Consider the following 57266-nt stretch of genomic DNA (forward strand, 5'->3'; position numbering starts at 1 on the left):
TTTGGATAAGAGACAGCGGCGTGGGTGCTGGGCGGGTTGGGCGTGGCGCTGATCACGGCGGCGTGGGTGGCGCTGTGACGGTGCGGCGCGTATTCGGCTGACGGCCGGTGGGGGCTTCTCGCGCAGTTCCCCGCGCCCCTGAAAAGCAGGGGCTGCGCCCCGTGCCTTCCAGGGGCGCGGCCCCGCCGCTTTCCAGGCCCGCAGGGCCGTGGTCTTTCAGGCCCGCAGGGTCTGGGTCTTTCAGGGGCGCGGGGAACTGCGCGAGAAGCCCCACCGGGCCGTCAGCCGCCATCGAACCCCACGAAGTCAGCCCGTGTTGCGCAACCCTGCCGCGACCCCGTTCACCGTGAGCAGCAACGCCCGCGCCAGCAGCGGGTCGGCTTCCTCCCCCGCCGCCGCGGCATCCCGCTGACGCTTCAGCAGGGCGACCTGGAGATACGAGATCGGGTCGAGATAGGCGTCCCGGATGGAGAAGGTCTGCTGCAGCACGGGGTTGGCGTCCAGCAGCTTGTCCTCGCCGGTGATGCGCAGCACCTCGCGCACGGTCAGCTCGTGTTCGGCCCGGATCGTGTCGAAGACGTGCTTGAGCTCGTCGGGGACGAGGGTGTCGACGTAGTGCTGGGCGATCCGCAGGTCCGTCTTGGCCAGCGTCATCTCGACGTTGGAGAGGAAGTTGCGGAAGAAGTGCCATTGCTCGTGCATCTCGTCGAGCACGGTGTCCAGGCCCGCTTCGCGCAGTGCCTTCAGGCCGGAGCCCACGCCGAACCAGCCGGGCACGATCTGCCGTGACTGGGTCCAGCCGAAGACCCAGGGGATGGCCCGCAGTCCGTCGAGGGAGACGCCCGAGCCGGGGCGGCGGGAGGGTCGTGAGCCGAGGTGCAGGTCGGCGAGCTGGTCCACCGGCGTCGAGGCGAGGAAGTACGTCGGCAGGTCGGGGTCCTCGACGAGCTTGCGGTACGCGGCGTGCGCGGCGTCCGACACGACGTCCATGGCCGCGTCCCAGCGGGCGAGGGATTCCACCGACTGGCGGGGGGCGGTGTGCAGGGCGGAGGCCTGGAGCGTGGCGGCGACCGTCAGCTCCAGGTTCTCCCTGGCCAGGGAGGGGACGAGGTACTTGTCGGAGATGACCTCGCCCTGCTCGGTCACCTTGATCTCGCCCTCCAGCGTGCCCCAGGGCTGCGCGAGGATCGCGTCGTGGGAGGGGCCGCCGCCGCGGCCGACGGTGCCGCCGCGGCCGTGGAAGAGCCGCAGTCGTACGCCGTACCGGTGGGCGACGTCGCGCAGGCGGCGCTGCGCCCGGTGGATCTCCCACTGCGAGGTGGTGATGCCGCCGAACTTCGACGAGTCGGAGTAGCCGAGCATGACCTCCTGCACGTCTCCGCGCAGGGCGACGAGTCGCCGGTAGGACGGGTCGGCGAGCATCTCTTCGAGGATGGTGTCGGCGGCCTTCAGCTCGTCCGTCGTCTCCAGCAGCGGGACGATGCCGATCTTGGCCCAGCCGGCGTGGAGGTCGATGAGTCCGGCCTCGCGGGCGAGGACGGTGGCGGCGAAGACGTCGTCGGCGCCCTGGCACATGGAGATGATGTAGGACTCGATGACCTCGGGGCCGAAGACGGTGAGCGCCTTCTTCACGGTCTCGAACACGCCGAGGGTCTTGGCGCCGGCGGCGTCCAGCGGCGCGGGCGTGGGGGCCAGCGGCCTCCTCGACCGGAGCTCACGGGCGAGGAGCTTGTGGCGGTACTCGCGGGGCATGTCCTCGTAGCGCCAGGACTCCTCGCCGAGGCGGTCGAAGAGCTGGCCGAGGGCGTGGTGGTGGGCGTCGGCGTGTTCGCGGACGTCCATGGTGGCGAGCTGGAGGCCGAAGGCGGCCAGGGTGCGGATGGTGCGGTTCATCCGGCCCTCGGCGAAGAGGCCGCCGCGGTGTTCGCGCAGGGAGGTCTGGATGAGGGTGAGGTCGCGCAGGAGTTCGGCGGTGCCGAGGTAGTCGCGGCCGTCCTCGTGGGGGATGCCCTTGGCGAGGCGTTCCTTGGTGTTCTCGAGCTTCTGCCGGATGCAGGTGGCCTTGAGCCGGTAGGGCTCCTCGGCGTTGAGGCGCTTGTAGCGGGGGCTGATCTCGGGCAGTGCCTCCAGGTCGGCCTGGAGCGAGGCGAGGAGTTCCTCCGTGGCACCCGTGTAGCGGATGGAGTTGGAGAGGAAACCGCGCAGTTCGTCGATGAGTTCGAGGGCGTCGTTGATGCCGTGTTCGTGCTGGAGGATGAGGACGTCCCAGGTCACCTGGGGGGTGACGTTGGGGTTGCCGTCGCGGTCGCCGCCGATCCAGGTGCCGAAGGTGAGGGGGCGGGCGGTGGGGTGGGCGGTGAAGACGGGGCGGACGTTGAGGTTCCTGACCGTCTCGCGCAGGTGTTCGGGGTCTGCGTCCTTCAGGCGATCGGCCGTACGGGCGAGGAGACCACCTTCGGCGGCACGCCGTGCCCTCAGCTCGCAGCCGCGGTGCACCTGTTCGGTGACGTTGGCGAGGTGGAAGTAGGTGGAGAAGGCGCGGACCAGCTTGGCCGCGGTCTCCAGCTCGGTGCCGCGCAGCAGGTCGGCGGCGGCTTCACCGTCCTCGCGGGTCAGGCGGCGGACGCGCTCGACCAGGTCCAGGAGTTCGGGGCCCTCCTGGCGTACGAGGGTCTCGCCCAGTAGGTCACCCAGGCGCCGGATGTCGGCGCGCAGCTCGCTGCTGACCGTGGTGGTCTGGTCATCGGCACTGCTCACAGGTGCGGCTCCTTGCAGTGTTGAAGCTCGGCTGAGGGGAACCCGGGTGGGGGCCCGGCGGCCCGGCCGTCGTGGTGGGGCCTGGCCGCGGGGCAGGATTCAGAGCGGACCGCGCTGTCCGAACGAGTCCAGGATAGGCGTCCACCTGGGCGCCCTCGGCGACAGGTGCCACTTTTGCGGCACTCAGTGCCACCTGTCCACCGGGCCCGCTGGTTACACCTGGACGCGCAGACGGGCGGGCCCTTGCCGCCCGGCGCCGCGCTGCCATACTTACGATGCCGTAGGTTACGGAACCGTAGGGAAAGCCGACAGGTACCCCCCGCACGCTGTGCCGCAGGCACCTCCCCCCTCTCTCTCCACCCTCGACCCCCCAGGGGACGCCCCATGAGCTCAAGGTCCGATGTGATCGAAGACGCCCCGAATGTCACAGATTCTCCAGGCTCCGCACCGACCGACTCCCCCGTGCCTTCGGCCACGCTGGGCGGCGAGCAGAAGCGTTCGATCGAGCAGATCACCCTGCTCCTCTTCATCACCGTCCCGTTCCTCGCCCTCCTCGCGGCCGTGCCGCTGGCCTGGGGCTGGGGCGTGAGCTGGCTGGATCTCGGCCTGCTGGTGTTCTTCTACTACCTGGGCTGCCACGGCATCACGATCGGCTTCCACCGGCACTTCACCCACGGCTCGTTCAAGGCCAAGCGCCCGCTGAAGATCGCGCTGGCGATCGCCGGTTCGATGGCGGTCGAGGGCCCGCTGGTGCGCTGGGTGGCCGACCACCGCAAACACCACAAGTTCTCCGACGCCGAGGGCGACCCCCACTCGCCGTGGCGCTACGGCGAGACGCTCCCCGCCCTGTTGAAGGGCCTGTGGTGGGCCCATATCGGCTGGATGTTCGACGAGGAGCAGACCTCGCAGGAGAAGTACGCCCCGGACCTGGTCAAGGACCCGGCGCTCCGCGCGATCTCCCGCCAGTTCATCTACTGGACCATGCTCTCCCTCGCCCTTCCGCCGCTGATCGGCGGTCTGGTGACGATGTCCTGGTGGGGCGCGTTCACCGCGTTCTTCTGGGGCTCCCTCGTCCGGGTGGCCCTGCTGCACCACGTGACCTGGTCGATCAACTCGATCTGTCACGCGGTCGGCAAGCGCCCCTTCAAGTCCCGCGACCGCTCGGGCAACGTCTGGTGGCTGGCGGTCCTCTCCTGCGGCGAGTCCTGGCACAACCTCCACCACGCCGATCCCACCTCCGCCCGGCACGGAGTGGAGCGCGGCCAGCTGGACTCCTCCGCTCGGCTGATCCGGTGGTTCGAGGTGTGCGGCTGGGCGTACGACGTCCGCTGGCCGTCACGCTCGCGTATCGATTCCAGGCGCAAGACGGGTGAGGAAGGCTCCGAGCAACGGAAGGCACCCGCCGAGGCGGCATGATTGACGCCGTGGCGACCGACTCCAGCAGCACCCCGAGCAATGACAAGCCGCGGCGTGTTCGCCGCACCCGGATGACGGGCGCCGAGCGCCGTGCGCAGTTGCTGGAGGTCGGGCGCGCGCTGTTCGCCGCCAAGGGCTTCGAGGCCACGTCGGTGGAGGAGATCGCGGCGAAGGCCGGGGTGTCCAAGCCGGTGGTGTACGAGCACTTCGGTGGCAAGGAAGGGCTGTACGCGGTGGTGGTGGACCGCGAGATGAGCCGGCTGCTGGACATGGTGACCAGTTCGCTGACGGCCGGGCATCCGCGCGAACTCCTCGAACAGGCCGCGTTCGCGCTCCTGGACTTCATCGAGGAGTACACGGACGGCTTCCGCATCCTGGTCCGCGACTCGCCCATCCCTCAGTCGACGGGTTCCTTCGCGTCGCTGATCTCCGACATCGCCACGCAGGTGGAGGACATTCTCGGCCGCGAGTTCAAGAGCCGCGGCTTCGACCCGAAGCTCGCGCCGCTGTACGCGCAGGCGCTGGTCGGGATGGTCGCCCTGACCGGCCAGTGGTGGCTGGATGTGCGCCGGCCGAAGAAGGCGGAGGTGGCGGCGCATCTGGTGAACCTGGCGTGGCACGGGTTGGACGGCCTGAACCAGAAGCCGCGGCTGATCGGCCACCGGAAGTCTTGAGCCGGGGGGTGCGTGGGGGGTGCCTGTTTGGTCGCCGGGTGCGGCCCGGCGGGGCTTCTCGCGCAGTTCCCCGCGCCCCTGAAAAGCAGGGGCTGCGCCCCGTGCTTTTCGCCCCTGAGTGACCGTAGGCCCTCAAGGGGCGCGGGGAACTGCGCGACCAGCCCCCACCCACCACCCGCTATCGCTCCCGCACCCCCGAGCTATTGGGCGCCCCCGTCCACATCCTTCGCGCTGAGCGCCAGCTCGTTGTTCACGGTGAAGTACGGCCGCACCCGCGTCCGCCCCCGCTCACGATGCTCGAACACCTGACCAGGCACCAGATCGGTCTTCCGTCGTTCCACCACATCACCGCCGATCCGCCCCACCGGCACATCCCCCAGCCGCAGGTCCCACAGGTCGTGCTCGACACTCCGCCGCCCCATGAGCTCGCCGTACGGAACGGTGAACCGGAACCCCCGCTCCCCCACAGCCCACACGGGCACACCGAAGTCGTACGCGCTGTCGGCACGTGACACCACCCGCGCCACGGCCCCCTCCGCGACCGCACCGGCCACGGACTCGGCGGCCCCCAGAACCGTCCCGGTCACGGTCACCGTCCCCTCCCCCACCTCCACCTCGTCGATCTCCGCGTGCGCCGGCCGCAGCCACGTCCGCAGCGCGAGGAACCCGTCGACGGTCGGATACGGGATCCACGCCCCGACCCCCCGCGGGTCCACCCACGGCGGCCGGCCGACCAGCTTGGCCTGTTCCACCAGCCGCGCGCCCAGCCGCACCCGCTTGTTCGAGCCGCGCGGCGCGACGTAGCAGTCCCAGCGGCCCTCGGCGAGGGTGTGCTCGGCGGGGCGCAGGGCCGCCCGCACCACGGTGTCCGGCGCGTCGGCGCTCGGCAGCACGGGCACCCTGACCTCGCGCTTGCCGGGGTCGCGGCGCAGCCGGGCGATGAAGTCGAGGGGCCCGGAAGGCAGCTCGGCCGGGTCGAGGAGGACGGTGAGGCCGCCGTCGTCGAGGGCGCGGGCGTGCGCGGTGGGCGTGGGAGCGCTCCCGTCGGCCTCGGCGGCGGGAGCTGCCTTCGTGGAGCGGGGCCGGACGGCGCGGGCGGCGAGCCGTTTCAGCCGGGCGGCGCCGTCCCATCCGCGCCGCCGGGAGCTGGTCAGTTCCGCGAAGAGGGTCTCGTAGCGCTGGGCGATGACGGCGGGGGCGTAGGTCTCGGCCTTGATGAGGGCCTCCTTGCCGAGCCGTTCGCGCAGGGCCTCGTCGGTGACGACGCGGTTCAGGGCGTCGGCGTAGGCGTCGACGTCCCCGTCGAGCGGGACGAGGAGGCCGTCCCGGCCGTGGGTGATGATCTCGCCGGGGCCGTGCGGGCAGTCCGTGGCGACGACCGGGACGCCGCAGTGCATGGCCTCGACGATGGTCATGCCGAAGGACTCCATGTCGGAGGAGACGGCGGCGACGGCACCCTTGGCCCATTCGGTCTCGATCGGGGAGACGGCTCCCATGAGGAACGCCCGGTCGTGCAGGCCGAGCCGGTCGATCAGCTCGCGCAGGTTCTCCTTCTGCGGGCCGCGGCCGTAGATCCGCAGGGTCCAGCCGGGGTGGTCGGCGGCGACCTTGGCGAAGGCGTTCACCAGTCGGTCGTACCGCTTGATGGGAATGAGCCGGCCGGCGGCGACGATGACCCGGGAGTCCAGGGTGGACCGCTCCACGGCGGGGGCCCGGACACCGTTGGGGACACACACGATGGTGGTGCCGGCGTCGGGCAGGGCTGCGCGGTACTGGGCGGCGTCGGCCTCGGAGACGGTGACGTAGGCGTCGAGTCCGCCGATCGCGCGGTTCTGGTTGCTCCGCAGCGGTTCCCGGTACTGGTCGAGGCTGAGGTGCTCCTGCCCGATCCGCAAGTAGCGGCGCCGGCCGTCGCGGGCGAGGTAGCCGTTGAGGTCGGGGCGGGTGGCGATGACGACGTCGGCCGGGGTGTCGGCGAGGAAGCCGCCGATGCGTTCGTCCTGGAGGCCGGTGTAGGGCTGGTTCCCGGTGGCCCCCGTGTACGGGAACATCGTGCCGGGCCGCCGGGTGAGCGGGTGGTCGCCCTCGAAGCCGGGGCTGCCTTCCCGCAGGTCGATCAGCGAGGTCAGACGGACGCGCGGGTCGAACGGGAGGGCGGGTTCGTCGCGGGAGCGGTGGACGCTGACGACCTCCACCTCGTGCCGGTCGGCGAACGCGGCGGACAGGTTGGCGGTCGAGCGGATGGTGCCTCCGATACCGAAGGCATTGTTGATCAGGAACGCGATCTTCATATGTCTTTCCCCCTGGAAACCGCCCGAGGGCGGGCAGCATCGCGCCCGCAGCCCCTGCTGGTCGGGCAAGGGCTGCGCACGGGCACGGCTGAATACGTGATGCGTGGTCGGCAATCAAGAATTGAATGGTTCGGCGCAGCGGAAATCGGCCGATCGGGTAATCCGCGAGAAGTGGCGCGGAAACGAAATCCCGACCGGACGACAAAAAGCCTATGTGGCGCGCGTCACAAACCCCGTCAAGCGCGCCGAGCGGCTCAGCAGATCACCACTGGCCCAGATCCCCCCTGGTCACAGCACGAACTCCCGCTTCCCCGAACATCCGGCGGGAGACAACAAAAGTGAACTGAGAATATATCCACAACAAAGGAAAGCCAAAGAACAATATCAGCCACTCCCGCATCGGAGGCATCGGGAACCGGCGGCCCGCACGGAATACAGAGATCCGTTTATCGGCCATGGCATTTCGAGCGACGCGGGTCGCGGCGGAGGCGTTTCCGGAACGTCCGCCGCCATCCGCCCGGCCGGGCCCGCCGGCTGTACGGCGACGAGGCGCAGCCAGGTCGCGATCGGGCGCGCCCCGGGATCAGCCCGGCCGGCCCGGCTCCAGGAACTCCAACCGGTTGCCCACCGGGTCCTCGGAGTAGAAGCGGCGGTAACCCGGCAGGTCCTCGTTCCAGGTCACGACGGCCCCGCGCGCGGCCAGCCGGGCGGCGAACGCGTCGATGCCCCGCACCCGCAGCCCGGGGTGGGCCTTCCGCGGCGGCCGGTATCCCGCCTCGATGCCCAGATGCAGCAGCACGTCCCCCGCCGCGAACCAACACCCTCCCCGTACGGCGAGCGCGGGCGGCTTCTGTATCTCCGCCATCCCGAGGACGCCCACGTAGTACTCCCGCAGCCGGTCCTCCGTGCCCGGTGGCGCCGCCGGCAGGACGTGGTCGACCGCGGTGATCATCGGGGTGTGGCCGGCTTGTGGGCGACGGCGAAGATGCGGCGGAACGGGAACGGGGTGCCGTGCGCCGTGCGCGGATACGCCTCGCGCAGGGCAGTGCGGTACTCGGCGACGAAGGGCGCCGCGTCGGGGCCCAGTTCGGTGAGGACCGGACGCAGGCCCGTGCCCGTGACCCAGTCGAGCACCGGGTCCTCGCCCTGGAGGAGGTGGACGTACGTCGTCTCCCAGGTGTCGACCTCGCAGCCGAGGTCGGTGAGGGTGGCGTGGTAGTCGACGGGGGCGTGGACCGCGTCGTCGTGGCGGAGGGTGTCGCCGAGGCGGTCCTTCCAGCGGGCGGAGTGCGCCAGTTCGCGCATGAGGCGGTGGCTGGGCGAGTCGAAGTTCCCGGGGACCTGGAAGGCGAAGGTGCCGCCGGGGGCGAGCGCGTCGACCCAGGCGGGGAAGCGGGCGGCATGCCCGGGGACCCACTGGAACGTGGCGTTGCTGACGATCAGGTCGTACGGCTCCGGGGGCGCCCAGGTGAGGACGTCCACCTCGGCGAAGTCGATGTGTCCGCCGCCCGGGGTGGGCCCCTCGTGGTCGGTCCGGGCCCGCTCGAGCATCTCGGGCGAGTTGTCGTACCCGGTGATGCGTGCGGTGGGCCAGCGGTCGGCGAGGAGGCGGGTGACGTTGCCGGGGCCGCAGCCGAGGTCGGCGACGCGGGGGTGCGCGGCGGGCGGGTCGGGGACGTGGGCGAGCAGGTCCACGAAGGCGCGGGCGCGGTGGCCGGCGTGCCGCAGGTACTGCTGGGGGTCCCAGGTGGGGTTGGTGGCGGGCATGGGACGTCCTCCTCGTCATCGCTCAGCTGCCGGACGGCACTGCCACTCTCGACCGCACATATCTCGAAGTCAAGAGACTTTGATCTAATCATCTTGATCTCAAGAGACTTCACATCGACACAACCACTACACTGATCGCCATGGAGGACGAGGTCGATCGGCTGGTCGCAGCGTGGCGCCGGGAGCGCCCCGACCTCGACGTGGAGCCGCTGGAAGTACTCAGCCGGGTGAGCAGACTGGCCCGGCACCTGGATCGCGCGCGCCGGCTGGCGTTCGCGGAGCACCAGCTGGAGCCGTGGGAGTTCGACGTGCTGACGGCGCTGCGGCGGGCGGGGAACCCGTACCAGCTCTCGCCCGGTCAGCTGCTCACCCAGACACTGGTGACGTCGGGCACGATGACCAACCGCATCGACCGGCTCACGAAGAAGGGCCTGGTCGAACGGCTGCCCGACCCCAGCGACCGGCGGGGCGTGCTCGTACGGCTCACGGACGAGGGCCGGGACCGGGCGGACCAGGCGCTCGCCGGCCTCCTCGACCAGGAACGCGCGATCCTGGCCGAACTCACCCGCGCCCAGCGCGGCGAACTGGCGGGCCTCCTACGCCAGCTGACCGCCCCGTTCGACAACATCCCCGGCTAGGTCGACAGGGCCCACGCCCGCCCGGCGTGCGAGGGCCACGGCGGCGAGGGTGGAGTGGACGCCCAGCTTTCCGAGGACGTTCTGCATGTGGGTGCGGACGGTGTGCGGGGAGAGGAACAGGCGCTCGGCGACGGCCTTGCGCCCCAGTCCCGCCACCATGCACCGGAGCACTTCGCGCTCACGCGGGGTGAGTGACTCGACGAGCCGCTCACTCTCCGTGCGGTGCTTGCGCGCGGCGGTCAGCTCCCGCAGGACGCCCGTGAGCAGCGCGGGCGGCAGATGTGTCTCGTCGCGCAGCACGCCCCGGATGACGGTGAGCAGCCGGGACAGCGAGCAGTCCTTGGCGACCCAGCCGGACGCTCCCGCCTGGAGGGCCAGCGCGGCCCTGCGCGGATCGTCCTTCTCTGCGAGGACGACGATCCGTACGCTCGGCTGTCCCGAACGCACGCCCGCGACCAGCGATATGCCGTCCACGTGACCGTCCTCGCCGCCGTCCGGGGCGGGTACGGCGGTCGGCCGCGCGCCGGGGACCTGGGCATGACCCCCCAGGTCGGCGTCGACCAGCAGCACGTCGAACTTGCGCCCCTCCGCCGCCGCGCGGTCCAGACAGCGCAGCGCCGCGGGGCCGCTGCCGGCCGCGGACACGTCGACGTCCGGCTCGGCGGCCAGCGCCGCCGCGAGCGACTCGGCGAAGATACGGTGGTCGTCGACGACCAGGACTCGGATGCGAACCACTGAAACCCCCACTGGTCGGGGGACGACCGGCGCGAGTACGACGCCCGGAGCGTGCCCCGGTTTACACCTGGGACGGGGCGTCGCAGCCGCACGGCCGCCGCCGTGCTGAACCGCTACCCCCACTCCGGGCGTCGTACCCGACTGTCTCGCCCCCTGATCAGCACCGGCCCCCACCGGCGCTGCTCATCAGAGTACGGCCGGGGGGCAGGAGCGGAAGGTAATTTGCAGAACTGGTTGTCCAGCGCGTTTATCGTGTGCCGCATGTTTCGTATCGAGACAGAAGTCGACAGGGATCGAAGCCAATTGCTGCTTTCCCGGCTGCGTGCCAGCAACACCGCGGCTTCGCCGATCCTCCGGGCCCTGCGGGGAACCCCTGGTGAACGCGAGGTTCCGCTCCAGGTGTGGGCTCTGGACGAGACGGGCGACCTCGTCGGCGGCCTGGTCGGCCACACCTGGGCCACCTGGCTTCACGTCACCTACCTCTGGGTCCACGAACGCCACCGGGGCAAGGGCCTCGGTTCTCACCTGCTGTCGCGGGCCGAACGCACGGCCGCCCGCGCACGCGGCTGCCACTCGGCGCGCCTGGAGACCTGGGACTTCCAGGCCCCGGAGTTCTACAAGCGGCTCGGCTACGAGGTGGTGTGCGTGATCCCGGACTATCCGCCGGGGATCACGGAGTACACGCTGACGAAGAGGATCGGGTGAGCCGAGCGGAACGAAGCCCGCCTGAAGGTGCTCGCCAGATAGAGAACAGCTTCAGCAACGGGCGCCCCATGGGCGGGTGATGATACGAGAGCCAGATGATCAGGTCGGTGGCCGCGCGAGTACGGTGGAGTGGCCTGCCCGGATCAGCTTGGGGGAAATCGTGACGTTCGAGCAAGAATGGGCCGAACTGCGCGCGGCGGCGGCCGAGCGGACTGCCATGCGGATCAACAGCGCTCCGGCCGCGGGCGGCGGAGGTGGTGGCGGCGGCGGAAAAGACCTGGTGGTCAATCGGGACGATCTCGGCGCTATCGGCAATGACGCGTATGACCTGTTGGGCCGGCTGGGGAAGGAGGGCGACATCGCCCGTCCCGCCACGTTCGACGCGGCGATAGCGCTGACCAACGGGAACTTCGTGAGCGGTTCGGCCGTGCTGAAGGTGCACGACTTCTGGCAGACCCACCTGCGGACGCTGCTGGACGCCTGCGCGCAGATTTCCAATCACCTCGATTACAGCAAGGCCCAGCACGCCAAGGACGAGGCGAAGATCGAGGGGGATCTCATGCGGACTTCCGTGCTCTCGGACTACATGAAATAGGGCTCGGGGGAGCACGCACCATGCTGAAGTACGAGGACATCATCGACGCGCCGGTGGCGAAGCTGAAGGCCGCCGTCGACGACTGGTCGGAGATGGCGAAGAAGCTGGACACTCTCGCCACAGACGCCACCGACGGAATGAAGGCAAAGGCGAACAAAGCCTCCTGGGAGGGCGTCAACGCAGGGGTCACCAAGGCGTTCATCGGCAAGACGGCCAAGGAGTTCGCGGACGCCGCGGCCGAGGCCAAGGGTGTGAAGCTGATCCTGGAAGAGGGGTACTTGGCCATCAAGAAGGCCAAGGACGACCTGATCGCCATCCGGGACCACGAGGGGCCCGCGGCCGGCATCCGGGTGGACGGCAAAGGCAAGGTCACGGCGCGGAACCCGTTGTCCGAGATCCCTGGGGCGCTGCACGACCCCGACTACAAAGAGCCCCTGCAGCAAGAGGCGCGGAACATCGAGTCGTGGCAGAAGAGGATCGACCTCATCGTCGACAACTGCAACGACACCGATGTCACCCTCAAGAACACCCTTGAGGCCAACGTCACCGACCGCAAGGACTTCAGCGCTCCGACGTACACGAAGCTGGACCAGGAGGAGGCCGCCCGTGCCGCCGCTCTGGCGGGCAAGGGCCGGGACCTCACCCACTCCGAACTTCAGCAGCTCAACGAACTGCTGAAGGACAACAGCAAGTCGGTGGAGTTCTCCAGGAGCTTCTACGAGAAACTCGGCCCCGAGAAGTCGCTCGCGTTCTTCGGCCAGCTCTCCACGGACACATACGAGTACAGCAAGGTCGACCCGCAGCGCCTCAAGGACGTCCAGCAGCTCCAGGAGAACCTCGGCCTCAACCTGGCCACCGCCTCACACGACAAGGAATTCGCCGACAAGTGGGGCCCGGAGCTCCGCAAGTTGGGTACGGAGCGCATTCCTCTGTCCAAGAACGACTTCGGCGGGCCATTCGGCTATCAGCTGCTCGGCGGGATCATGCGGTACGGGAACTACGACGCGAAGTTCCTCAACCCGATCGCCGAACACGTGGCGCAGCTGCACGCGAAGGACCCGGACATGTTCGCCGAGAACAAGACGGTGAACAGTCTGTTCAAGAACCCGTACAACCCCTCCGGCGTGAACGGGGCCGGCTACGACCCGGCCACCGCCATGCTGGAAGCGCTCGGCAACAGCCCGGAAGCGGCGAAGAAGTTCTTCACCGACCCCCCGACCGCCTACAACGAGGACGGCACGGTCAACCACGGTGCCACGGCCGCGCTCGGGAAGGACAAGGACGGCGAGCCGTTCAACAACTACCTGGACTTCTTCAGCAACGAGAAGTGGGAATCCTTCCCCGACGTCAACTCGGTCGACGAGCACGAGGCGGCGCTCGACCAGATGCCCGACGCCCTCGGCCACGCCCTGGAGGCGGCGACCCTCGGCTACCCGGCCGGGCACCCGGACGCCGGCGTGGTGCGGGACGCGGACAACGCCGCGGTCATGCAGAAGGTCATGGAGAAGTACGCGGCGGAACCGGGTCTGCTGAAGGAGCGCCACGAGGCGATGGCCGACAGCCTGGGTGTCATGGGCGGTGGCTACATCGACGACATCAACTGGGCGCTGGAAAAGAACCATCCGGAGAGCGTGTTCGCGCCGGGCAAGAACCCGGAGGGGCACATCGACTTCGCGGACACCAGGGACGGGCATGGGCGCAGCGTCGTCCGGGGCTTCCTCAGCACCCTGGGTCAGCACCCGGACGCCTACGCGACGCTCTCGACCGCGGAGCAGGTCTACACCCGCAGCGTGCTGGAAGGGACCGTGGGCCCGGACGGGATCAAGGAGGGTGCTGCCAGGGCGACCGTGCTGGTGGGCGCCGAGGTGCAGGGCATGCTCGACCAGTCCCGGGCGGACCAGGTGGAGGCGACGAACCTCAAGACCCACGAGGACTACGAGAAGGCGGTCGAAAAGCGGGCGGGCTGGGTCCAGTTCGGGGCCGCGGTGGGCATCGCGGCCGGTGTCGCCTTCCTGCCCGCGACCGCGGCCGTGGGCACGGCTGCGGTGCTCATCCCGCTGGCGACGGACACCGCGGCTGGTGCCGCCGAACAGGTCATCGGTCAGATGGTCGGCGACATGTCCGAGAAATCGGTGGACGAGCACAAGGAGAAGATGGAGGACCTCACCGACGAGGAGAGAATGGCGATCTTCACCGCCGGAGAGGCCCTGGCTGAGGCACCGATGGAGGATTTTCTGGACCAGCACGTCCCGGACCTCAAGAACAGCACGTTCGCGCGGGACCTTCGCGAATCGATGCTGATCGGCTACGGGGTCGGCAACGACCGGGAGAACCAGCAGGGCAACCGCCCGGAGACCGGCTGAGACCGGCGGACGGCTGAGGACACGTAAGGATGCGGATAGTGATCAATCGAAGGCCGGTGCGCGTTGGACTCCTTACCACGGCCGTGGCCAGCCTGTTGTATCTCGGGGCCACAGGTTGTGGTGGGGACGGAGACGAGGAGGCGGCCGACAAGACTCTGGCGGGGACCCAACTGTGCGGTGGGGACGCCGTGTCCGCCCAGGCATCCAAGGCGCTGAAGGTGATCACGGGATCGTCGCGGTTCGGGACGACGGCGGAGAAGTCCACCGTCTCGCGTGCCGCGACGGACCTCGTGGAGGCGTTTCCGGGAACCACCGGCGGGCGCGACGACATCTGCCGCATCTACACGGCCGACGGTACGCCGGATTTCGCGATCCGAGTCACCTGGGGGCTGGACGACGGCCCCCCGACGGGAACTCCGGCCCCGGATTTCACCGTGCTGGATATGGGGGAGCGCACCCTGGCAGCGGCGGACAGGGCGTCGGTCCAGTTCGCGTGCCGGAGCGACAGGTTTCGCATCCCCACGAATGCGGCTCACGTCGCCATCGGCGTGGAGCACTGGGGCATGCCGACGGAACCCGAAGGCGACATCAAGGCGCTCAAGGACGCCTACGCAACCGTGGCCCACTCCTTCTCGCTGGCCATGGCCAAGGAACTGCGCTGCGAGAAGAACGGCGGGCTCCCCGCGAAGCCCGTGCTGGATCCCGCGTAGCCGCCGGGGTGAGTCCGCGGTGTGCAAGGACCGTGCGGGGCCAGGGAGAGCGGATCACATGAGTGGTCGCACGGAGGCGTGGGGCGAGGCCTGGCAATTTCGCCCTCTGCCGGGGGAGTTGAGCGGACGCTCGCCGGGTGGAACGCGCGAATCGTTCCTCCGGCAACAGCAACGGCGCCTTCGGTTTCGGTAACAGCAAGGCCGCGTTACCAGAGCTTTCCGGTCCCACCGCCCACCGTTCGGGGAGCACGTTGCGCACGCGGAACGGCAGCCCCGCCTCGTTGAGCACGAGCTGAGCTGACCGGACCTCCGCTGCTGGGAGCGGCGCGACACCGCCGCTTTGAACGCTTGGCGCCAGCCAGCTCGCCGTCGAAGATTCCGCCGGATCAAACTACGGCCTCCGCGCCGACGCACTCGGCGGGACCGCTCCCGGAGTCGGGTCGGCCCACGCGGAGTCGACGGCGATATCAGCCCAGACCGTCAGGCTGTCCCGCGTCCCCCGCCACCCCCAGCGGCTGGCCAGGGCCTCGGTGATCAGCAGTCCACGCCCCCGCTCCTGTTCAGCTCCTGGCAACACCCGTGCCGACGGCAGCGACCCCATGATCCCCCGGCTCGGACCCACGTCGGTGACAGCGATGGTGACCGTTGCCGTGGCGAGCGCGAGGGTGATCGTGATCAGGTCACTGCCGCCGTGCTCCAGAGCGTTGGCCGCCAACTCGCCGACGACGCTCTCCAGATCGCCCACGGCATCCGACGGGAGCCCCCACCACCGAGCCATGCCGCACACGTAACGGCGAGCGGCACCTGCGGAGGCGAGATCCGTGCCGGGCAAGGAGAGCAGCCCGAACGCCCGGAACTCGACGCCGTAGGCAGCCACGAACCCTGATGCGCCGGGGCGAGCATTATCGAACGCGCCCACGAGCAACGCACCCAACAGCGCGTCGACCAACTGGACGCCTGCAAAGGCGGGTTCAGCCCCCAGCCGCTCGGCCTCCTCCCCGGCAAGCACACCTCGCTCACGGCTCGATAGCCCGTCCACGAGCCCCGGCCCCCCGCTCTCGACCTGGTCGGCGATCCGGAAAACGGGTCCGTCGCCATCCGTGACAAGCGCACAAGGCCCGCCATGCTCTGCGCTCCAGGGCAGAAGCCGCACCTGGGTCCGCTCCCTGTCGCCCATCACACCGCCCCCAACCACGCGTGGATGTCACGACGGTCCAGGTCCACCCCGTACGTCGCACACCACAGGGCGTCTCGGCGCAGCCGCTGAATCCGGGCGTTCTCCTCACGCTCGTGAGCGGCGAGGTAGGGGCGGACGAGATGGGTGGACGCGCCGTCGATGGGCTCGTACCAGGCCTGGACGGTGGGGGCGATGAGAGGTCGGCGGGATGGTTGCGGCGGCGTCGACATCGGTGCAAGAGACAACGGCAGCCGTCCGTATCAAGCGCCAAGCCATCCTGGAACGTTCACCCGCGTTGCACCTTTGGGTGGTCCTCGACGACGCGGTACTGCGGCGGAACGTCGGCGGCACGGACGTAATGGTCGAGCAGATCGCCCATCTGCACACCATGGCTCAACGCCCCAATGTGGACATCCAGATACTCCTCTTCACGACGGGCGCCCACGCGGCCGGCTCCGGCGGCCACTTCCTCGTCCTTGGACGGGACAGCGAGGACGATCCGCTCAACAGCATGAACGTCGTCTACCTCGAACTTCACAAACGAGGCCTCTACCTCGACTCCCCCACCGAGGTTCAGAGCTACAAACTCATGTTTGACTACTTGCGCTCACAAGCGGCCGACACCTCGGCCAGCCTTGAGCTACTGGCCACCGCACGAGAGGAGTTCACGAGATGAGCGAAACACCGACAGTCGTCCGGCTTGCGGCGACAGAGTGGTTCAGGAGCAGCTACAGCGCAGTGAACAATGAGTGCGTCGAGATGGCATACATAGAACCGCTGATCGGAATACGCGACTCAAAGGACCCGGACCGAGGTGTGCTTACCATAGAGAGCAATGCCTTCTCCCTCTTCCTCAGCAGCATAAAGCGATAAGCCCACCGATCCGAATCCCAATAAATCGCGGCCCTCAACAGCCCTCATCGGCGCAGATTCACCGCATCGCCATCGCCGGAGGCTCAACGGGGACCGGGGCCGGGGCGCTGGCCGGGAGTGATGTTGCCGTTTGGAGTGCTGGGCGGGGCGGCGTAGGGAGAAGGCGGGTATTGGGGCGCCGGGTACTGGAGTTGTCCAGGCGGGGGCGCGTACGGGGCTGTCGGGTGCGGTGCCGTGGAGTGTGCGGGGCGGCGGTTGCGGACGACGACGAGGACCGCCACGCCGATGCCGAGTAGTGCCACGACCGCAGCCGCGGTCAACACGGTGGACAGCATGTTGTTGCCCTTGGAGGAATCTGAGGCTGCCACCTCCTCGGTGGTCGTGTCCTCCGCCGGTGCGTTGTCGGCGTCGGGGGCCGAGGGCCCGGGGGACGGCGATGTGGAGGCTGCGGCCGCGAGGTCCGGGAGCGGGTATTCGTCGGCCGGGCCCGGGTCGCCGGGGTTCTGCAGGGCGATGCGGGGGCGGACGATGCCGTAGCCGATGGAGTCGTTGCGCTCGGAGCCGTCGGTGGGGGCACCGATGGTGTTCAGCATGACTCTGAGGACCTGGTTGTTGGTCCAGGTGGGGTGCTTGGACCAGATCAGAGCAGCACTGGCGGAGGCGAGAGCCGTGGCGTCGCTGGTGCCGTGACTCTTGCACAGGCCGGTGTCAGTACCGCAGGCGTGCACCATTTCCTCACCTGGTGCTGCCATATCCACCTGAGGACCGTGTTGGGACTCTTCGGTCCTGCGGAGGTCTCTACCGACGGCTGCCATCGCTACTACGCCGGGCGTGGCTGCTGGATACATGACCTGGTTGGCCTTGTCTCCGTCGTTGCCCGCACTGGCGAAAATCAATGAGCCCTTATCCAAGGCGTACTTCACCGCCGCCGTAAGCTGCGGTGAGCCCTCCGTGTACGCAAGGGAGATATTGATGACTTGGGCGCCCTCGTCCGCGGCGTAACGGATCGCCTTTGGAGCAACCTCGTTGAACCGCCTGTTTCCTTCGGCTTTGTTGGCCGCATCCCCGTCCTTGGGCATCCGGATGGGGAGAATCCTGGCACCGGGGGCCAACCCGAAAGCGCCCTCGCCACCGTTCCAAGCGCCGGTTCCTGCGATCAGCCCTGCCATGCCCGTGCCGTGGTCCTCGTAGTCGGTGCGCGCGTCTCCCGGCTGATCGGGGGCGAGGTCCTTGCCTGGTAGGACGCGGCCCTTCAGATCGGGGTTGGTTGCGTCCACCCCCGAATCGATCACGGCGACCGTGATTCCCTCACCGGTGCTGCTCTGCCACATCTGCTCGGCCTTCATGGCGTCGAGGAACCACTGCTGCTGACGGATGGACTCGGCATAGGCCGGTGCTTCCGAAGAGCCCACCAGCAGCAGAGCGAGGAGCGCGGAGACCGCAGCACGGTGTCGTCCGTGTCGAGGGCTGGTGGTGGGCATGAGGTTCGCTGTCTCCGTTCCGGGATACGCGTCAGTCGGCGGCCGGTGGTGCAGGGCGGCTGTTGCCCTGCCGTCGGGTCTCCTCATCGTCGGCCGAGCGGTACGGCCTCACGTTCCTGTTGTCCATACTCGTTGAGGAGATCGGCCCGGGTACGCGACGAGAGCCTGCTCCTCTTCTCTCACCAGGCCGAAGCCCGCCAGGGGCACCGCCTGCGATGCCGCCACGCGTCGTACTACCACCGGACGTCGTACCGGTTCCGGCCGTCCCACCCGAGCTGCGCGCCGTGCGACCCGTCTGTTGCGGAGCGCCTCCGATGACCCCGCCGTTCGGCGAGGGGAGGCGGGCGCCGGGCGTCGGCCCCTGCTGACCGGCCGCTCGCCCTGTGGGAGTCGCCGTGCCGGTGGTAGAGCCCATCGGAGGACGCCCTGTCGAGCCGGGTGGAGCCCCCACCACTGTTCCACGATGGGGCGTTCCCGCCTGCCCACCCGAGGGCGGGGTGACGGGACGACCTCCGAGGATGCCGTTACTACTCGGGGCACGACCGGCAGTCGGAGGTTGAACGGCCTGACCAGCAGGGAACTGAGGCACACGGCCGGTCACCGCCGACCGTCCCTGCGCAGGCGGGCCGCCAATAGGCAGACCCTGCCTACCCGTCACGGGCGGAGCCCAATTCGAGTGCGGAGGACTTCCAGACACCTCCAACCGTCCGGCACCGGGAGGACCGCCTGGCGGCGGACCCGTCGTCGTCCGCTTGTCCTGCGGCAGCGTCTCTACGGAGTCGATACCCATCCGGGTCGCAGGCCCGTCCTCCAATGGCACGGAGCGCTCAAGCAACGTTCTGCCCTGAGTTGAAGGCTCCGACTTATCGGCGCCATCCGCCGCACGGGGCCCTTGGGGCACCGAAGCCGAGCCGTCCCCCTGACCTGAAGCGCCCGGTCGTGTCAGTGACTCCTGATCATTGGCCCTTCCCCGGTCGTCCGGCACCAACACCTCCGGCGGCGGCGGAAACCTGGGCCTCTCCAGCGCGTTCAGCTGCACGGCCGAGAAGTCGTAAGCCTGGCCCAGCTTGATCATCTCGTAGGCGGCCTCCTGGCGGACCCTCTCCTTGTCGGCCGCCAAAGCGGCGAGCTCGTCCGACGACTTGCTGGAAATCGTGGCGGAGTCGGGGTCGTTGGGGGCCGACGCGGCGGCCACCAGGTTTCCCTCCGCGCTCTCCTGCGTACGCGGGATCGCCGCCTGGGTTCGGGCGATGGCGCCGGAGGCTTCGGCCAGCCACTTCGCCGACTCCAGGCTGAAGTCGCCCAGGCGGAGGGTGGAGTTGGCCAGGTCCGCGGTCCAGGTGCGGAAGGCGTCCGCACCCTCGCCCTTCCATTCCACCAACTGGGGGCGGATCTTCAGTTCATCGGCGATCTTGTGGATCTCCTCGGCCACCTTCGCCAAGCGGTCGGCCGCCCCCTGCACGGTGCCGCTGTTCGCCTGGTCCAGCCACGCCAGCATCTGCTCGTGGCTCATGTTCTCGAACGTGCCGCCCGACATCAGGCCCTGCCTCCCCGGTCGCCGTCCGTCATCAGATCGTGCCTCCCGCGTCGCCACCCGACGGCGACTGCTCCGACTGCCCCGGCCCCGGCTGGTCCGTTCGACGTACCTGGCCCGTGTCCCCCGCGCCCGAGCCGTTCGGCAGCTTCGGTTCGTACGCGCCGCCGTAGTGTTCCGTCGTCTCCGCGCTGATCGCCGCCATGCGGTCGCGGATGTCGAGGTCGATGTTCTCGTAGCCCTTGTGGGAGGCCATGACCGCGATGCCCACGCCCTCCATGGAGTCGGACAGCAGCTTCGAGAGGTTCTCCAGCTCCGTGATGACCGTCTCGTACGCGGTGAACAGGCCCGCCGCTTCCGCCCATTCGCCGCTGCCGCCGCCGAACTGGGCGCGTTCCAGCTGGTGCTGGCCCACCTTGCCGGGGCCGGCGTCGGAGCCTTTGAGGTCGATGATCAGTTGGTCGATGCGCTTCTTGAACGTCTGGAACGAGGACAGTTCCGTGTATACGTCCGCAGCCGCGTCATGTACGACGTCCCACACCCCGGACACCCACGAAGGCCCCGTCCCACTGGAGGGTCCCGACTCGCCTCCGTCCAGCATCACTGCCCTCCCCGTAAGTCAGTGTCCCAGCAACAACTTTAGCTTTTCGCAGTGACAGTGCTGGGGCTGGGCACAGCCGAGCGCATGAGCCGGTAGCCGGCAGCCGGCAGCCGGTAGCCGGCAGCAGCAAGGCGGTGGTACCCGGGCCTGCCGGGTAGCACCGCCTTCCGTTCGTGTGTCAGGCCACCACGGGCCACGTCACGTCACATCACGAAACCCGCCGCGCCCCCGCCGAAGGGACCGCCACGAAGACGCGCGGGGCCGTGAAGCCGGCGTCGGCGAAGGCCTCCTCCACCGCCTTGGTGACCGCGTCCGCGTCGGTCGCGTCGACGAGGACGATCGCGGAACCGCCGAAGCCGCCGCCGGTCATCCGGGCGCCGAGGGCGCCGGCGGCGAGGGCGGTGTCGACGACGAGGTCCAGCTCGGGGCAGGAGATCCGGAAGTCGTCGCGGAGCGAGGCGTGCCCCTCGACCAGGACGGGGCCGATCGCGCGGGTCTCGCCCGACTCCAGGAGGGAGACCACGCGCTCGACGCGCTGGGCCTCGGTGACCACGTGGCGGACCAGGCGGCGGACCTCCTCGTCGTCGCCGAGGCGGTCGAGGGCCGCGTCCAGCTCGTCGTAGGCGACGTCGCGCAGCGCGTCGACGCCGAGGAGGGCCGCGCCCTTCTCGCAGCCGGCGCGGCGCTTGCCGTACTCGCCCTCGCTGTGGGAGTGCTTGACCTGGGTGTCGACGACCAGCAGCTGCATGCCCTCGGCGGCCAGGTCGAAGGGGATCTGCCGCTGGGAGAGGTCCCGGGTGTCGAGGAACAGGGCGTGGCCGTTCTCGCAGCACGCGGAGGCGGTCTGGTCCATGATCCCGGTCGGGGCGCCGACGTAGACGTTCTCCGCGCGCTGGCACAGGCGGGCCAGCTGCCAGCCCTTGAGGCCGAGGGAGAAGAGGTCGTTGAGGGCGAGGGCCACGACGACCTCCAGGGCCGCCGAGGAGGACAGGCCCGCGCCCGTCGGGACGGTCGACGCGAGGTGGATGTCCGCGCCGGTCAGCGCCGTGTGGCCCGCCTCGCGCAGGGCCCAGAGCACGCCGGACGGGTACGCCGTCCAGGCGCGGTCGGCGCCGGGGGTGAGCGCGTCCAGCGTCAGCTCGACGACACCGCCTTCGACGTCGTCGGAGTGCAGGCGCAGGACGCCGTCCGTGCGCCGGGCGACGGCCGCGACGGTGGTGTGCGGGAGGGCGAAGGGCATGACGAAGCCGTCGTTGTAGTCGGTGTGCTCGCCGATGAGGTTCACCCGGCCCGGCGCGGCCCACACTCCCTCCGGCGCCGCCCCGTAGAGCTCCTCGAACCGCCCGGCGACGACGACAGCCTCGCTCATCCCGTGACCCTGACCTTTCCTTACTGGACCGACGAACCGGCTCGGCCGATGAACTGGCCGAGCCGGCACACTACTTGGCGCGAACGGGTGCGGGCCCGCGCCGCTTCGGCGCGTGGGCGACCCGTACCGCTCCGCCCACGCCCGCGCGAACCGCTGGGCACACGCCCCGCGTGCACTCCTGGGCCCGCGCGCGCGTGGACCACCGTGCCTGCGCCTGCGCGGACTACTGAGCCGCCCGCGCCTGCGTGAACTCCCACGCGTCCGCCACGATCTCCGCGAGGTCCGCGCGCGACGGGTTCCAGCCGAGCCGTTCGCGGGCCGTTTCGGCGGAGGCGACCAGGGTGGCGGGGTCGCCGGCCCGGCGCGGGGCGACGACCTCGGGGATCGGGTGGCCGGTGACCCGGCGGACGGTCTCGATCACCTCGCGCACCGAGAAGCCGTTGCCGTTGCCCAGGTTGCAGATGAGGTGCTCGCCCGGTTGTGCGGCGTCCAGCGCCAGCAGGTGGGCGTCGGCGAGGTCGGCGACGTGGATGTAGTCGCGGACGCAGGTGCCGTCGGGGGTCGGGTAGTCCTCGCCGAAGACGGAGATCGCGTCGCGCCTGCCCTGGGCGACCTGGAGCACGAGCGGGATGAGGTGCGACTCGGGGTCGTGGCGCTCACCGCAGGTGCCGTACGCGCCGGCCACGTTGAAGTAGCGCAGGGAGACGGCGCCCAGGCCGTGGGCGGCGGCCTCGCCGGTGATCATGTGGTCGACGGCGAGCTTGGAGGCGCCGTACGGGCTGGTCGGCCGGGTCGGCGCGGACTCGACGATGGGGGTGGTCTCCGGCTCGCCGTAGGTGGCGGCCGTGGAGGAGAACACCAGCTTGCGGACGCCCGCCTCGCGCATCGCGGCGAGCAGGGCCATGGTGCCGCCGACGTTGTTGTCCCAGTACTTCTCGGGCTTCACGACGGACTCGCCGACCTGCGAGAACGCGGCGAAGTGCAGGACGGCGTCGAAGGAGCCGTCGAGCCATTTGCCGGCGTCGCGGATGTCGCCCTCGACGAAGGCCGCGCCGGCGGGGACGCCCTCGCGGAAGCCGGTCGAGAGGTTGTCGAGGACGACGACCTCGTGCCCGGCCTCCAGCAGATGCTGGGCGACCACGCTGCCGACGTACCCCGCGCCACCGGTGACCAGGTACTTGCCGCGGTGCTTCCCGCCCTGATGCCCGTCCCGCTGCCCGTCCTGCTGCCCGCTCATGAACTCGCTACCTCTCGCAGTCGCTCGGCCGCGCGCTCCGGCGGCACGTCGTTGATGAACACGTTCATGCCGGATTCGGAACCCGCGAGAAACTTCAGCTTGCCGGTGGTGCGGCGAATGGTGAAAAGCTCGAGGTGGAGCGCGAAGTCCTCACGCTGGACACCCTCGAACTCCTCCAGCGTGCCGAACGGGGCCTGGTGCCAGGCCGCGATGTACGGGGTCGGAGGCTCACCCTCGCCGAAGATCCGGTCGAAGCGCCTCAAGAGTTCCAGATAAACCTTGGGGAACTCTGAGCGCGCGTCCTCGTCGAGCGCGAGCAGGTCGGGGACCCGGCGCTTGGGGTACAGGTGGATCTCGTACGGCCAGTGCGCCGCGTACGGCACGAAGGCCGCCCAGTGTTCGGTCTCGAGGACGACCCGCTCGTCCGCCAGCTCCCGTTCCAGGACGGTGTCGAAGAGGTTCTCGCCGCCGGTGGCGTCCTTGTGGGACGCGAGGGAGCGCAGCATCAGCGCGGTGCGGGGCGTGGTGAAGGGGTACGCGTAGATCTGCCCGTGCGGGTGCCCCAGGGTCACGCCGATCTCGGCACCGCGGTTCTCGAAGCAGAACACCTGCTCGACGGAGGGGAGGTGGGACAGCTCGGCGGTGCGGTCGGTCCATGCCTCCAGGACGAGGCGGGCCTGCTCTTCGGTCAGGTCGGCGAAGGACGCGTTGTGGTCCGAGGTGAAGCAGACGACCTCGCAGCGGCCGGAGTCACCGGCGAGCGAGGGGAAGCGGTTCTCGAACACGACGGCGTCGTACGAGGAGTCCGGTATCTCGCTGAGGCGGTCGCCCTCGGAGGGGCAGAGCGGGCATTCGTTCGCCGGGGGGTGGTAGGTGCGGCCCTGGCGGTGCGAGGCGATCGCGACGGAGTCGCCGAGCAGCGGGTCCCGGCGTACCTCCGAGGTGGTGACGGTGCGCTCCAGGGGCCGCTTGTCCACCGCGTCGCGCACGGTGTCATCGCGCAGGTCGTAGTAGATCAGCTCACGACCGTCGGCCAGCCGGGTCGAGGTCTTCTTCACGCCGGACTCCCCATCCCACCCATCAAACAGAACCAAACACATCAAAGCACAGGTTCCGACGTTCGTCACCGTCACAAACAAACAAAGATCACCAGATCCAGACTATGGGCTTCGCTGCCCGGCGGCGACGCAGTCGGCCCCCGCCGGGCGACCGGCGGGGGCCGACTGTGTCGTTGTCGTCTACTTGGTGGTGCGGTAGGCGCGGTGGATGGTCTGGGTCAGGGTGTTGCCGTCGGCGTCGGTGAGGGCGACCCGAAGGGAGACGGGGCCAGGCTTGGCAGGGCTGCGCAGCTTGAGCAGCTTGCCGTTCACGGCGGTGGTCTTCTTCCAGGTCCTGCCGTCGTCGTAGGAGACGGTGAAGGCCAGCTTGCGCAGCGTGGCGGCCCGGGTGGCCGCGCCCTGGAGGCTGAAGGGCACGGTGAGGGTCGTACCGGCCTTGGCGGTACTGGCCGTCGACAGGCTGGGCGTGAAGCGGACGACGGTCAGCGGGAGCCGCTCGGGGGTGTCGCCGGGGACGTGGGCCGAGGTGAAGGTCCAGGTGGCGGTCGTACGGGTGCTGACCGCGAACCGTGCCGGGTCGCGGGAGACGTCCACGGCGAGCTTGTAGGTGCGCTTGCCCGCGGGAACCGTGTACGAGTCGCCGTCGAGCGGGGCGCTCACGGCGAAGATCTTCTTGCCGTCGGCGTGGAGCGAGCTCCTGGCCTTGGTGTGGTCGGTGGTCCCCAGGTTGCCCGCGCCGTCGGAGAACAGCGGTAGGTACGCCGTGAAGGTGTCGCCGACGCGTACCGCTTCGGGCCGGTCGACGACGGCCGAGAGGGAGCCCGAGGGGAGGGCTGGGCCGAAGACGCCGACGTTGAACCGCTGGGTGTGGACCCTGCCCGCCGCGAAGCTCCTGGGGATGGCGGCCTGCGTGCTCTCCCACGTCGGCTCGCCCTCGGCGTCGGGGGCGCCGAACTGGCTGGCCTGGTAGAACCACTTGATCCCGTTGGGCAGCACATAGTCGGTGCCGGTCAGCGGCAGACGGCCCTCGGTCGTGTGCTGGTTGTAGAAGCCGCCGTACATCAGCGGTGCGGCGGCGATGGTCGTGGTCCTGCCCTTGACGGGCGCACCGACGACGACCTTGACCTTGGCGAGCCGGCCGCGCTCGACGTTCTCGGTGAAGCCGGACAGGTCACCCGTACGGTTCCAGGCCAGCCGGTAGTTGACGGCCTTGTGGGTCCAGATGCCGTGGTACATCGCGGACACCTCGGCGGCCGGCGCCGGGGCGCCGAGCTGTCCGACGCGGATGCTGCCGAAGGAAGGGACGTCGTACACGGAGGTGTACGGCCTGTTGTTGACGTCGACGTGGAAGAAGAACATCGCGCCCGTGGGCCTGGCCGCACCGTCCGGCACGGTGATCTTGACGGGCTTCGTCTTGCGTGCGTCCATGACCAGGGTCGTGTCCTTGGTCAGCGCGAACTTCGGGTGCAGCAGCACGGACCCTCCGGTGCTGACGGTGCGGAGCACGCCTTCCAGGGCGTAACGCCCCTTCGGCAGACGGATGGTGACCTCGCCGTCCTTCTCGTCGGAGGCTTCCGTCCAGATGTCGTTGTCCAGGCCGTAGATACTCGTCGAAGCGTCGCCGAGGGCCTTGCCCTTGAGGTCGAGGTGCTTGATGGTCAGGTCGTACGACTCGACCTCGCGGACCACGCCCAGGGAGGTGCGCGCGGTCGTCGTGCCGTCGGCGGTGGTGGCGGTCAGCGAGCCGCCGAAGCTGCCGTCGGCAGTTCCCACCCGGGTGTCGGTGGTCACGGTGGCGCTCGCCTCACCGCCCGCCGGGACGGTGAGCCGCCGCGGCGAGACGGCGAACAGGCCCTCGGCGGCCGGCTTTCCGTCGTTGCCGTAGGCCTCGGTGGCCAGGTCGAGCGTGACCGGCTCGGTGCCCGCGTTGCGGTAGGTGACGTCCTTGGTGATCGGCCGGTCGTCGGTGTGGGGGTACGCCTGTGTCCCGAAGCCGAGCGAGGTCGGACTGCTGGTGAGCTGCTGGGTGATCGCCCTGGCGACGTCCACCCGGCCGGTGCCCTGGGTGTACGCGGAGGTGGCGGGGGCCGGCTTCGCGGAGGCGGTGAGGGCCGCCTTGAGCTGCGGGCCGGTCCAGTCCGGGTGTTCCTGCGCCAGGATCGCCGCCGCGCCCGCCACGTGCGGGGTCGCCATCGACGTACCGCTCATGGAGACATAGCCGTCGGCGGCGGGGTCGCCCATGTCGCCTTCGGCGGCCTTGGCGGCGACGATGTCCACGCCCGGCGCGGTGACATCGGGCTTGAGGAAGCCGTCGGCCGTGGGGCCGCGGCTGGAGAACTCGGCGATGGCGTCCCGGCGGTCGACCGCGCCGACGGTGAGCGCGGCGGCGGCGCTGCCGGGGGTGCCGATGGTGCCTTCGGCCGGTCCCTCGTTTCCGGCGGCTATGACGAACAGGGCTCCGGAAGCGGCCGACAGGTCGTTGACGGCCTGCTCGACGGGGTCGATGCCGAGGGTGTCGGTGCCGCCCAGGCTCATGTTGACGACCTTGGCGCCCTGTGCCACGGCCCACTGCATGCCGGCGATGACGCTGGAGTCGTCGCCCTGGCCGGAGTCGTCGAGCACCTTGCCGACCAGGAGCCGGGCGCCGGGCGCGACGCCCGCGTACTTCGCGCCCGTGGGGGACGCGGCCCCGGAGCCCATGATCGTCGAGGCCACGTGGGTGCCGTGGCCCGCGCGGTCGACGGTGTCCGCGGCGGCGGAGAAGTTCTTCACCGCGTCGATACGGTCCTTGAGGTCCGGGTGGCCGGCGTCGATGCCGGTGTCGAGGACGGCGACCTCGACACCCTTGCCGTCGTACCCCGCCGTGTGCGCCGCGGGCGCGCCGATCTGCGGCACGCTCTTGTCCAGGGTCGCCCTGACCTTGCCGTCCAGCCAGATCTTCTTGACCTTCGCGGAGCCGGTGCCGCTGGTGAGGGTCTCCCACAGGTCGGAGCCCTCGGACTTACGGGCGCGTACGGCGTCGCCGTTGATGCTCGGCAGATCCCGCCGGACGCTCGCACCCGCGCTGCGGAACGTGCTCGCCGACAGGGACGTGCCCCTGTCGTAGGTGACGATCAGCGGCAGGTCGGAGCGGCGGGCGTCGTCGTAGCGCGAACTCACCAGGCGCGTCACGTCGAACAGCCGCCGGTCGGCGGTCCCGTTCGCGATCAGCGGTTCGGCGTCGCGCGGCAGGACGTACGCGTGGCCCTCGGCCTGCTGGACGCGGAAGGCCATCCCCTCGCGGCCCTCGGCGGCCACCACGCCGGTGACCTTGCCCGCGGCGTCGAGGGTCACTCTGTCGCCGGTGACGAGGGTGACGGTCCTCGCGGGGGCGCCGGCCGGGGACTCCGACGGGGCGGCCTCGGCGCTGTCGGGCGTGCTCACCAGCAGCCCGGCGCCGAGCGCCGCCGCCAGAGCGGCCGCCAGCGGGACGGTGGTGACCACTCGTTTTCTGCGCTTGTGCGACTTCAACTCAGGCCTTTCGACATGGTTCATGGCGATTTGCTCGCCGAATCGGGGCAGCATCAGGGCGCGGCCGAGCGACACTGTGGCCGCTCGGCCGCGTACAGAGAGAGAACGTGCGAGGAGGATCGGGTCGGACGAGGCGCTCGGACAGATGTCAGACGAGGCGCTTGCGACCCCAGAGGATGACGAACGTCGCGATGCCGGCGGTCAGGGCCAGCAGGATCGAGGCGCCGAGCCACTGCATGGCCGGCATCTGGGAGAACGGGATGTAGTCGAACGACCAGCCGACGACCCGCGCCTCGTCCAGGCAGGCGTTGCGGGCCTTCTCCGTGGCCTCGGCGCAGCTGCCCCAGCCGATGAGGTCGCCGGAGGCCGTGAGGTAGAACTCGTCCAGGACGTAGGCGTTGTCGGGCAGGTTCGGCCGGCTGTTGTCACCCACACCGTTGTGGCTGGTGACCGTGATGACGTTCCCGAGGGACGTCCTGACGTACGACCACGCCACCTGCAGCGCGACGGCGAAGCCCAGGGTGACGACCATGGCCAGCAGGGTCCGGCGCAGCAGCATGCCGATGGCCACGCCACCGACGACCGTGAGCAGGGTGAGCGCCACGGGCACGGGTCCGGTGTTGTCGAACGCGCCGGGTTCGGCCCAGGTCAGGACGTACGACGTCGACTTGACCGGCGACCACCACCAGGTGAACGCGGCGGAGACGGCCGTGGCGCACACCACGACCACGAGCGTGGTCACACCGAGCTTGGTGACGAGCCAACGGACGCGGCTCACGGACTGCGCGTTGACCAGCTTGGCGGTGCCGGTCTCCAGGTCGCCGGCGAGCAGGGGCGGACCGAGGAGCACGCCGATCACGACGGGCAGGAGCCCGAGCAGACCGGCGGCCGCGTTGAGCGGCTTCTGGTCGAACTTGTCCTCCCAGCCGGACTTGAGGTGGGGATAGCCGTACCCGTCGAGGTACGTGATCATCTGCTGGCGTTGGTAGACGAGCACCGCGACGGTGACCGCGGCGGCGGCCAGCAGCGTCCAGTAGGCGGCGCGGTGCTGACGCCAGACGAGCCAGGTCATGCCACTGAGCCGGAGGCCGCGGCCGCGGCCGGTCTCGCTGCGGGCGGAGTCGGAGATGGTGCTGCCGGTGCTGGTCATCGTGCTCATGCCGCCACCGCCTGCGGGGCGACGTAGGAACTGGGACTGATCAGCGGCGGGGCCTCGGGCGAGCGCAGATAGGCGAGCAGGAGCTCCTCCAGGTTCGGGGTGCTCGCCTCCCAGGGGCCGCCGTCGACCGGCCCGTCGGGGCGTATCAGTGAGGTGAACTGCCGTCCGCTGGTGCGGGTCTCGACCACGGTGTGGTACGCCAGCTCCGGGGGCGTCCGCCCGTCGGAGTGGACCCCGGTCAGCACGGCGTGGGAGGTGCGCAGTTCGTCGACCTCACCGGCCAGGCGCAGCCGACCGCCCGCGATGACCAGCAGGTAGTCGCAGGTGTTCTCCAGCTCGGCGAGCATGTGGGTGGACATCAGCACGGTGGTGCCGCGCTCGGCGGCCTCGGCCAGCAGGGTGCCCATCAGCTCATGGCGCACCAGCGGGTCGAGGTCGGACATCGGCTCGTCGAGGAGCAGCAGGTCGGGACGCTTGCCGAAGGAGACGGCGAAGGCCACCCGGGTGCGCTGGCCGCCGGAGAGGGTGCCGATCTTCGCGTGGAGGGGCACATTGCCCGCGCGGACGATGTCCTCGGCGGCCCGCTGGTCCCAGCCGGGGTTCAGCTCTCGCCCCATCCGCAGGGTCTCGGCGACGGTGAAGCGCCGGAACAGGGGCTTCTCCTGGGCGAGGAACGCGGTACGCCGGGTGGCCTCCGCCGACTCCGGGGCCGCGCCGAACACGCGCAGGGTGCCGGTGGTCGGCGCCAGCAGGTTGGCGGCGATGGCCATCAGCGTGGTCTTGCCGGCCCCGTTGGGACCCACCAGACCGCAGATCCGCCCGGCCGGCAGCCGGAAGGAGCAGTCCTGCAGCGCCCAGCCACGGCGGTACTTCCGGCCCACCCCGCGGGCTTCTATCGCGGACGTTTCGGCCGGGCCCCCGTAGCCCGTTTCGTAACTCGTCATGCGTGTCCCCTTGTCCCCGTGGTTCCTGTGGTTCCTGTGGTTCCTGTGGTTCCTGTGGTTCCTGCTGGTGTGGTGGTTCCTGCTGGTGTGGTGGTTCCTGCTGGTCCCGTTGACCCCGCGTGCTCGGCGGCAGGCCCGGTCCCGGCGTACCGCTCCTCCATCACCGACGTGACCAGAGCGGTCACGTCGTCCTGCTCGAGACCCGCCTCGCGGGCCCGGTCCATCCAGCTCTCCAGCTCGCCGCGCAGCATCGAATCCACCGGCGCCTGCGGACGGGCCAGCGTCTGACTCACGAACGTCCCCAGCCCCGGCCGCGCTTCGACCAGCCCCTCCCGCTCCAGCTCGCGGTACGCCTTGAGCGTGGTGTTGGGGTTGACCGCGGAGGTCTGCGCGACCGCCTTGGCGGTGGGCAACTGGTCGCCGGGCCCGAGGACGCCGAGCCGCAGCGCCTGCTTGGTCTGCTGAACGATCTGCTGATAGGCGGCGACTCCGCTCCGCCTGTCGATGCGGAACTCCAACCCCTTCACCACCATTTCACTAGTCGACTAGTGAATTGATGATGGAGCACAGATCGCGAACCTGTCAAAGCCCACAGGTCGGGGCACCGGTGAGGGTGCGAGGGAAGCCGTTGCGCGCGGCGAGGGTCAACGCCAGGAAGACCGGCGGATGTTCGCAAGGTCCGCTGCGATGACTCGTGGGGACGGTTCGAAGTCCGCGAGGCGGCGTTGGGTGCGCGCCGAACCGTCCGGGCAGCACACCCGCTCCCCGGCTGACAGCGTCGACGGCCACGCGAAACCCGGGATCAGACCTGACCGACGTCGTCGACGACCTACCGAAAGGCCGCTACGTCTGCCGGCTGACGTCCTGGTCAAAGGGGGATGACGGACCCGTCCACCGGTGCGCGTCCGCGGCCACGTGCATGGCGGGTGTCACCGACGGGTCTCTGACGACACGTCTCGCGCCGGGGGCCGTCGAAGGCCTCACTCAGCCCGAGGATGGCGCCGCCGCTTCGAAGAGCGCGGCGGCGGACACTGCCGCTGGAGCGCCCACGTCCGGAACGGGACTGTGCAGGGCGGAGACAAAGGACCGCTGCCCCGCACAGGCGCTCGGCCGCAATACGCACTACCCGATCAGCCGAACAGATCCTCGGCGGCAGTCACCCGAAGGGCTCGTTCCGCCCAGATCAAGAGCTGGGCCCGGTCAGGACAGTCGGCGACTCGTTCGCGGACCTGGTCCGGCACCGGGATGCCGCGCCATTCGAGGGTCTTGAAGATCATCTCGATCTGAGCCTGGATCCGGCCTTCCTCCCGGCCTTCCTCACGGCCTTCCTCACGCGTCTGCTCAGCGAGCGGGTGTCGCCAGAAGTACTGCGTATCCGTCATGAGGTCCCTCCAGATCTGCCGTGCCTCGGGGTCCTTCAGGCACGAGTCGACGAACTGCACGAAGACCGCGGCGCTCTCCGCGTCGATGGTATGCAGGGCGGCCACCAGGGATTCCAGTATGACGGCAGCCTGGGGGCCCTTGCCATGCGTCATCGCCGAGAGCACCGCGAGAGATACGTCCCGCTCGGCCGCCCGCTCGTCCGCGATGACCGGTACGTTGTCCGGGCCCAGCACGAGCGGCCGTACTGTCAGAGAAGGACGTCCACGCACTCCGAGATGGATGGGCTGCGCCGCCCAGCGCGCCGTGGCACGGCTCTGAGTGATCACGATCAACACCGGGTCGCAGTGGTACTTCGCGTACAGGTAGCTGAGGTAGTACGGCCAACTGCGCCGCTTCGCCTCGTCCTTCTTTCCCTGGGACTCGACGACCAGGAGATACGTCCCCTCGTCGGTCTCCGCCCGTAAGAGCGTGTCCACGCGCCGCTCGACCGGTTCGATCTCCGTGAGGTCGACGTTCATGGCAGCGAACTCGCGCGGCTCGGGGAAGGGCACGTGCAACACGCGTTGCAGGGTGCGGGTGAGCAGCGAGGGGTCCTTCTGGAAGATGCGGTGCAGCGCCTCGTGCGGCGAGCTGACCATCGGATCTCCTTTCTGTCGGGATGCTCAACGAGCTAGGCGGCCATCAGTTCGCACCACACGTATTTGCCTGGGTGGCCGAACCGGGACGACGGCTGCCATCCCCAGATGTCCGTGCACGCGCGGACCAGGGCGAGACCCCGGCCGGTTTCCGTGTCGGGCTCGGCCAAGTGGCACGGTGGTTCCGGAGGTTCGGGGTCGGCATCCCAGGCTCCGATCCAGAGCGCTCCGTTCGACCAGCGGACGCGCAGGGCCGCCGGGCCCTTGGTGTGGAGTACGGCGTTGGCGATCAGTTCGGTGGCGAGGAGTTCGGCGGGGTCGAGGAGGGCGGTCAGGCCGTGCGCGGTGAGGATCAGCCGGAGGGTGCGGCGGGAGACGGTGACGGCTCGGGGGTCGTGGGGGATGTGGAGGACGTACTCCCAGGGTTCCGCTGCCTTTTCGGGCATGGGTGAACTCCGTTCGGGGGGGGTGGGGGGTTGTTCGGGCTGTCGGTGGCATTGCCTCAGCCGTCACGGCATGACGGAGTGGTGCGCTTCCGGGGCCCGGTGGTACCGCAGCGTATGCAGCGCGTGACTGACGGTATGCCTAAAATTTATGACCAAGCAACCCGTTCGCGTAGCCTTGCCCCCGAACGGGGCACCCGGGACGACAAGTTGAACCACGGAGCTGGACATGGCGACGAGGCGAAACCCCACCGCACGACAAGTGCGACTGGGTACCGAGTTGCGCAGAATGCGTGACGCGGCAGGCCTGAAGGCCACCCAGGCAGCCGCGCTGCTGGGAACCAGCTCCGCCCAGATCAGCCAGATCGAGTCCGGCATCGCGGGAGTGAGCGAGGAGCGCCTACGACGTCTTGCAGCCCACTACGCCTGCACGGACCACGAGTTGATCGACGCGCTGGTGGCGTTGGCGACCGACAGGACACAGGGCTGGTGGGAAAAGTACCGTGGGCTGCTGGCCACAGCGTTCCTGGACCTCGCCGAGCTGGAGCACCACGCCACGTACCGGCACAACGTCGAGTTCCTCCATATCCCCGGCCTTCTCCAGACCGAGGAGTACTCGCGCGCGATCTTCTCGTACCGGGTTCCGGAACTGCCCTACAGCGAACTTGAGTTGCGCGTACGACACCGGATGGACCGAAAGGTCGCCATCGAAGGACCCAACCCCGTTCCGTACACGGCGGTGATCCACGAGTCGGCGCTGCGCATCAGGGTCGGAGACCGGGCTGCCGCACGCACTCAGCTCACGCGCGTACTGGAGCACTCCGAGGCAGACCACATCACCATTCGCGTCATCCCCTTCGACCTCGACGGTTTCGCCGGGGCAACGAGCGGCATGACCTACGCGGGCGGACCGGTTCCCAAGCTGGACACGGCCTTACGTGACACCCCCCACGGCACCGCATTCATCGACGCCGAAGCCCAACTCGGCGCACTTCGAACGATTTTCCGTAAAGTAGAAGCCGTAGCGCTGGAACCCGAGCGTTCGCGTGACTTCATCCACAAACTGATGAAGGAACTGTGAGGCAGCCCATGACGACCCGCGACAACTGGCAGAAGTCGTCGTTCTCAGGCTTCGGTGATGGCAACGACTGCGTCGAACTCTCCGCCGCCCCCGACGACATACACCTCCGCGAATCCGACACCCCCACCACCGTCATCGCCACCACCCGCGCCCCCCTCTCCCACCTCCTCCACGCCATAACCACCGGCAGGCTCACCCCACCGCCCGCTGATGGAGCATGAGACATCACATGGCCCAAGCGCTGAACTGGCAGAGGTCCACCTTCTCCGGCGGCGGCGAGGGCAACACCTGCCTCGAACTCGCCTGGGCCGCCGGCGCTCCCGCTCTCCACCTCCGCGAATCCGAAACGCCAGCCACCGTCCTCGCCAGCAGCCCTGCGCCCATCGCACAACTCGTCCGCGCGATAACCTCCGGCAGGTTCACCCCGCGTCGCCCGTGATCACCAAAGTCCCTCGGTCAACTCCGCGCCCGGACGCTACGGCTCGCACGCCACTCCGTCGCCATCACGGTCGAGGTGGGGCCCATACCCCGGCTCCCCGGCGTACACAGGTGCAGCCCCAGCGGCCCGTGCCGCGTCACAGTTCTCGTAGTAGACGTCCTCCGACGGCTGCACCGCCTCTGATTGCGTAGCCGTGCCTTCCTCGCTGTCCAGCTGCTCGTCCACGGGTTCCTCGGTCACCGTTTCGGTTACAACACCCGGTACGGGTTCTGAGGTTCCCGTCTCGGTGACCGTGACAGTCGGCGCGGGACTCGGGCTGTCTTCAGACTGCCCTGTCGCGGTCACGATGGTGATCAGCGCCATGAGACCGACGATCAGCCATAACCACCACGGCCCTTTGTCCCGCTTGTTCCGCGAGCCACCCCTCGAAGTACCAGCCCCAGAGGATGGCCGGTTCTGTCTTCCAGAAGCCCCCCAGCGATTTGCACCGGACATGACCGCCTCCGAAACGACTCCTGCTTTCAGTGCACCACCGACGAACCGTTTCCGCCTGCCAGAAGCCGGTCGTGAGGATGCTGGCAGGGCGCAGCCGCCCCATGCCTGGTTGATCCGGGGCATCCCTTCGGTTCGCTCTGAGTGATCGAGACCGAGGTCATCCGACGCCGAGCCGCCAAGGCCACCGCGACCCGCGACGAGAGTCGGGCCAGACTCTAAGACGAGGTCCTGGGCCAGGCCGATTTCAGTCGGAGGGACACCCCTGCACATCCAACCGGCGGTCGCGCAGGTCGATAATTACTTCTTGGCCGCCAGCAATTGCAACTCCCGGAACTGACGCTTGTCAGAGGGCTTCGGCTCGCACAGCACCCGGGCGATCTCGCTTACGCCGGCATCGTGCAACAGCCCGGCCAGGCAGTCGGGCGACCAGCGATAGGCCGTCATCACCGAGTGGTCGAAGGACTGGGTGGGAATCGCGGAGTTGTCAGTGGCGAAGCAGCTGATCAGCAGATGGCCGCCGGGGGCCAGGACCCGGGCGAACTCCGCGACCACGGTCGGGAGGTCCTTCGGTGGGACATGGATGATGGAGGATCGCGAAAGCACCCCGCCCAGCGCGCCGTCCAGGATGTCCAGCGCTGCCATGGAGCCCACCTCGAACCGCAGCTCCGGGTTGGCCTTCTGTGCCAGCTCGATCATCGCGGGCGACGCGTCGACACCGAAGGCACGCAGTCCCAACCGTCCTAGATGAGCGGTGATATGACCCGGTCCGCAGCCTAGATCTGCGACCTCGCCTTGCCCATCAGCGCGCACCGACTCGGCGAACGCGGCGAGCAGCGCACGCTCCAGCGGTCGGTCGCGCAGGGTATCGGCGAAGTGCTGTGCGTAGCGCGTTGCGACGGCGTCGTATGCGTCGCGGATGGCGGGAAGGGAGTCCAGTTCGACCATTCCGGGAATGTAGCGGCCGCCACTGACACGAGCAGCGCCCGGTGTGACGCGACAGCCGAGGTCGCTGCCCAAATCGCGTAAGACGCGCCGCCGTTCAGCCGGAAGTCGCGCGGCAGCCGTACTCCGGGGGGCATCGGAGCCTTTCCCTTGCGGCAGCCAGCTGTCGGGCAGTCACACCCGAGGGTCACAACACGAGCAATACGCCACACAGCGGTGCTCATCCAACGATGATGCGACTATCCACACACGTCCAGGGGGGACCATGAGCAACACCACGCCACCACCCGCGCCTGGCTTCCCACCGCAACTCCCGCGTCCGGCAGAGCCACCAAAGAAGAACCACACCAACGCGATCATCATCGGCGCCGCAGTCGCCATCATCGCCACGATCATCACCACCGGCGTCGTCGTCGTGCAGACCCGCGACGATGCCAGCCCGCCAGCCGTCACCACCGCGGAGTCGAGCGCCCCAGCTGAGGACGACTCCGTGGCCACGGCGGTTCAGGAGCCGGACCCTGAACCGACGTACGCGGAGGTCGACGCCGACAGCTTCACGATCAAGCTGCGCACCACAACACGGCACTGCTTCGGGTCGGCGGGCTGCAATGTGACGGTCGAGCCGAAGCTGACATACACCGGCATCGAGGATCTCGACCCGGACGCGGTGTACGAGATCACCTACGAGATCCGCGGTGACGAGTCCGGGCCGGTCATCGAGACGGCGGAGCTGTCGGATCAGACGAGTCTCAGCTACAGGCCGACTTCGATCAGCACTGCCTCGGCGAGCACGAAGGTGTCTGTGAAGATCACCGACGTAACAACTCGGGGGTACTGAGGCTCTCACGAGCAGTTCGGCCCCGCCAAAGCGAATATGCAAGGGGACGTGGCAACACTGCTCATCATGCGGCTGTTGTGCGGAGCCCGGCGAAAGGAGTTGTGAGGCGCCCCATGGAGTACACCCCGCGCTGGCAGAAGTCGACCTTCTCCGACGGCGGCGAAGGCGATACCTGCATCGAACTCTGCGCAGCCCCCGGCGACATACGCCTGCGTGAATCCGACACGCCAGCCACCCACCTCCGCACCGCCCCCACCCCCCTCGCCGGGCTCCTTGGGCACATAAAGGCCGGCGGGTTCCGTACGACAAGCTGAGGTAAGCCCCCGGCGACACGCGGGGGTTGGCTGGATGGCTGGTGGGGGCGCCCGTTTTTACCGTGGCCCCATGACCGCCACCCCCCACACCACCCCGACCGCCCTCATCACCCTCACCCTCACTCTCGCCCTTCTCGGCGCCATCGTCCCCGCCCACGCCCACGCGGCGGCGGACCCCCTCCAGCGCGACGCCGACGCCCTGCGCGACAGCGGCGTGACCGGGGTCGCCGTGCGGCTGGACGGACCCCGGGGGACGCGGGGCGCCCGCAGTGGGGTCGGGGATCTTCGTACCGGCGCGCCCGTACCCCCCGCCGGGTACATCCGTATCGGCAGCACCACCAAGGCCTACGTCGCGACCGTCCTCCTGCAGCTCGTCGGGGAGGGGCGGCTGTCGCTGGAGGACCGGGTGGAGCGGTGGCTGCCCGGGGTGGTGAAGGGCAACGGGAACGACGGCGGCCGGATCAGCGTGCGACAGCTGCTGCAGCACACCAGCGGGCTGCCCGACTACATCGCCGACGTCGTGCCCGAGCTGAGCGCCGCCGGGTATCTGAAGCACCGGTCGACCACGTACACCGCGCGACAGCGCGTCGCCTTCGCCATGACGCATCCTCCCGTTTTTGAGCCTGGGGCCCGCTGGGAGTACTCCAACACCAACTACATCCTCGCCGGGATGGTGATCGAGGCGGTCACCGGGCGGGGGTGGGAGGAAGAGGTGCGCGAGCGGATCCTGCGGCCGCTGCGGCTCACGCGCACCTACGCGCCGGGCGTCGACCCGACGCTGCCCCGCCCCCACGCCCGCAACTACCAGCAGTTCGAGCCGGGGGACGACGCCCCGTGGACCGACACCACCCTCGCCTACCTCCCCTTCGACGGGGACGCCGACGGGTCGATCATCAGTACGGCCGCCGACACCAACCGCTTCTTCTCCGCGCTGCTGGGCGGCAGGCTCCTCGCCCCCGCCCAGCTCGCCGAGATGCGCCGTACCGTCGCCGTGCCGGACGCGCCCGGCGAGGTGCCGGGGTCACGCTACGGACTCGGGCTGGCGTGGACCCCGTTGACGTGCGGCGGCGGCTACTGGGGCCACAGCGGCAGCAACTTCGGGTCCTTGACGTGGCCGGGGACGACGTCCGACGGCCGTACCTCCGTCACCGTCGCCGTCCACAGCCGGCCGGGCGACGAAGAGACCGCCGCGCGGCAGATCCAGGGCATCACCGACCTCATCGACCACGCCCTGTGTGGACGGACCAAGAAGTAGCCACCGGGCCACGCGGGTAGCGGCCCCTCTACCCCTCCGGAACCGGCCCCTGCCGCACCGGCCCCGCCCGGTCCAGCAACCCCGTCCGGGCCGCCAGTGCCGCCGCCTCCAGGCGGGAGCCCACCCCCAGCTTCATCAGAACCCGTTGCACGTGGGTGCGGGCCGTCGACGGGGCGATGCCCATGCCCGCCGCGATCAGGCGGGTGTCCTCGCCGTCCGCGACGCGGACCAGGACCTCGACCTCGCGCGGGGTCAGCATCTGGAGCAGCCGCTGACCCTCGTCGTCCGGCTGGGCGGCGGGGTTCAGCAGCTCGCCGAACGCGCTCTGCAACAGCTGCGGCGCCACCGCCGCCTCACCCGCCCTGGCCTTCATGATGGCCCGCTCGACGCCCTCGATCCGTTCGTCGTGGCGGACATAGCCGGACGCTCCCGCGGCGAACGCCGCCGCGATGCCGCGCGGGTTGGGTACCGGGCCCAGGACCAGTACCGCCACCTGCGGGCGTTCCCGCTTGATCTTCACCACCGGGTCGAACATCCCCGGCTCGGCGGGTGTCGCCGTGCCGAGCAGGCACACCTCCGGTGCCCTGGTGATCACCAGTTCCGCCGCGCCCGCCGCGGGCGCCGCCGCCGCGAGCACCCGGTGTCCCCGCAGCTTCAAGGCCGAGGCCAGCGCCTCGGCCAGCAGTCGGTGGTCGTCGACCACCATGAGCCGCACTCCCATCGAGCCACCCCACCCCCCAGTCCCCCACAGTCCCCCAGATGGTTGCCCACTATGGCCGCCCACCGGACCTCGCGGACAGAAGCCCCCCGACTTCCCGTCGACTCGCCCGTCGACGCCCGCTCTTCATGCCCCCGGAAGCTACACGCTTGTTCGACGTTGCGCTCCCCCTACGGGAGAGAAGTGCCCCGGATTACCGAAATTCCCTCCTATTCGAGCGTGATGGGGGATACGTGCACGGCCCCGCCCCTGAGCTGGGGCGGGGCCGTGGAACGAGGCCGAGGGGGCGCGTGGGGTTACTTCGCCCCGAAGCCGAGCGCCGTGTACTCCTTCTCGTCGTCCGAGTACGGCTTGCTGACGAGTTCCGAGCCGATGAACCAGCGGCCGTCGGCGTAGAGCATCTCGCTCATCGTCGGCGTCATGGCGCTGATCGCGCGGAGCACCGACTCGGAGGCCGGGGTCTCCAGGAGCTTGGTCTGCTTCAGTGTCTTGCCGTCGATGGAGACGATCTGGGCACCCTTGTCGTACGGGCCGTCCTTGTAGGCGATGATGTTCGGCCCGTCCATCCGGATCGGGAACAGCTCGTGGTCGTCGCCCGCGTCGACGCGGTCACCGGTGGACTTCCCGGTCGCCAGCGAGAAGGAGACGATCTCGTTGGTGGAGCTGTACGCGCCGGTGCCGTCGTGGCTCTTGGTCGGCATGTACACCTTGTCGTTGCCGACGTAGATGCCCCTGCAGGCCCAGACACCGCGGACCGGGCACTCGTAGTCGTACTTCTCCTCCGGGATGGAGATCTTGGCGCGCAGCTTGCCCTTGTCGTCCAGGGAGAAGATGTCGGTCGTGCCGGTCAACGGGACGTCGCTGCCGGTCACCACGCCGAAGACGACCGGGTTGGTGGAGATGACCTTGGCACGCTGGATGCCGGAGGGCACCTTGTACGTCCACTTGACGCTGCCCGACTTGGGGTCGAGGAGCTGGATCTCGAAGGTCTCGCTGCCGTAGTCGCCGCACTTGCGGACCGCGATCAGCTGGGCGCCGCCCGCGTAGCCCTCGTCGGTGCACTCGCCGGCCTTCGGCGACCACAGCGTCTTGCCGGAGTTGACGTCGAACGCGGCGCCGCCGGAGTACCCGCCGGCCGCGGCGACCGTCGTACCGGAGATGGTGACCTCGCCGAACGGCACCTTGCTGCCGCTGAGGTCGGCGCTCTTGGTCCACACCTCCTTGCCGGTCTCGACGTTGAACGCGGTGACCTCGGTGCAGGGCTGGCGGTCGTCGTTGTTCTTGCGCTTGCCCGCCTCGGTCACCACGACGGCGATGCCCTCGGTGGTGATCTCACGGGAGCCCGCGCAGGTCTGACCGGTCAGGTCCAGCGTCCACTTGGTCTTGCCGCTGTCCGGTTCGTAGCCGACGATCTTGTTGAGCGCGGACTTGGCGTACGTGGTCTTCGTCAGCCAGGAGCCCTTGACGCTGTCGATCTGGAGCTTTTCCTTGACCTCGTGCGCCGGCACCTGGAAGAGGATCTTCGCGCTGGGGCTGGACGGTGCCTTCTCCTGGGCCGTGGTCGGGATCTCCACGCCACCGGACGACGAACCGCCGGAGGAGGAACCGCCGTCGTCGTCGCCCTTGGTGTCGTCCTTGCCGCCGGAGGTGCCCTCCGAGCTGGCGGTGTCCTTCTTGCCGTTGTCGTCGTCGCCGTTGGAGGTGGCGATGTAGACGCCGCCGCCGACGATGAGCGCGATGGCCGCGACCGCCGCGGTGATGATGATCGCCGCGGAGTTCACCTTCTTCTTGCCGCCGGGGCCGCCGGGACCGCCCGGGTGGCCCACCTGCGGCTGCATGGGCATGGTCTGCGGCTGGTAGCCGTACGGCTGCTGCCCGTAGGGGCCGGGCGCGGGCTGGCCGTACGGGCCGGGCTGCGGCTGGCCGTACGGGCCGGGCTGCGGCTGGCCGTAGGCGCCCGGCTGACCGGGCTGGGTCGGGTAGCCGTAGCCGGGCTGCTGCGGCGGGGGCGTCTGCGGGTAGCCGTAGCCCGGGGCCTGCGCGGGCGGGCCCTGCGACGGGGGCGTCGGGGCGCCGAAGCCGCCGGCCGGCGGCGGGGTGGGCGCGCCGAAACCGCCCTGCGGCGGGGCGCCCTGCGGCGGCTGGCCCTGGGCCGGGGGCTGTGCCGGCGGCTGCTGGCCCTGCGCCGGCGGCTGGGCGGGCGGCTGGTCCTTGGACAAGGACTGGCCCGGCGGCTGGTTCGGGGGCGGGCCCGGCGGCTGGTTCGGCGGGGGCGGCGGCTGCGTCATGACGTGGATACCTCGGAGCGGATCTCGGTGGTCGGGTGGAGGACGAGCGGGGCTGTCACTTGCCGTAGGCCAGCATCAACTTCTCCTTCGCTTCGTCGGCACCACTCAGGAGGGTCGAGGAGATGTAGAAGCGCCCGTCCAGGTAGTCGACGGCCTTCGCGTAGAAGGAACCCTCGATCGCCGCGGCGCTCGCCGGCATCTGCAGCAGCTTCGTGGCCGTGGGCTTGCCGCCCGTGGTCGGGAACGACACGACCTGGCCGCCCGCGTCCGACGGCTCGACGTACGCGATCAGCTTCCCGTCCTCGGTGCGCAGCGGTTCCATCACCGCGTCGGCGGAGGGCGACTTGACGCGCCACTTCTCCTTGCCGGTGGCCAGGTTCAGCGCGACGATCTCGTTGGTGCCGTCCTTCTCCTCGGTCGGCAGGTAGAGCGTGTTCGCGTCGCTCGCGACACCGGTGCAGCCGGCGAGGTTCCCGCTGAGGATCCCGCCGTCGCAGTCGGGGGCGAACGAGGCGTCGGAGTCGACCTGCGAACGGGTCGATCCGTCGGCCTTGAAGGTGGAGATGTTCCAGGTGTTCTCTTCCTCGTTGGTGAGGTAGAGGACGAGCGGGTCCACGGAGTACGCGTTCTCGACCTTCCAGCCCTTGGGGATCTTCCGCGTCCACTTGGCCTTGCCGGTGCGCGGGTCCAGCTCCTGGACCTCGTCGTGCTCCTTGTCCGTGGTCACCGCGCAGGAGGAGACGACGACCAGCCGCGCGCCGCCCGTGAACCCGGACGGGTAGCAGGACTGGCCGTAGGACTTCTTGTCGAAGAGCTTCTTGCCCGTGTCGATGTCGTACGCCGTCCCGGACTGCGAGCGGCCCACCACGAGCGTGTCACCGGCGAGGGCCAGGGAGACGCTGTGGGCGCTGTCGAACAGGTCGCCCTTCTCCAGCTGGGCCGACCAGCCCTTGTCGCCGGTGTTCAGGTCGATCTGCTGGAGCTGGTCGCAGTCGGCGTTCTTCGAGGTGCTCTTCTGGTACGCGACCACGGCCCGGTCGTCGGAGGTCTTCTGCGGCGTGACCGCGCAGATCTTGCCGGGGAACTCGATCGGGTCCCAGGCCGGGTCGCCGTCGCCCACGTTGTAGGCGAACAGCTGCTTGTACGCGGGCTTCACGGCGACCTTGTCGGTGACCCACAGGCCGGGGGCGCCCGCGCCGGAACCGGGGGTGTCGGGCGCGCTCTTGTACCAGAGCACCTTCGCCTCGCCGTCCTTGCGGTCCGCGTTGAGGTCGGAGATCTCGAGGTCCTCGCCGCCGTCGCCGCTGCCGTCGCCCTGGTTGACGGGCGCGGACGGCGCGTCCGAGGGCTTGTCGTCCTCGGAGGGGCCCGTGCTCTCCTTGGCGACCGGCTTCTTCTCGCCGTCGTCCCCGATCTTCGTCACGGCGAACACGGCGCCGCCGACCACGAGCAGTGCGGCCACGGCGGCACCGACGACCATCGCGGGCCGGCCCTTGAAGGGGTTCTTCGAGCCACCGCCGCCGCCACCGACCGGCGGGGGCGTGGGCGCGCCCGCGTACTGCGACTGCGGGTAGCCGTAACCGGCCTGCGAGGCCGGGTTGTACGGGCCGGGCTGCGCGTAGGGGCCGGGCTGCTGCGGCTGGCCGTACGGGCCGGGCTGGGTGTACGGGCCGGGCTGGGCGGGCTGCTGCTGGGGCGGGTAGCCGTAGCCGGGCCCCGGTGCGGGCGGGCCCTGCGGCGGAGGCGTCTGCGGGTAGCCGTACGGCTGTTGCGGTTGTTGCGGCTGCGACGGCGGTGGTGGATTCTGCGGTACTCCGTAACCGCCCTGCGGCGGCTGATCGGGCGGCTGAACCATCAGCGCTTTCCCCCTGTTCGCTGCTTTCGAGCCACCCGTGTGACCGCGTGGTATCGCTTCTCAGACTGTTCTCAGACGGCTCTTTCTATCACTGCGACGCGCTCGCACATGGGGCCGGTCGCTCCCCTGTTCCCAAGGGAGAACCGGCCCGTGATGCCCCCGTTACGCTCCTTCACGCCCCCTTCACGGGACATGCGCGGGGCCTTGGCGTCGAACACCAGCCCCAACGGCGGGCGGCCGCCCGGATCGGCCGACCAGGCATCGACCAGGCGTCGACTAGGCGTCATCCGCCAGTTCAAGCCACCGCATCTCCAGCTCCTCCTTCTCGGCGAGCAGCGCCCTCAACTCGGCGTCCAGCTCTCCCACTTTCGAGAAGTCCGTCGCGTTCTCGGCAATCCGCGCATGCAACTTCGCCTCCTTCTCGGAGACCTTGTCCAACTGCCGCTCGATCTTCTGGAGTTCCTTCTTCGCGGCTCGGGCGTCGGCGGCGCTCTTCTGCGTCGCGGCCTCGGCGGCGGGCTTCACGGCGACCCCGGCGGACGCCGCCGCGGCCTCCTCCATCTTGTGGCGCCGCTCGATGTACTCGTCGATCCCGCGCGGCAGCATCCGCAGCGTCGCGTCACCGAGCAGCGCGAACACCTTGTCCGTCGTCCGCTCGATGAAGAACCGGTCGTGGGAGATCACGATCATCGAGCCGGGCCACCCGTCGAGCAGGTCCTCCAGCTGCGTGAGCGTCTCGATGTCGAGGTCGTTGGTTGGCTCGTCGAGGAAGAGGACGTTGGGCTCGTCCATCAGCAGCCGCAGCAGTTGCAGCCGCCGCCGCTCACCACCGCTGAGGTCGCCCACCGGCGTCCACTGCTTCTCCTTGTTGAAGCCGAAGGTCTCGCAGAGCTGCCCCGCCGTCATCTCGCGCCCCTTGCCGAGGTCGACGCGGTCGCGGACCTGCTGCACGGCCTGGAGCACCCGCCAGGTCGGGTCGAGTTCGGCGACCTCCTGGGACAGGTACGCGAGCTTCACGGTCCTGCCGGTGACGACCCGCCCGGCGGCCGGCTGCTTCTCCCCCTCGCTGCGCGCGGCGTCCGCCATGGCGCGCAGCAGGGAGGTCTTGCCGGCGCCGTTGACGCCGACGAGGCCGATCCGGTCGCCCGGCCCGAGCTGCCAGGTCAGATGCTTCAGCAGCACCTTCGGACCGGCCTGCACGGTGACGTTCTCCAGGTCGAACACGGTCTTGCCGAGGCGGGACGACGCGAACTTCATCAGCTCGCTGGTGTCGCGCGGCGGCGGTACGTCCGCGATCAGCTCGTTGGCCGCCTCGACCCGGAAGCGGGGCTTGGACGTACGGGCCGGGGCGCCGCGCCGCAGCCAGGCCAGCTCCTTGCGGACCAGGTTCTGCCGCTTGGTCTCCTCGGTGGCGGCGATCCGCTCCCGCTCGGCGCGGGCGAAGACGTAGTCGGAGTAGCCGCCCTCGTACTCGTAGACGGAGCCCTTCTGCACGTCCCACATCCGGGTGCAGACCTGGTCGAGGAACCACCGGTCGTGGGTGACGCAGACGAGGGCGGAGCGCCGCTCGCGCAGATGGTTCGCGAGCCAGGAGATGCCTTCCACGTCCAGGTGGTTGGTGGGCTCGTCGAGGACGATCAGGTCCTGCTCCTCGATGAGCAGCTTGGCGAGCGCGATGCGCCGCCGCTCACCGCCGGAGAGCGGGCCGATGACGGTGTCGAGCCCCTGCGGGAAGCCGGGGAGGTCGAGCCCGCCGAAGAGTCCCGTCAGTACGTCCCTGATCTTGGCGTTGCCCGCCCACTCGTGGTCGGCCAGGTCGCGGATGACCTCGTGCCGGACGGTGGCGGTGGGGTCGAGGGAGTCGTGCTGGGTGAGCACGCCGACGTGGATGCCGCCGGAGTGGGTGACCCGTCCGGTGTCGGCCTCCTCCAGCTTGGCGAGCATCCGGATCAGGGTGGTCTTGCCGTCTCCGTTCCGCCCCACGACGCCGATCCGGTCCCCTTCGGAGACGCCGAGCGAGACCCCGTCGAGCAGGGCACGGGTGCCGTACACCTTGCTGACGTTCTCGACATTGACCAGGTTGACGGCCATTACTCTCCTGCCACGGGGACGATCGACCCTCCAGGGTAGTCGGCGGGGCGCACGGGTGTGACGGGCGGCGCCTTGCGGAGCAGGAGCGCGGTGGTGGCCGGGTGCGGGTGTTCGGTGGGCTTCTCGCGCAGTTCCCCGCGCCCCCTAGAAGACCAGGCCCTGCGAGCCTGAAAAGCGCGGGGCGCGGCCCCTAGCTTTTCAGGGGCGCGGGGAACTGCGCGAGAAGCCCCACCGGGGCCGCGGCCGCCGACTCGCCTGATCACGCGAGCTGTGTCGCGGCCGTGGCAGGGCCGTGCGCCCCGGGGAAGCCACCACCCGGGGCGCACGGCGGTCCTGTGCGGCCTACCTCCGCCGTTGCTGGATCAGCGCCGTTCCCGGGTCCGTGGAGCGGCCGTGGCCGGCCGGCTCCCGGTGCACGGGCATGTCGTCGCGGACCAGGTTCTCGGGGATGAAGACGGCCGCGGCGACGCCTCCGTCGGTCGACTGCCGCAATTCGACGCGCAGACCCTGACGTTCGGCGAGCCGGTTCACCACGAACAGGCCGATCTGCTTGGCGTCGAGGAGGTCGACCCGCTCCGACCGCAGCTTGCCGTTGGCCTCGGCCATCGCCTCCTCGTTCATGCCGAAGCCGCTGTCCTCGACCTCGATGAGGATGCCGTCCCGCAGCCGGGCCGCGCGCAGCTGGACCTTGGTGGAGGGCGGGGAGAACGCGGCGGCGTTCTCGACGAGCTCGGCGAGCAGATGGATGACGTCGGCGACGGAACCGCCGTTCAGCGACACCTTCGGTACGGCCCACACCTGGACCCGGGTCGCGTCCTCGATCTCGGCGACGGCGGCCCGCAGGACGTCCGTCAGCGCGATCGGGTCGCGCCAGCCCCGGCCGGGCGCGATCCCCGACAGGATGAGCAGCGACTCGGAGTGGCGCCGCATCCGGGTGGCGAGGTAGTCGACGCGGTACAGGTCGTACAGCTCGGCGTGGTTCTGCTGTTCCTGCTGGCGCTGCTCCATGACGCTGAGCAGGTCGAGCTGCCGGTGGAGCAGCACCTGGCTGCGGCGGGCGAGGCTGACGTAGACCCCGGAGATGCCGCTGAGGAGTTCGGCGCGCTCGGAGGCCGCCTTGAGCGCGGCCCGCTGCACGGCGGTGAGCGCGGTGCCCACCTGGGCGAGTTCGTCACCGGCGAGGCGGCGCATCGGGGCCTCGGCGTCGATGTCGACGCCCTGCCCGGCGTGCAGCTTGCGCATCGCCTGCGGCAGCCGGCGCCCGGCGACCTCCAGGGCGGAGTTGCGCAGGTCGAGGAGTTCGACGATCAGGCCGCGTCCGACGCCCACGGAGACCAGCAGCGACAGGAGCACGCCGGCGAGACCGAGGACGACGGCGACGCCGGACGCGCCGAGGTTGTCCCAGCCGAAGACGTCCGCCTTGGCCGCGGCGCCGGTTCCCGCGTCCTCCTCGGCCGCCGCCAGGCCCTTCAGCACGGCCGTCGACGTGGCGTCCCAGTCCTTGAGCACGGCTGTCGACACCGGTCCCGGTCCGGCGTCGGTCACGCCGTCCTCGACCTTGACGAGGGCTGCGTAGTCGTCGCTGTCGAGGAGCACGTCGTAGGCGGGCCGGTGTGCGGTCTTGAGGTCGGCGACGGCCGGCCGCAGCAGTGCGCGCTGGGTGGCGACGGCGCCCACGAACCGCGCGTACTGCTCCTTGCCGAGTGTCCCGGACGCGGTGGCGGCGGCCAGCAGCGCCTGCTCGCGGGCCACGGCGTCGCGGACCCGGGAGAGTTCGAGGACGACCCGCGCCTCGGAGGTCGCGTCGGTGCCCTGCTCGCTGGTGAGCGCGCCGGTCACGGCGAAGGCGTGGTCGATGACGGCGGAGTAGTCGGTGTACGCCGTCGACACCGTGGTCCTGGCGTCCTTCGCGGCCGACCCGGTGGCGCCCGCGCGCAGGGCGGCGAGGTCGCTGAAGTCGGCTTCGAGGGTCTGCAGTCGGTCGGGCAGTGCCGGGTCGATGAGGGCGGCGTCCGAACTGGAGGAGCTGAGGCCCGCGCGGAGCGCCGTCACGGCCTTGTCGGTGGCCTGCTGGTCGGCCCTCAGGTCGTCGAGACTGGTCTCGCCGGGTTTGGCGGCGTACCGCATCGCGGCCGTCCGCTCGCTCTGCACCGCGGTCACGAACTCGGCGACCGGCGCCAGCAGCTCGCTGTTGACGTCCTTGGCCCGTTCGGTGTCACCGATGGCGGCGACGGTCGTCACGGCGGCGTAGCTCCACAACGCCATCAGCGACACGATGGGCAACATCAACAGGGCGACGATCTTCGCCCGCACGGATCTGGGGCGCAGCAGCCGGGTGGTCGCGTGGAAGATTTTCATTGGGGACCTCGTAAGGGGAGGGGAGGATCGAGCGCCCCGTCAGGCGCTCGGGGCGTTGCCGAGGTGCGGCTCCGCCGTGTGTGCGCGACCAGCCCCCACAGGCGCGCAGGTACTCACTGGAGGTCGAGCGGAAGACTCAGGCCGTGGAGAGCTCGACCTCACGCAACAGCTCATCGGCGAAGGAGGACTCGGCCCGCTTCCCCGTCGGCGACAACGCCACGTACGCCGAGGTCAGGAAGAGGAACGACCCCAGCAGCACGGCCAGCGGAAACAGAAACTCGGTGGCCGTCGCCCCCGCCAACTGTGCCGTGCTGGGCGCCAGATCGATGCTCACGGCGTACATCGCGGTGTAGTGCATGCTGCTGACCGCCAGCCCCATCACGAGCGCCGCGATCGCGGCGAGCACACCGCCGCGCACGACCAGCGTCAGCGCCAGCGCGGCGGTCGCGGCGACGACCGCGATCACCACGGAGGCGATGACCAGCGACGGGTCGTAGCCGACCTCGCCGTGCAGGTTGAGCGCGGCCATGCCGGTGTAGTGCATCGCGGCCACGCCGAGGCCGGTACCGAGGCCGCCGAAGGCCACCGCGCGGACCCGGGAGCGGCCGTAACCGGCGGTGAAGACACCGGCGCTGACGACGGCGATCGCCATGACCAGGCTGAGGACGGTCATGGGCACGTCGTAGCGGATCGGGGTGCCCTGCACGCCGAAGCCCATCATCGCGACGAAGTGCATGGTCCAGATGCCCGAGCCGATCGCGAACGACGCCAGCGTGAGCCAGTTCCGCTTGGAGGCACCGTCGGCCTCAAGTGCCCTGACGGTGCAGCGCAGTCCGAGCGCGGAGCCGACGCAGGCCATGACGTAGGAGAGGACGGGGGTGACCCATCCGGCACTGAAGTGATCGATGTGGTCCATGAGGAACCCCTCTCGCCCGCCGCGGGGACGACACCACGCGCACGGGAAGTACCACCGGTAACAAGGCACCGGGGATCGAGATCATGCCACTCGAAGATGACCGGCGAATCACGCGAAAGGGACCAAAAGGCACTTCTGTGAAGATTAAAGCATTGTGGCATGAGTTACAAACTGACGGGTATGACAAACCATTGCATGACCTGCACATTTCCTCCACCGGCCCACTCCGGTCAGGCACTTGACCGTGTGCCGCGACCAATGAGTTCCACCAGCGCCCATCCGGCGAGCGTCATGCCCACAGCCACCGGAGCACTGACCTGGACGGCGATCAACAGGGCCGTACGCCCCTCGAACAGCCCGCCGAAACCAACCATGGAGAGCCCCAGCACCCCGAACAGACACAGCACCGCCCCAAAGGCCGCAGCGGGCCCCGAATACGTCCGCCACCTGCGGAAACCACTCTGCCGAGACGGTCCGGAGGGGCGGGCCGAGGGCCGCTCGAAGCGCCGGAACGCGGCGACGAGAACCGCCGTGAGAACGGCCGCGGCCCCGATCCGCAGGGGCAGTTGGACCCACCAGGAGCCCGTCGCGGGTGTCGGCAGGTCGACATCGAGGGCGAGCAGCACGCCGTACACCCCGAGCATGGCCGAAAGATGCCATAGAAACGCGGTCATCGAGATGCCGTTGGCCGCCACGACCGTCCGCCAGACCTTCGGCCGCTCCAGCCACCGGGCGACCGGCCGGCGCACCCATTCCACCGCGCCGACCAGCCACAGCCCGTGGCACAGCAGCGCGAAGGTCGGCGGCGCCATGTTCGACACCTTCTCCCCCGGCATCCCGACCATCGACAGCGGATACGGCCCGTACGCCACCAGCAGCGCGGCCCCCGCGAGCCCGGCACCGGCGAGCAGATACGGCCGGGTCAGCCGCCCGTCGGCGCGCAGGAACCCGAGTTGGTGGATCGCGAGCCACACGAAGGCGAAGTTGAGGAACTCGACGAACGGCACGTCCAGCGCGAACCGCAGTACGTCCACGAGCGCGGCGGCCGCGATCAGCGCCCCGAACGCGCCCCAGCCGAACCGCTCGTGCAGCTTCAGCAGCGGCGGGGTGAAGGCGACCATCGCAAGATAGATCCCGATGAACCACAGCGGTTGCGCGACCAGCCGCAGCGCCACGTCGAGCAACCCGCCGCCGACGCCCGCCAGATGGAGGAGCGCGGCCGCGGCGCCCCACACCCCTATGAAGACCATGGTGGGACGGAGCAGCCGTTGGAGGCGGGCGCGCAGGAAGGCGGGGTAGACCGAGCCCCCGTCCGGGAACCTGCGGCTGAGCGAACGGTAGGAAAGGGCGTGCGAGAAGCCGCCGACGAAGAAGAACACCGGCATGATCTGCAAGGCCCAGGTGAGGACTTGGAGCTTCGGCTCGACGGCGAGGAGGTTGCCCACCTCCACCTGACCGTCGGCGCCGGTCGTGACCGCAGCCATCAACCAGTGCCCGAGCACGACCGTGCCGAGGGAGGCGACGCGGAGCAGGTCGACGTAGCGGTCCCTGTCGGCCGGGGTGGCGGCGGCGAGTTCACGCGCACTCACGCGCGCGCTCACGGCGGCCCTCGCGCTGGTTGTCGCGCCGGTGGTTGCGGTCATGGGAGTACGGTCGCGCGGGCGCCGGGGCGGGCGGCAGCGCTCCCGTACTCAACTCACCTCTGAGTACCTACGCCCCGGCTCCCCCGACCACGGTCGCCCCCGGCGCGGGCGACGCGGCCACGCGCGCCGCCTTGCACGTGCCGGACGCGAGGAGCCCGTCGGCCACGGCGCGGGCCGACTCCGCGTCCCGGGTGAGGAAGGCCGTGGTCGGGCCCGAGCCGGAGACGAGCGCCGCGAGCGCGCCCGCCGCGAGGCCCTCGGCGAGGGTGTCGGCCAGCCGCGGGAAGAGGGAGAGGGCGGCGGGCTGGAGGCCGTTGGAGTCCGGCAGGAACGCGGCGAGCGCGTCGGCGTCACCCTTGGCGAGCGCGTGCAGCAGCACCTGGGAGGCGACGGGCTCGGGGACGGTGTCGTGCTCGTGCAGCCGGTCGAACTCGCGGTAGACGGCGGGCGTGGAGAGCCCGCCGTCGGCGACGGCGAACACCCAGTGGAAGGTCCCGCCCACGTCGAGGGTCTGGAGCCGCTCGCCCCGCCCGGTCCCGAGCGCCGCGCCACCCACCAGGCCGAACGGCACGTCACTGCCCAACTCGGCGCAGATGTCGAGGAGTTCGGCGCGCGAGGCGTTCGTCCCCCACAGTGTGTCGCAGGCCAGCAGCGCGCCGGCCGCGTCCGCGCTGCCGCCGGCCATGCCGCCCGCGACGGGGATGTCCTTGGCGATGTGGAGGTGGACGGCGGGCTCGACGCCGTACCGTTCCGCCAGCGCGAGGGCGGCGCGGGCGGCGAGGTTCGTGCGGTCCAGGGGCACCTGGTCGGCGCCGGGGCCCTCGCAGGTGACGGTCAGTTCGTCGGCGGGGGTGGCGGTGACCTCGTCGTACAGCCCGACGGCGAGGAAGACGTTGGCCAGGTCGTGGAACCCGTCGGGCCGGGCACCGCCGACCGCGAGCTGCACGTTGACCTTGGCGGGAACGCGAACGGTGACGCTCACGGGTTACGGCACTCCTCGGGGTTCTGCTGGGTGGGTCTGTGGCGGTTCTGGTCTGTGGCGGTTCTGGTCTGTGGCGGTTCTGGTCTGTGGCGGTTCTGGTCTGCGGCGGTTCTGGTCTGTGGCGGTTCTGGTCTGTGGCGGCCTTGGGACTTGGCCGGGGCCGGGGCCGGGGCCGGGGCCCGGGGACTTGCTGAGGCCGGCGCCCTGGGACTGTCCTGGGCCCGGGGCCTGGGCCTGCTCTCGGTCGGCCTCAGCGTCCGGTCTCGCCGGGGACGGCGGGCTCGGTGACGCGGTTCTCGGCGATGGCGGCGAACTCCTCCACCGTCAGGGACTCACCGCGGGCCTGCGGGGAGACTCCGGCGGCGACGAGGGCGGCCTCGGCGGCGGCCGGGGAGCCGGCCCACCCGGCGAGAGCGGCCCGCAAGGTCTTGCGCCGCTGGGCGAAGGCCGCGTCGACGACCGCGAACACGTCCCGTTTGGCGGCGGTGGTCTTGATCGGCTCCGTGCGGCGGACCAGAGAGACGAGCCCGCTGTCCACGTTCGGCGCCGGCCAGAAGACGTTCCGTCCGATCGCCCCGGCCCGCTTGACCTCCGCGTACCAGTTGGCCTTCACCGACGGCACGCCGTACACCTTCGAGCCCGGCCCGGCGGCCAGCCGGTCGGCGACCTCGGCCTGGACCATCACGAGGGTGCGCTCGATGGTGGGGAAGGTGTCGAGCATGTGCAGCAGTACGGGGACCGCGACGTTGTAGGGGAGGTTCGCGACGAGGGCGGTGGGGGCGGGGCCGGGGAGTTCCGTCACGTCCATCGCGTCGGAGTGCACGAGGGCGAAGCGGGCGGCGCGGGTGGGCATGCGGGCGGCGATCGTCGCGGGCAGGGCGGCGGCGAGGACGTCGTCGATCTCGACGGCCGTGACCCGGTCCGCCACCTCCAGCAGGGCGAGGGTGAGCGAGCCGAGGCCCGGGCCCACCTCGACGACGGTGTCCTCCGGGCGGACGTCCGCGGTCCGCACGATGCGGCGAACCGTGTTCGCGTCGATCACGAAGTTCTGGCCGCGCTGCTTGGTCGGACGCACACCGAGCGCGGCGGCGAGTTCGCGGACGTCGGCGGGGCCGAGGAGGGCGTCGGGGGAGGGGCTGCTCACCGCACCAGGGTACGGGGCGGGGCGCTCCGCCCGGTTCTTGGGCGCCTCATGGGGTGGCCGGTGCGGGTGCGTCGGCGCCGCACCCGACAACGCCCCGGCGTCCCCGAACCCACGCGCGCCCCTACCCCCGAAGCCGCGCCCCGCAGTGCGGCCAAGGACTCGCCCCCCGCTGCACGTACAGCTTCTTCGCCCGCATCGTCTGCTCCGCCGCCGGCGCGTCCTGGGGTCGCCCACTCCCCCCGAGACTCCGCCAGGTCCCGGTGTCGAACTGATACAGCCCCCCATACGTCCCGGAGGGATCGACCGCGTTCGGCCGCCCTCCCGACTCGCACGCGGCGAGGCCGCCCCAGTTCAACCCCTCCGCCCCCGCCACGGACGTCGGCATCGCCTTCGTCCCCACCTTCACCACCTGCTCCCGCGGCTCACGAACCACCTCCGTCCGCACCAGCCGCGGCCGCTGCCGCACCCCGTTGACCGTCCGGAGCGCGTACGTGACCCGCCTCACCCCCGGACGCCCGGCCCGCTCCACGACCTCCGTGCCCCGGAACAGCGAGGGATCCTCGGTACGGCGCACCCGGAACGGGATCGGCACCTCCCGGACCTCCCCGGATTCGGTCACCCGCAGCACGGTCACCGTCTGCCCGTCCCGGGGGAAGCTGGACCGCGCGACCGAGGTGGTGTCCTCGCCGCGCAGGGTGACCCCGGCCTGCTCCACGGCCTCCCCCACGGTCGCCGCGTTCGTACGGATCGTCCGCGCCCGCCCGTCCGCCAGGATCGTGACGGTGCGCTCCGTACGGACGTCCAGCTCCAGCCCCGCACGCCCGATCCGCTGGGAGCGCGAGGTCGACACATACGCGCCCTCCGCACGCACCCCGAGCTGGTGGAGCGCCCCGTCCACCGTGTGGGCGGTCGTCCACACCTTCCGCCGCTGCCCGTCCAGGGTGAGGGCCACGGGACGCCCGTAGTGCACGGCGACCTCGTCCCCGCTGCTCAGCGGCGTACCGGGGGCGGGGGCGACGACGTCGTGCGCGCCGAAGGCGACCCCCTCGTCGGCGAGCAGTTCGGTGACGTCGTCGGCGAACGTGTGCAGCGTGCGGGGCCGCCCGTCGACGGTCAGCTCGATCGCCTTGTCCTTCGCCACGAACGCGGAGGTGCCGCCCGCGAGAAAGGCCACCACCAGGGCCTGCGGCACCAGCCGCCGCAGCGAACCGGGCCGGTCGGCGGCCCGCCGACGCCGCACGGCCCGCCGGGAGCCGCTCCGGCCGCCGCTCCCGTCCTCCAGCTCACCCGCGGCCTCCTGGGCGAGCCGGTCCTCGTAGGCGGGCCGGTAGGTGTCCGGGCGGGCCGGGCGGTCGTCAGGGTGGTGGTCCGGCTGGTGGTCCGGGTGGGGGTCCGGCTGGTGGTCCGGGTGGGGGTCCGGCTGGTGGTCCGGGTGGGGGTCCGGCTGGTGGTCCGGGTGCACCCCGTAGGGCAGGGTCTCGGCCTCGTACGGCGACTGCGCATTGCTCACGACGACACGCTCCAGAGGGGATCCGGGTCCGGGTCGGGCGACGTGAACCTAGCGGACTCCGGTCACCCTCCAAAGCAACGCGGTCACTCAGTGTCGCGACACGGGCCGCTGATCATCTTTTTGGGCCCCCCGGACGGCCTACGGGACGTGACCCCTCAGTAATCGAACGCCCTCGCCGTGTTCACCGCGATCGCCGTCGCCAGCGCGTCCTCGTCGATGCCCCGCACCACCGCCATCGCCCGAACCGTGATCGGAACGAGATACGGCGCGTTGGGCCGTCCGCGGTACGGCGCGGGTGTCAGGAAGGGCGCGTCGGTCTCCACGAGGACGAGTTCGAGGGGCGCGACGGCGAGCGCGTCGCGCAGCGGCTGGGCGTTCTTGAACGTCATGTTCCCGGCGAAGGACATGAAGTAGCCGTGCGCGGCGCAGACCGCCGCCATCTCCGCGTCGCCGGAGTAGCAGTGGAAGACGGTCCGCTCGGGCGCGCCCTCCTCCTTCAGGATCCGCAACACGTCGTCGTGGGCGTCGCGGTCGTGGATGACCAGCGCCTTGCCGTGCCGTTTGGCGATCTCGATGTGCGCGCGGAAGGACCGCTCCTGGGCGGCCTTGCCCTCCGGTCCGGTCCTGAAGTAGTCGAGCCCCGTCTCCCCGACGCCCTTGACCTGCGGCAACGCGGCCAGCCGGTCGATCTCGGCGAGGGCGTGGTCGAGGGCAGCGTCCCCGCCGGGCGTCCGTGCGCCCTGTCGGGACCAGCCGTCCGGATCGCCGTGGACGATGCGCGGCGCCTCGTTCGGATGCAGTGCGACGGTCGCGTGCACGGCCTCGTGGCGCTCGGCCGTCTCGGCGGCCCAGCGCGAGCCCTTGATGTCGCAGCCGACCTGGACGACCGTCGTCACCCCCACGGAGGCGGCCTTCGCGAGGCCCTCCTCGACGGTGCCGGACTGCATGTCCAGATGGGTGTGCGAATCGGCGACCGGCACCCGGAGGGGTTCGGGGAGCGGCGGCGCGGCGTTCTTGTCGTTCGAGGGCATGCCCCGATCCTACGAATCGCACGATCGGGGCATGCCCCACAGGCGCGCTGGGGGGAGGTCAGCTCGCCTTGCGGTGGAACGGGTGCAGCAGGTCGGACAGGTGCCAGTGGTGCTGGTCCTGCGGCTGTTCCCGGGACTCCGCCGCTGCCGGGGTGCCGTCGTCCGCCACCGGGCGGGGCTTCGGCAGATGCCGGCGACGCTCGGCGTCCCGCACCGACGACACCTGGCCCGCCCGCATGATCCGGACGACATGACCGTCGCAGTTCTGGCACGTGGGCCGGGACAGCGGGGACGGCACGACCGTGCCGTCGGCCACGTACATCACGAAGTCGCGCCCCTGGGCGTCGTTGTGGTGCTCTATCTCGTACGACTGCTCCCAGCCGTGCCCGCACCGCATGCAGGCGAAGGCGTACGACTCGTGAACGACGGCGGTGGCGGTGTCGCGCAGCATCGCGCGCTCTGCGATCTCGGTCATTGCCAGCTCCTCTTGTCCGCTGGACGGTGGGGACGTGACGTGTACGTCCTCACCACCCAGTTGACGCCTTCACGGACCTGGTGGGCACCCCATCTGCCGACTGTTGAAGGGCATTTGGTCTCCCCTTGTGCGAAGCCCGTCCGTAGGAGGGCTGCGCTTTGCTCGGCTTTGCCGCGGCATGGGTCTGACCGGTTCTTCGGCTGCGGGTGGGGTTTCTCGCGCAGTTCCCCGCGCGCCTGGAAAAGCGGGCTGCGCCCTGCTTTTCGGCCCGAGGAGCCCGGGGCGCAGCCCCGGCTCTTCAGGGGCGCGGGGAACTGCGCGAGCAACCACGAACCACCCGCACCCGCCGACGAACCCGTACCTCCCGCCCCCTCAGGCGCCCCGGCCCACATCCCGCTTGGCGGCCACCACCGCGTCGAAGACAACCCGCTTCGGCACTCCCGCCTCCACCGCGACCGCGGCGATCGCCTCCTTGCGCCGCTCGCCCGCCTCCTCCCGGACCCGCACCCGCCGCACCAACTCCTCCGCGTCGAGCTCCTCCGAACCCTTCTCCGGCGCCCCCTCGACCACCACGGTGATCTCCCCGCGCACCCCGTCCGCCGCCCATTCGGCCAGCTCCCCGAGCGGGCCCCGCCTGACCTCCTCGTACGTCTTGGTCAGCTCCCGGCACACCGCGGCCCGCCGCCCCGCGCCGAACACCTCGGCCATCGCCGCGAGCGTGGCGTCCAGCCGGTGGGGCGCCTCGAAGTACACGAGCGTGCGCCGGTCCTCCGCGACCTCGCGCAGCCGGGCGAGCCGCTCCCCGGCCTTGCGCGGCGGGAACCCCTCGAAGCAGAACCGGTCGACGGGCAGCCCGGACAGCGCCAGGGCGGTGAGGACGGCGGAGGGACCGGGCACGGCGGTGACCCGGATGTCCTTCTCCACGGCGGCGGCGACCAGCCGGTACCCGGGGTCGGAGACCGACGGCATCCCCGCGTCCGTGACCAGCAGCACCCGGGCGCCGCCCACCAGCGCCTCGACGAGCTCCGGCGTCCGCGCGGCCTCGTTGCCCTCGAAGTAGGAGACGATCCGCCCGCCCGGCTGCACCCCCAGCGCCTGGGTGAGCCGCCGCAGCCGCCGCGTGTCCTCGGCGGCGACGACATCCGCCCCGGCCAACTCCTGGGCGAGCCGGGGCGGCGCGTCCGCGATCTCACCGATGGGGGTACCTGCCAGCACAAGAATTCCAGTCACCGTCCCATCCTCCCAGGGGCCCGGCCCCCGAAGGGGCGCGGGGAACTGCGCGACCAGCCCCCACCGGGCCCGCAGCCGCGAGACGACATACACCCCAGACCCAATAGGCGCCCCACATCCCCATCCACGGGACTCCCACAGCCGTGTTCCCTACGATGGCGCGGTGACCAGTACCGCGTCCTCCACGGACACCCGGCAGGACCAGGCCACCGAAGACCCGCGGCCGTCGTGGCAGCACCGCCTGCGCCGTTTCGGCTACACGGCGGCGCCGAGAAGCGACGTCCGCACCCGGCTGGTGCCCCCGTACACGCCTCCCGGCCCGCGCTTCTGGGCCGTCCTCGGCGTACGCGAGGAGGTCGCGGCCCGCCTTGTCCGCTGGTCCTCGTGGGGCGGTCCCCTGCTGGTCACGCTGCTCGCCGGGCTGATGCGGTTCCACAACCTCGGCAGCCCCAGGGCGGTGATATTCGACGAGACGTACTACGCCAAGGACGCGTGGGCGATCGTCCACCGCGGTTACGAGGTCAACTGGGCCAAGAACGCCAACGAGCTGATCCTCAAGAACAACGGGGACGTCCCGATCCCGACGGACGCGGCGTATGTCGTGCACCCGCCCGTCGGCAAGTACGTGATCGGTCTGGGCGAGCTGATGTTCGGCTTCGACCCGTTCGGCTGGCGCTTCATGACGGCCCTGCTCGGCACGCTCTCCGTCCTCATGCTGTGCCGGATCGGCCGCCGTATCTTCCGCTCGACGTTCCTCGGCTGCCTCGCGGGCGCCCTGATGGCCGTCGACGGGCTGCACTTCGTGATGAGCCGCACGGCGCTGCTGGACCAGGTCCTGATGTTCTTCGTGCTGGCCGCGTTCGGCTGCCTGGTGATCGACCGTGACCGGGCACGCGCACGGCTGGCCGCCGCCCTCCCCCGGGACGGCGACGGGATCGTACGCCCCAACTCCCTCATCGCCGAGACGACCCGCCTCGGCTGGCGCCCGTACCGCTGGCTGGCCGGTCTCTGCCTGGGCCTGGCGCTCGGCACCAAGTGGAACGCCCTGTACTTCATGGTGTTCTTCGGGATCATGACCGTGCTCTGGGACTACGCGGCCCGCAAGGTCGCCGGCGCGCGCCAGCCGCTGATCGCGACGATGCAGCGCGACCTGGGCTGGGCGTTCCTGTCCACGGTCCCGGTGATGATCGTCACCTATTTGGTGTCCTGGACGGGCTGGATCCTCTCCCCCGACGACGGCTCCGGCGGCTACTACCGCAACTGGGCCGCGACCGAGGGCAAGGGCGGCTGGTTCAGCTGGCTGCCGGACTGGCTGCGCAGCCTGTGGCACTACGAGCACGCGGTCTACGAGTTCCACGTCGGCCTGTCGTCCCCGCACACGTACCAGTCGAACCCGTGGAGCTGGATCGTCCTCGGCCGCCCGGTCTCGTACTTCTACGAGTCCCCGTCCCCCGGCAAGGACGGCTGCGCGGCCGACACCGCCGACAAGTGCGCCCGCGAGGTCCTGGCCATCGGCACGCCCCTGCTGTGGTGGGCCGCCGCGTTCGCCGTCCTCTACGTCCTGTGGCGCTGGTTCTTCCGCCGCGACTGGCGCGCGGGCGCGATC

Annotated in this window: 49 protein-coding genes (1 of these 49 running past the window's edge); 16 read left to right on the plus strand and 33 right to left on the minus strand. The window is 70.2% G+C overall.

Features of this window, described 5'->3' with window-relative positions; genetic code table 11:
- Window positions 1-306: 306 nt before the first annotated feature.
- Window positions 307-2757 (minus strand): phosphoenolpyruvate carboxylase, encoded by a 2451-nt coding sequence (locus tag GWK25_RS37665; RefSeq protein WP_215455942.1) that lies wholly within the window; start codon window positions 2755-2757, stop codon window positions 307-309.
- 384 nt (window positions 2758-3141) lie between these two features.
- Between GWK25_RS37665 and GWK25_RS37670 the strand changes: the two genes are divergently transcribed.
- Together GWK25_RS37670 and GWK25_RS37675 are read left to right on the plus strand one after the other, a co-directional pair.
- Window positions 3142-4173 (plus strand): fatty acid desaturase, encoded by a 1032-nt coding sequence (locus GWK25_RS37670; protein ID WP_215455943.1) that lies wholly within the window; start codon window positions 3142-3144, stop codon window positions 4171-4173.
- Window positions 4170-4847, plus strand: a complete 678-nt coding sequence (locus GWK25_RS37675; RefSeq protein ID WP_033524913.1) for a TetR/AcrR family transcriptional regulator — start codon at window positions 4170-4172, stop codon at window positions 4845-4847. Before GWK25_RS37670 ends, GWK25_RS37675 begins: the two co-directional genes overlap by 4 nt.
- 200 nt (window positions 4848-5047) lie before the next feature.
- Here the strand turns inward: GWK25_RS37675 and GWK25_RS37680 are convergent, their stop codons facing one another.
- The 3 genes from GWK25_RS37680 to GWK25_RS37690 form a co-directional block, all read right to left on the minus strand.
- Window positions 5048-7138: a glycosyltransferase family 4 protein gene (locus GWK25_RS37680; protein ID WP_215455944.1), complete on the minus strand. Its 2091-nt coding sequence runs from the start codon at window positions 7136-7138 to the stop codon at window positions 5048-5050.
- Window positions 7139-7721: 583 nt separating this feature from the next.
- On the minus strand, window positions 7722-8090 hold the full coding sequence (locus GWK25_RS37685) for a glyoxalase (protein ID WP_215455945.1): 369 nt from the start codon (window positions 8088-8090) through the stop codon (window positions 7722-7724).
- The gene (locus tag GWK25_RS37690; RefSeq protein ID WP_215455946.1) at window positions 8087-8905 is read right to left on the minus strand and encodes a trans-aconitate 2-methyltransferase; all 819 of its coding nucleotides are present in this window, start codon (window positions 8903-8905) and stop codon (window positions 8087-8089) included. Before GWK25_RS37690 ends, GWK25_RS37685 begins: the two co-directional genes overlap by 4 nt.
- 140 nt (window positions 8906-9045) lie before the next feature.
- On the opposite strand from GWK25_RS37690, the gene GWK25_RS37695 reads away from it, so the two are divergent.
- Entirely contained in the window at window positions 9046-9543 is a 498-nt protein-coding gene (locus GWK25_RS37695) for a MarR family winged helix-turn-helix transcriptional regulator (RefSeq protein WP_215455947.1), read from the plus strand.
- Here the strand turns inward: GWK25_RS37695 and GWK25_RS37700 are convergent.
- Window positions 9502-10278 (minus strand): response regulator transcription factor, encoded by a 777-nt coding sequence (locus GWK25_RS37700; RefSeq protein WP_215455948.1) that lies wholly within the window; start codon window positions 10276-10278, stop codon window positions 9502-9504. The two genes, GWK25_RS37695 and GWK25_RS37700, sit on opposite strands and share 42 nt — an antisense overlap.
- Before the next feature lie 261 nt (window positions 10279-10539).
- On the opposite strand from GWK25_RS37700, the gene GWK25_RS37705 reads away from it, so the two are divergent.
- The 4 genes from GWK25_RS37705 (at window position 10540) to GWK25_RS37720 (ending at window position 14651) form a co-directional block, all read left to right on the plus strand.
- Window positions 10540-10983, plus strand: a complete 444-nt coding sequence (locus tag GWK25_RS37705; protein WP_215455949.1) for a GNAT family N-acetyltransferase — start codon at window positions 10540-10542, stop codon at window positions 10981-10983.
- A 160-nt stretch (window positions 10984-11143) separates the two neighbouring features.
- Window positions 11144-11578: a hypothetical protein gene (locus GWK25_RS37710; RefSeq protein WP_215455950.1), complete on the plus strand. Its 435-nt coding sequence runs from the start codon at window positions 11144-11146 to the stop codon at window positions 11576-11578.
- 20 nt (window positions 11579-11598) lie between these two features.
- On the plus strand, window positions 11599-13941 hold the full coding sequence (locus tag GWK25_RS37715) for a hypothetical protein (protein WP_215455951.1): 2343 nt from the start codon (window positions 11599-11601) through the stop codon (window positions 13939-13941).
- Window positions 13942-13970: 29 nt separating this feature from the next.
- Window positions 13971-14651, plus strand: a complete 681-nt coding sequence (locus tag GWK25_RS37720; protein WP_215455952.1) for a hypothetical protein — start codon at window positions 13971-13973, stop codon at window positions 14649-14651.
- A 391-nt stretch (window positions 14652-15042) separates the two neighbouring features.
- Here GWK25_RS37720 and GWK25_RS44395 read toward each other — a convergent pair whose 3' ends face one another.
- Both GWK25_RS44395 and GWK25_RS37730 read right to left on the minus strand, forming a co-directional pair.
- Entirely contained in the window at window positions 15043-15660 is a 618-nt protein-coding gene (locus GWK25_RS44395) for an ATP-binding protein (protein ID WP_308404418.1), read from the minus strand.
- A gap of 167 nt (window positions 15661-15827) precedes the next feature.
- Window positions 15828-16058 (minus strand): hypothetical protein, encoded by a 231-nt coding sequence (locus tag GWK25_RS37730; protein ID WP_215457982.1) that lies wholly within the window; start codon window positions 16056-16058, stop codon window positions 15828-15830.
- On the opposite strand from GWK25_RS37730, the gene GWK25_RS37735 reads away from it, so the two are divergent.
- Window positions 16037-16504: a DUF5753 domain-containing protein gene (locus GWK25_RS37735; RefSeq protein ID WP_251829218.1), complete on the plus strand. Its 468-nt coding sequence runs from the start codon at window positions 16037-16039 to the stop codon at window positions 16502-16504. The two genes, GWK25_RS37730 and GWK25_RS37735, sit on opposite strands and share 22 nt — an antisense overlap.
- Window positions 16501-16701: a DUF397 domain-containing protein gene (locus tag GWK25_RS44400; protein WP_215455955.1), complete on the plus strand. Its 201-nt coding sequence runs from the start codon at window positions 16501-16503 to the stop codon at window positions 16699-16701. The genes GWK25_RS37735 and GWK25_RS44400 overlap by 4 nt, the downstream gene beginning before the upstream one ends.
- Before the next feature lie 83 nt (window positions 16702-16784).
- Here GWK25_RS44400 and mycP read toward each other — a convergent pair whose 3' ends face one another.
- The 11 genes from mycP to GWK25_RS37795 all read right to left on the minus strand — a co-directional run bounded on the left by mycP (window position 16785) and on the right by GWK25_RS37795 (window position 32058).
- Window positions 16785-18182: a type VII secretion-associated serine protease mycosin gene (gene mycP, locus GWK25_RS37745; RefSeq protein WP_215455956.1), complete on the minus strand. Its 1398-nt coding sequence runs from the start codon at window positions 18180-18182 to the stop codon at window positions 16785-16787.
- Between the two features lie 1568 nt (window positions 18183-19750).
- A complete protein-coding gene (locus GWK25_RS37750) occupies window positions 19751-20257 on the minus strand; it encodes a hypothetical protein (RefSeq protein WP_308404419.1) in 507 nt (168 codons plus the stop codon).
- A 268-nt stretch (window positions 20258-20525) separates the two neighbouring features.
- Window positions 20526-21686: a galactokinase gene (gene galK / locus GWK25_RS37755; RefSeq protein ID WP_215455958.1), complete on the minus strand. Its 1161-nt coding sequence runs from the start codon at window positions 21684-21686 to the stop codon at window positions 20526-20528.
- A gap of 223 nt (window positions 21687-21909) precedes the next feature.
- Window positions 21910-22923, minus strand: a complete 1014-nt coding sequence (galE, locus tag GWK25_RS37760) for a UDP-glucose 4-epimerase GalE (protein ID WP_215455959.1) — start codon at window positions 22921-22923, stop codon at window positions 21910-21912.
- Window positions 22920-23981: a galactose-1-phosphate uridylyltransferase gene (gene galT / locus GWK25_RS37765; protein ID WP_215455960.1), complete on the minus strand. Its 1062-nt coding sequence runs from the start codon at window positions 23979-23981 to the stop codon at window positions 22920-22922. The genes galE and galT overlap by 4 nt, the downstream gene beginning before the upstream one ends.
- 180 nt (window positions 23982-24161) lie before the next feature.
- Complete coding sequence (locus GWK25_RS37770) at window positions 24162-27545, minus strand: S8 family peptidase (protein WP_215457871.1); 3384 nt, start codon at window positions 27543-27545, stop codon at window positions 24162-24164.
- A 94-nt stretch (window positions 27546-27639) separates the two neighbouring features.
- The gene (locus GWK25_RS37775; RefSeq protein ID WP_215455961.1) at window positions 27640-28650 is read right to left on the minus strand and encodes an ABC transporter permease subunit; all 1011 of its coding nucleotides are present in this window, start codon (window positions 28648-28650) and stop codon (window positions 27640-27642) included.
- Window positions 28647-29594 (minus strand): ABC transporter ATP-binding protein, encoded by a 948-nt coding sequence (locus GWK25_RS37780; RefSeq protein WP_215455962.1) that lies wholly within the window; start codon window positions 29592-29594, stop codon window positions 28647-28649. Before GWK25_RS37780 ends, GWK25_RS37775 begins: the two co-directional genes overlap by 4 nt.
- Window positions 29591-30127 (minus strand): GntR family transcriptional regulator, encoded by a 537-nt coding sequence (locus GWK25_RS37785; protein ID WP_215455963.1) that lies wholly within the window; start codon window positions 30125-30127, stop codon window positions 29591-29593. The genes GWK25_RS37780 and GWK25_RS37785 overlap by 4 nt, the downstream gene beginning before the upstream one ends.
- A 597-nt stretch (window positions 30128-30724) precedes the next feature.
- Window positions 30725-31615 carry a hypothetical protein gene (locus GWK25_RS37790; protein WP_215455964.1) on the minus strand — a complete coding sequence of 297 codons (891 nt, stop codon included), beginning with the start codon at window positions 31613-31615 and terminating at the stop codon, window positions 30725-30727.
- A gap of 32 nt (window positions 31616-31647) precedes the next feature.
- Window positions 31648-32058 carry an ATP-binding protein gene (locus GWK25_RS37795; protein ID WP_215455965.1) on the minus strand — a complete coding sequence of 137 codons (411 nt, stop codon included), beginning with the start codon at window positions 32056-32058 and terminating at the stop codon, window positions 31648-31650.
- A 226-nt stretch (window positions 32059-32284) separates the two neighbouring features.
- On the opposite strand from GWK25_RS37795, the gene GWK25_RS37800 reads away from it, so the two are divergent.
- Genes GWK25_RS37800 through GWK25_RS37810 form a run of 3 tightly spaced genes read left to right on the plus strand, consistent with a single transcriptional unit; the run spans window position 32285 to window position 33575 of the window.
- Window positions 32285-33136, plus strand: a complete 852-nt coding sequence (locus tag GWK25_RS37800) for a helix-turn-helix transcriptional regulator (protein ID WP_215455966.1) — start codon at window positions 32285-32287, stop codon at window positions 33134-33136.
- A gap of 8 nt (window positions 33137-33144) precedes the next feature.
- On the plus strand, window positions 33145-33357 hold the full coding sequence (locus GWK25_RS37805) for a DUF397 domain-containing protein (protein ID WP_215455967.1): 213 nt from the start codon (window positions 33145-33147) through the stop codon (window positions 33355-33357).
- 8 nt (window positions 33358-33365) lie between these two features.
- A complete protein-coding gene (locus tag GWK25_RS37810) occupies window positions 33366-33575 on the plus strand; it encodes a DUF397 domain-containing protein (RefSeq protein ID WP_215455968.1) in 210 nt (69 codons plus the stop codon).
- A gap of 36 nt (window positions 33576-33611) precedes the next feature.
- Here GWK25_RS37810 and GWK25_RS37815 read toward each other — a convergent pair whose 3' ends face one another.
- Both GWK25_RS37815 and GWK25_RS37820 read right to left on the minus strand, forming a co-directional pair.
- Window positions 33612-33938 (minus strand): excalibur calcium-binding domain-containing protein, encoded by a 327-nt coding sequence (locus GWK25_RS37815; RefSeq protein WP_251829222.1) that lies wholly within the window; start codon window positions 33936-33938, stop codon window positions 33612-33614.
- A 429-nt stretch (window positions 33939-34367) separates the two neighbouring features.
- On the minus strand, window positions 34368-35015 hold the full coding sequence (locus GWK25_RS37820) for a class I SAM-dependent methyltransferase (protein WP_215455970.1): 648 nt from the start codon (window positions 35013-35015) through the stop codon (window positions 34368-34370).
- 262 nt (window positions 35016-35277) lie between these two features.
- Between GWK25_RS37820 and GWK25_RS37825 the strand changes: the two genes are divergently transcribed.
- From GWK25_RS37825 to GWK25_RS37835, 3 genes are all read left to right on the plus strand, one after another.
- The gene (locus GWK25_RS37825; protein ID WP_215455971.1) at window positions 35278-35850 is read left to right on the plus strand and encodes a hypothetical protein; all 573 of its coding nucleotides are present in this window, start codon (window positions 35278-35280) and stop codon (window positions 35848-35850) included.
- A 113-nt stretch (window positions 35851-35963) separates the two neighbouring features.
- Complete coding sequence (locus GWK25_RS37830; protein ID WP_215455972.1) at window positions 35964-36164, plus strand: DUF397 domain-containing protein; 201 nt, start codon at window positions 35964-35966, stop codon at window positions 36162-36164.
- A gap of 70 nt (window positions 36165-36234) precedes the next feature.
- A complete protein-coding gene (locus GWK25_RS37835; RefSeq protein WP_215455973.1) occupies window positions 36235-37419 on the plus strand; it encodes a serine hydrolase in 1185 nt (394 codons plus the stop codon).
- A gap of 28 nt (window positions 37420-37447) precedes the next feature.
- Here the strand turns inward: GWK25_RS37835 and GWK25_RS37840 are convergent, their stop codons facing one another.
- The 13 genes from GWK25_RS37840 to rsmI form a co-directional block, all read right to left on the minus strand.
- Entirely contained in the window at window positions 37448-38140 is a 693-nt protein-coding gene (locus GWK25_RS37840; RefSeq protein ID WP_215455974.1) for a response regulator transcription factor, read from the minus strand.
- Window positions 38141-38433: 293 nt separating this feature from the next.
- Window positions 38434-40425: a PQQ-binding-like beta-propeller repeat protein gene (locus GWK25_RS37845; protein WP_215455975.1), complete on the minus strand. Its 1992-nt coding sequence runs from the start codon at window positions 40423-40425 to the stop codon at window positions 38434-38436.
- Between the two features lie 55 nt (window positions 40426-40480).
- On the minus strand, window positions 40481-42280 hold the full coding sequence (locus tag GWK25_RS37850) for a PQQ-binding-like beta-propeller repeat protein (protein WP_215455976.1): 1800 nt from the start codon (window positions 42278-42280) through the stop codon (window positions 40481-40483).
- 276 nt (window positions 42281-42556) lie between these two features.
- Entirely contained in the window at window positions 42557-44371 is a 1815-nt protein-coding gene (locus tag GWK25_RS37855) for an ABC-F family ATP-binding cassette domain-containing protein (RefSeq protein ID WP_215455977.1), read from the minus strand.
- A gap of 342 nt (window positions 44372-44713) precedes the next feature.
- On the minus strand, window positions 44714-46729 hold the full coding sequence (locus GWK25_RS37860; RefSeq protein WP_215455978.1) for a nitrate- and nitrite sensing domain-containing protein: 2016 nt from the start codon (window positions 46727-46729) through the stop codon (window positions 44714-44716).
- Window positions 46730-46865: 136 nt separating this feature from the next.
- Complete coding sequence (locus tag GWK25_RS37865; RefSeq protein WP_215455979.1) at window positions 46866-47645, minus strand: MHYT domain-containing protein; 780 nt, start codon at window positions 47643-47645, stop codon at window positions 46866-46868.
- Between the two features lie 230 nt (window positions 47646-47875).
- Window positions 47876-49288, minus strand: a complete 1413-nt coding sequence (locus GWK25_RS37870; protein ID WP_215455980.1) for an acyltransferase — start codon at window positions 49286-49288, stop codon at window positions 47876-47878.
- A gap of 67 nt (window positions 49289-49355) precedes the next feature.
- Entirely contained in the window at window positions 49356-50270 is a 915-nt protein-coding gene (locus GWK25_RS37875) for a 4-(cytidine 5'-diphospho)-2-C-methyl-D-erythritol kinase (protein ID WP_215455981.1), read from the minus strand.
- A 250-nt stretch (window positions 50271-50520) separates the two neighbouring features.
- The gene (gene rsmA / locus GWK25_RS37880) at window positions 50521-51414 is read right to left on the minus strand and encodes a 16S rRNA (adenine(1518)-N(6)/adenine(1519)-N(6))-dimethyltransferase RsmA (RefSeq protein ID WP_215455982.1); all 894 of its coding nucleotides are present in this window, start codon (window positions 51412-51414) and stop codon (window positions 50521-50523) included.
- A 121-nt stretch (window positions 51415-51535) separates the two neighbouring features.
- The gene (locus tag GWK25_RS37885; RefSeq protein ID WP_308404420.1) at window positions 51536-52924 is read right to left on the minus strand and encodes a ubiquitin-like domain-containing protein; all 1389 of its coding nucleotides are present in this window, start codon (window positions 52922-52924) and stop codon (window positions 51536-51538) included.
- A gap of 155 nt (window positions 52925-53079) precedes the next feature.
- Entirely contained in the window at window positions 53080-53955 is an 876-nt protein-coding gene (locus GWK25_RS37890) for a TatD family hydrolase (protein ID WP_215455983.1), read from the minus strand.
- A gap of 58 nt (window positions 53956-54013) precedes the next feature.
- Window positions 54014-54430, minus strand: a complete 417-nt coding sequence (locus GWK25_RS37895) for a hypothetical protein (RefSeq protein WP_215455984.1) — start codon at window positions 54428-54430, stop codon at window positions 54014-54016.
- Between the two features lie 372 nt (window positions 54431-54802).
- On the minus strand, window positions 54803-55660 hold the full coding sequence (gene rsmI, locus GWK25_RS37900; RefSeq protein WP_215455985.1) for a 16S rRNA (cytidine(1402)-2'-O)-methyltransferase: 858 nt from the start codon (window positions 55658-55660) through the stop codon (window positions 54803-54805).
- Window positions 55661-55823: 163 nt separating this feature from the next.
- Here rsmI and GWK25_RS37905 point away from each other — a divergent pair, with 163 nt between their 5' ends.
- On the plus strand, window positions 55824-57266 hold the 5' portion of the coding sequence (locus GWK25_RS37905; protein ID WP_215455986.1) for a dolichyl-phosphate-mannose--protein mannosyltransferase. The gene runs 297 nt beyond the window's last position; the window shows 1443 of its 1740 coding nt (coding positions 1-1443); it begins with the start codon at window positions 55824-55826; its stop codon lies beyond the right edge, outside the window.

This window comes from Streptomyces sp. ATCC 21386, assembly GCF_018728545.1.
In the GTDB taxonomy this organism is placed as follows: Bacteria; Actinomycetota; Actinomycetes; order Streptomycetales; family Streptomycetaceae; genus Streptomyces.

Excerpts from the sequence above, each read along its gene's own strand:
- GWK25_RS37670 (WP_215455943.1), top strand. The coding sequence starts at position 3,142 with ATGAGCTCAAGGTCCGATGTGATCGAAGACGCCCCGAATGTCACAGAT.
- GWK25_RS37675 (WP_033524913.1), top strand. The coding sequence starts at position 4,170 with ATGATTGACGCCGTGGCGACCGACTCCAGCAGCACCCCGAGCAATGAC.
- GWK25_RS37680 (WP_215455944.1), bottom strand. The coding sequence starts at position 7,138 with ATGAAGATCGCGTTCCTGATCAACAATGCCTTCGGTATCGGAGGCACC.
- GWK25_RS37685 (WP_215455945.1), bottom strand. The coding sequence starts at position 8,090 with ATGATCACCGCGGTCGACCACGTCCTGCCGGCGGCGCCACCGGGCACG.
- GWK25_RS37690 (WP_215455946.1), bottom strand. The coding sequence starts at position 8,905 with ATGCCCGCCACCAACCCCACCTGGGACCCCCAGCAGTACCTGCGGCAC.
- GWK25_RS37695 (WP_215455947.1), top strand. The coding sequence starts at position 9,046 with ATGGAGGACGAGGTCGATCGGCTGGTCGCAGCGTGGCGCCGGGAGCGC.
- GWK25_RS37705 (WP_215455949.1), top strand. The coding sequence starts at position 10,540 with ATGTTTCGTATCGAGACAGAAGTCGACAGGGATCGAAGCCAATTGCTG.
- GWK25_RS37715 (WP_215455951.1), top strand. The coding sequence starts at position 11,599 with ATGCTGAAGTACGAGGACATCATCGACGCGCCGGTGGCGAAGCTGAAG.
- GWK25_RS37720 (WP_215455952.1), top strand. The coding sequence starts at position 13,971 with ATGCGGATAGTGATCAATCGAAGGCCGGTGCGCGTTGGACTCCTTACC.
- GWK25_RS37735 (WP_251829218.1), top strand. The coding sequence starts at position 16,037 with ATGGTTGCGGCGGCGTCGACATCGGTGCAAGAGACAACGGCAGCCGTC.
- GWK25_RS37730 (WP_215457982.1), bottom strand. The coding sequence starts at position 16,058 with ATGTCGACGCCGCCGCAACCATCCCGCCGACCTCTCATCGCCCCCACC.
- GWK25_RS44400 (WP_215455955.1), top strand. The coding sequence starts at position 16,501 with ATGAGCGAAACACCGACAGTCGTCCGGCTTGCGGCGACAGAGTGGTTC.
- mycP (WP_215455956.1), bottom strand. The coding sequence starts at position 18,182 with ATGCCCACCACCAGCCCTCGACACGGACGACACCGTGCTGCGGTCTCC.
- galK (WP_215455958.1), bottom strand. The coding sequence starts at position 21,686 with ATGAGCGAGGCTGTCGTCGTCGCCGGGCGGTTCGAGGAGCTCTACGGG.
- galE (WP_215455959.1), bottom strand. The coding sequence starts at position 22,923 with ATGAGCGGGCAGCAGGACGGGCAGCGGGACGGGCATCAGGGCGGGAAG.
- GWK25_RS37770 (WP_215457871.1), bottom strand. The coding sequence starts at position 27,545 with ATGCTGCCCCGATTCGGCGAGCAAATCGCCATGAACCATGTCGAAAGG.
- GWK25_RS37775 (WP_215455961.1), bottom strand. The coding sequence starts at position 28,650 with ATGAGCACGATGACCAGCACCGGCAGCACCATCTCCGACTCCGCCCGC.
- GWK25_RS37780 (WP_215455962.1), bottom strand. The coding sequence starts at position 29,594 with ATGACGAGTTACGAAACGGGCTACGGGGGCCCGGCCGAAACGTCCGCG.
- GWK25_RS37785 (WP_215455963.1), bottom strand. The coding sequence starts at position 30,127 with ATGGTGGTGAAGGGGTTGGAGTTCCGCATCGACAGGCGGAGCGGAGTC.
- GWK25_RS37790 (WP_215455964.1), bottom strand. The coding sequence starts at position 31,615 with ATGGTCAGCTCGCCGCACGAGGCGCTGCACCGCATCTTCCAGAAGGAC.
- GWK25_RS37795 (WP_215455965.1), bottom strand. The coding sequence starts at position 32,058 with ATGCCCGAAAAGGCAGCGGAACCCTGGGAGTACGTCCTCCACATCCCC.
- GWK25_RS37800 (WP_215455966.1), top strand. The coding sequence starts at position 32,285 with ATGGCGACGAGGCGAAACCCCACCGCACGACAAGTGCGACTGGGTACC.
- GWK25_RS37805 (WP_215455967.1), top strand. The coding sequence starts at position 33,145 with ATGACGACCCGCGACAACTGGCAGAAGTCGTCGTTCTCAGGCTTCGGT.
- GWK25_RS37810 (WP_215455968.1), top strand. The coding sequence starts at position 33,366 with ATGGCCCAAGCGCTGAACTGGCAGAGGTCCACCTTCTCCGGCGGCGGC.
- GWK25_RS37815 (WP_251829222.1), bottom strand. The coding sequence starts at position 33,938 with ATGGCGCTGATCACCATCGTGACCGCGACAGGGCAGTCTGAAGACAGC.
- GWK25_RS37820 (WP_215455970.1), bottom strand. The coding sequence starts at position 35,015 with ATGGTCGAACTGGACTCCCTTCCCGCCATCCGCGACGCATACGACGCC.
- GWK25_RS37825 (WP_215455971.1), top strand. The coding sequence starts at position 35,278 with ATGAGCAACACCACGCCACCACCCGCGCCTGGCTTCCCACCGCAACTC.
- GWK25_RS37830 (WP_215455972.1), top strand. The coding sequence starts at position 35,964 with ATGGAGTACACCCCGCGCTGGCAGAAGTCGACCTTCTCCGACGGCGGC.
- GWK25_RS37835 (WP_215455973.1), top strand. The coding sequence starts at position 36,235 with ATGACCGCCACCCCCCACACCACCCCGACCGCCCTCATCACCCTCACC.
- GWK25_RS37840 (WP_215455974.1), bottom strand. The coding sequence starts at position 38,140 with ATGGGAGTGCGGCTCATGGTGGTCGACGACCACCGACTGCTGGCCGAG.
- GWK25_RS37845 (WP_215455975.1), bottom strand. The coding sequence starts at position 40,425 with ATGACGCAGCCGCCGCCCCCGCCGAACCAGCCGCCGGGCCCGCCCCCG.
- GWK25_RS37850 (WP_215455976.1), bottom strand. The coding sequence starts at position 42,280 with ATGGTTCAGCCGCCCGATCAGCCGCCGCAGGGCGGTTACGGAGTACCG.
- GWK25_RS37855 (WP_215455977.1), bottom strand. The coding sequence starts at position 44,371 with ATGGCCGTCAACCTGGTCAATGTCGAGAACGTCAGCAAGGTGTACGGC.
- GWK25_RS37860 (WP_215455978.1), bottom strand. The coding sequence starts at position 46,729 with ATGAAAATCTTCCACGCGACCACCCGGCTGCTGCGCCCCAGATCCGTG.
- GWK25_RS37865 (WP_215455979.1), bottom strand. The coding sequence starts at position 47,645 with ATGGACCACATCGATCACTTCAGTGCCGGATGGGTCACCCCCGTCCTC.
- GWK25_RS37870 (WP_215455980.1), bottom strand. The coding sequence starts at position 49,288 with ATGACCGCAACCACCGGCGCGACAACCAGCGCGAGGGCCGCCGTGAGC.
- GWK25_RS37890 (WP_215455983.1), bottom strand. The coding sequence starts at position 53,955 with ATGCCCTCGAACGACAAGAACGCCGCGCCGCCGCTCCCCGAACCCCTC.
- GWK25_RS37895 (WP_215455984.1), bottom strand. The coding sequence starts at position 54,430 with ATGACCGAGATCGCAGAGCGCGCGATGCTGCGCGACACCGCCACCGCC.